The organism is Kitasatospora sp. NPDC127121 (assembly GCF_042677305.1).
Taxonomy (GTDB): Bacteria; Actinomycetota; Actinomycetes; order Streptomycetales; family Streptomycetaceae; genus Kitasatospora.
In genome coordinates this window covers 1-55,890 of sequence record NZ_JBHXTQ010000003.1, presented here as the reverse complement: position 1 = coordinate 55,890, position 55,890 = coordinate 1, and the positions used below count along the sequence as shown (strand labels likewise).

At 71.8% G+C, this 55,890-nt stretch carries 52 protein-coding genes and 1 riboswitch (1 of these 53 only partly in view); of the genes, 10 read left to right on the top strand and 42 right to left on the bottom strand.

Annotation, left to right across the window (positions count from 1 at the left end; genetic code table 11):
• Positions 1–208 carry the start of an LLM class flavin-dependent oxidoreductase gene (locus ACFVHI_RS03430; protein ID WP_380335341.1) on the bottom strand. Its footprint begins 680 nt before the window's first position, so the window shows 208 of its 888 coding nt (coding positions 1–208); the start codon lies at positions 206–208; the stop codon falls past the left edge of the window.
• Positions 209–432: 224 nt separating this feature from the next.
• Here ACFVHI_RS03430 and ACFVHI_RS03425 point away from each other — a divergent pair, with 224 nt between their 5' ends.
• Positions 433–1,683 (top strand): hypothetical protein, encoded by a 1,251-nt coding sequence (locus ACFVHI_RS03425; RefSeq protein ID WP_380335338.1) that lies wholly within the window; start codon positions 433–435, stop codon positions 1,681–1,683.
• A 59-nt stretch (positions 1,684–1,742) separates the two neighbouring features.
• On the opposite strand, the gene ACFVHI_RS03420 is transcribed toward ACFVHI_RS03425, so the two are convergent.
• The 3 genes from ACFVHI_RS03420 to ACFVHI_RS03410 all read right to left on the bottom strand — a co-directional run bounded on the left by ACFVHI_RS03420 (position 1,743) and on the right by ACFVHI_RS03410 (position 4,749).
• A complete protein-coding gene (locus ACFVHI_RS03420; protein ID WP_380335335.1) occupies positions 1,743–2,768 on the bottom strand; it encodes a hypothetical protein in 1,026 nt (341 codons plus the stop codon).
• Positions 2,765–4,234: a phenylacetate--CoA ligase family protein gene (locus ACFVHI_RS03415; RefSeq protein WP_380335332.1), complete on the bottom strand. Its 1,470-nt coding sequence runs from the start codon at positions 4,232–4,234 to the stop codon at positions 2,765–2,767. Before ACFVHI_RS03415 ends, ACFVHI_RS03420 begins: the two co-directional genes overlap by 4 nt.
• A gap of 302 nt (positions 4,235–4,536) precedes the next feature.
• Positions 4,537–4,749, bottom strand: coding sequence for a hypothetical protein (locus ACFVHI_RS03410; protein WP_380335329.1), 213 nt, complete (start codon positions 4,747–4,749; stop codon positions 4,537–4,539).
• Positions 4,750–4,937: 188 nt separating this feature from the next.
• On the opposite strand from ACFVHI_RS03410, the gene ACFVHI_RS03405 reads away from it, so the two are divergent.
• A complete protein-coding gene (locus ACFVHI_RS03405; protein ID WP_380335326.1) occupies positions 4,938–5,783 on the top strand; it encodes an HAD family hydrolase in 846 nt (281 codons plus the stop codon).
• A gap of 63 nt (positions 5,784–5,846) precedes the next feature.
• Here ACFVHI_RS03405 and ACFVHI_RS03400 read toward each other — a convergent pair whose 3' ends face one another.
• From ACFVHI_RS03400 to ACFVHI_RS03300, 21 genes are all read right to left on the bottom strand, one after another.
• Positions 5,847–6,737 carry a phosphate ABC transporter ATP-binding protein gene (locus ACFVHI_RS03400; RefSeq protein WP_079135714.1) on the bottom strand — a complete coding sequence of 297 codons (891 nt, stop codon included), beginning with the start codon at positions 6,735–6,737 and terminating at the stop codon, positions 5,847–5,849.
• Between the two features lie 38 nt (positions 6,738–6,775).
• A complete protein-coding gene (locus ACFVHI_RS03395; RefSeq protein WP_380335323.1) occupies positions 6,776–7,687 on the bottom strand; it encodes a class E sortase in 912 nt (303 codons plus the stop codon).
• Positions 7,684–9,561 carry a substrate-binding domain-containing protein gene (locus ACFVHI_RS03390; protein WP_380335320.1) on the bottom strand — a complete coding sequence of 626 codons (1,878 nt, stop codon included), beginning with the start codon at positions 9,559–9,561 and terminating at the stop codon, positions 7,684–7,686. Before ACFVHI_RS03390 ends, ACFVHI_RS03395 begins: the two co-directional genes overlap by 4 nt.
• A 38-nt stretch (positions 9,562–9,599) precedes the next feature.
• On the bottom strand, positions 9,600–10,826 hold the full coding sequence (gene pstA, locus ACFVHI_RS03385) for a phosphate ABC transporter permease PstA (RefSeq protein ID WP_063348388.1): 1,227 nt from the start codon (positions 10,824–10,826) through the stop codon (positions 9,600–9,602).
• A gap of 43 nt (positions 10,827–10,869) precedes the next feature.
• Positions 10,870–11,901 carry a phosphate ABC transporter permease subunit PstC gene (gene pstC / locus ACFVHI_RS03380; RefSeq protein WP_063348389.1) on the bottom strand — a complete coding sequence of 344 codons (1,032 nt, stop codon included), beginning with the start codon at positions 11,899–11,901 and terminating at the stop codon, positions 10,870–10,872.
• 341 nt (positions 11,902–12,242) lie between these two features.
• On the bottom strand, positions 12,243–14,933 hold the full coding sequence (locus tag ACFVHI_RS03375; RefSeq protein WP_380335315.1) for a hypothetical protein: 2,691 nt from the start codon (positions 14,931–14,933) through the stop codon (positions 12,243–12,245).
• Positions 14,934–15,177: 244 nt separating this feature from the next.
• The gene (locus ACFVHI_RS03370) at positions 15,178–15,768 is read right to left on the bottom strand and encodes a hypothetical protein (protein ID WP_380335312.1); all 591 of its coding nucleotides are present in this window, start codon (positions 15,766–15,768) and stop codon (positions 15,178–15,180) included.
• 45 nt (positions 15,769–15,813) lie between these two features.
• A complete protein-coding gene (locus ACFVHI_RS03365) occupies positions 15,814–16,851 on the bottom strand; it encodes a substrate-binding domain-containing protein (RefSeq protein WP_380335310.1) in 1,038 nt (345 codons plus the stop codon).
• Between the two features lie 83 nt (positions 16,852–16,934).
• The gene (locus tag ACFVHI_RS03360; protein WP_063348393.1) at positions 16,935–17,972 is read right to left on the bottom strand and encodes a PstS family phosphate ABC transporter substrate-binding protein; all 1,038 of its coding nucleotides are present in this window, start codon (positions 17,970–17,972) and stop codon (positions 16,935–16,937) included.
• 321 nt (positions 17,973–18,293) lie between these two features.
• Positions 18,294–18,698: a hypothetical protein gene (locus ACFVHI_RS03355; protein WP_063348394.1), complete on the bottom strand. Its 405-nt coding sequence runs from the start codon at positions 18,696–18,698 to the stop codon at positions 18,294–18,296.
• A complete protein-coding gene (locus ACFVHI_RS03350) occupies positions 18,688–19,206 on the bottom strand; it encodes a hypothetical protein (protein ID WP_380335306.1) in 519 nt (172 codons plus the stop codon). Before ACFVHI_RS03350 ends, ACFVHI_RS03355 begins: the two co-directional genes overlap by 11 nt.
• 158 nt (positions 19,207–19,364) lie before the next feature.
• The gene (locus ACFVHI_RS03345; RefSeq protein ID WP_380335304.1) at positions 19,365–21,173 is read right to left on the bottom strand and encodes a GAF domain-containing protein; all 1,809 of its coding nucleotides are present in this window, start codon (positions 21,171–21,173) and stop codon (positions 19,365–19,367) included.
• Between the two features lie 93 nt (positions 21,174–21,266).
• Positions 21,267–24,818, bottom strand: coding sequence for a thiol reductant ABC exporter subunit CydD (cydD, locus tag ACFVHI_RS03340; protein ID WP_380335301.1), 3,552 nt, complete (start codon positions 24,816–24,818; stop codon positions 21,267–21,269).
• Between the two features lie 4 nt (positions 24,819–24,822).
• Entirely contained in the window at positions 24,823–25,848 is a 1,026-nt protein-coding gene (cydB, locus tag ACFVHI_RS03335) for a cytochrome d ubiquinol oxidase subunit II (protein ID WP_063348398.1), read from the bottom strand.
• 19 nt (positions 25,849–25,867) lie between these two features.
• On the bottom strand, positions 25,868–27,412 hold the full coding sequence (locus ACFVHI_RS03330; RefSeq protein ID WP_063348399.1) for a cytochrome ubiquinol oxidase subunit I: 1,545 nt from the start codon (positions 27,410–27,412) through the stop codon (positions 25,868–25,870).
• A 441-nt stretch (positions 27,413–27,853) separates the two neighbouring features.
• Complete coding sequence (locus ACFVHI_RS03325) at positions 27,854–29,230, bottom strand: oxygenase MpaB family protein (protein WP_380335298.1); 1,377 nt, start codon at positions 29,228–29,230, stop codon at positions 27,854–27,856.
• 4 nt (positions 29,231–29,234) lie between these two features.
• Complete coding sequence (locus ACFVHI_RS03320; protein ID WP_380335295.1) at positions 29,235–29,813, bottom strand: Uma2 family endonuclease; 579 nt, start codon at positions 29,811–29,813, stop codon at positions 29,235–29,237.
• A 206-nt stretch (positions 29,814–30,019) separates the two neighbouring features.
• Positions 30,020–30,964: an LAETG motif-containing sortase-dependent surface protein gene (locus ACFVHI_RS03315; RefSeq protein WP_380335292.1), complete on the bottom strand. Its 945-nt coding sequence runs from the start codon at positions 30,962–30,964 to the stop codon at positions 30,020–30,022.
• Positions 30,965–31,138: 174 nt separating this feature from the next.
• On the bottom strand, positions 31,139–32,716 hold the full coding sequence (locus ACFVHI_RS03310; protein WP_244293402.1) for a cell wall metabolism sensor histidine kinase WalK: 1,578 nt from the start codon (positions 32,714–32,716) through the stop codon (positions 31,139–31,141).
• Positions 32,717–32,728: 12 nt separating this feature from the next.
• Entirely contained in the window at positions 32,729–33,517 is a 789-nt protein-coding gene (locus ACFVHI_RS03305; RefSeq protein WP_244293403.1) for a response regulator transcription factor, read from the bottom strand.
• A gap of 235 nt (positions 33,518–33,752) precedes the next feature.
• On the bottom strand, positions 33,753–34,226 hold the full coding sequence (locus ACFVHI_RS03300; protein ID WP_063348403.1) for a carboxymuconolactone decarboxylase family protein: 474 nt from the start codon (positions 34,224–34,226) through the stop codon (positions 33,753–33,755).
• A gap of 152 nt (positions 34,227–34,378) precedes the next feature.
• Between ACFVHI_RS03300 and ACFVHI_RS03295 the strand changes: the two genes are divergently transcribed.
• Positions 34,379–35,302, top strand: coding sequence for an RNA polymerase sigma-70 factor (locus tag ACFVHI_RS03295; RefSeq protein WP_380335287.1), 924 nt, complete (start codon positions 34,379–34,381; stop codon positions 35,300–35,302).
• A gap of 6 nt (positions 35,303–35,308) precedes the next feature.
• Here ACFVHI_RS03295 and ACFVHI_RS03290 read toward each other — a convergent pair whose 3' ends face one another.
• Positions 35,309–35,518, bottom strand: a complete 210-nt coding sequence (locus ACFVHI_RS03290; protein ID WP_380335284.1) for a hypothetical protein — start codon at positions 35,516–35,518, stop codon at positions 35,309–35,311.
• A 714-nt stretch (positions 35,519–36,232) separates the two neighbouring features.
• On the opposite strand from ACFVHI_RS03290, the gene ACFVHI_RS03285 reads away from it, so the two are divergent.
• Positions 36,233–38,434, top strand: a complete 2,202-nt coding sequence (locus ACFVHI_RS03285) for a transglycosylase domain-containing protein (RefSeq protein ID WP_380335281.1) — start codon at positions 36,233–36,235, stop codon at positions 38,432–38,434.
• Positions 38,435–38,492: 58 nt separating this feature from the next.
• Here the strand turns inward: ACFVHI_RS03285 and ACFVHI_RS03280 are convergent, their stop codons facing one another.
• From ACFVHI_RS03280 to ACFVHI_RS03255, 6 genes are all read right to left on the bottom strand, one after another.
• The gene (locus ACFVHI_RS03280) at positions 38,493–38,693 is read right to left on the bottom strand and encodes a DUF397 domain-containing protein (RefSeq protein WP_380335278.1); all 201 of its coding nucleotides are present in this window, start codon (positions 38,691–38,693) and stop codon (positions 38,493–38,495) included.
• A gap of 99 nt (positions 38,694–38,792) precedes the next feature.
• Entirely contained in the window at positions 38,793–38,993 is a 201-nt protein-coding gene (locus tag ACFVHI_RS03275) for a DUF397 domain-containing protein (protein WP_380335275.1), read from the bottom strand.
• Between the two features lie 99 nt (positions 38,994–39,092).
• Positions 39,093–39,293, bottom strand: a complete 201-nt coding sequence (locus ACFVHI_RS03270; RefSeq protein WP_380335272.1) for a DUF397 domain-containing protein — start codon at positions 39,291–39,293, stop codon at positions 39,093–39,095.
• A gap of 100 nt (positions 39,294–39,393) precedes the next feature.
• Complete coding sequence (locus ACFVHI_RS03265; protein ID WP_380335269.1) at positions 39,394–39,594, bottom strand: DUF397 domain-containing protein; 201 nt, start codon at positions 39,592–39,594, stop codon at positions 39,394–39,396.
• Positions 39,595–39,691: 97 nt separating this feature from the next.
• Positions 39,692–39,892, bottom strand: coding sequence for a DUF397 domain-containing protein (locus ACFVHI_RS03260; RefSeq protein WP_380335266.1), 201 nt, complete (start codon positions 39,890–39,892; stop codon positions 39,692–39,694).
• Complete coding sequence (locus tag ACFVHI_RS03255; RefSeq protein WP_380335263.1) at positions 39,885–40,748, bottom strand: helix-turn-helix domain-containing protein; 864 nt, start codon at positions 40,746–40,748, stop codon at positions 39,885–39,887. Before ACFVHI_RS03255 ends, ACFVHI_RS03260 begins: the two co-directional genes overlap by 8 nt.
• Positions 40,749–40,972: 224 nt before the next feature.
• On the opposite strand from ACFVHI_RS03255, the gene ACFVHI_RS03250 reads away from it, so the two are divergent.
• Entirely contained in the window at positions 40,973–41,335 is a 363-nt protein-coding gene (locus ACFVHI_RS03250; protein WP_371517817.1) for an ATP-binding protein, read from the top strand.
• Positions 41,332–41,586 carry a hypothetical protein gene (locus tag ACFVHI_RS03245; protein ID WP_063348409.1) on the top strand — a complete coding sequence of 85 codons (255 nt, stop codon included), beginning with the start codon at positions 41,332–41,334 and terminating at the stop codon, positions 41,584–41,586. Before ACFVHI_RS03250 ends, ACFVHI_RS03245 begins: the two co-directional genes overlap by 4 nt.
• Positions 41,587–41,719: 133 nt before the next feature.
• Here ACFVHI_RS03245 and ACFVHI_RS03240 read toward each other — a convergent pair whose 3' ends face one another.
• The 5 genes from ACFVHI_RS03240 to hisC all read right to left on the bottom strand — a co-directional run bounded on the left by ACFVHI_RS03240 (position 41,720) and on the right by hisC (position 47,200).
• Positions 41,720–42,382, bottom strand: a complete 663-nt coding sequence (locus ACFVHI_RS03240; RefSeq protein WP_380335259.1) for a hypothetical protein — start codon at positions 42,380–42,382, stop codon at positions 41,720–41,722.
• A 7-nt stretch (positions 42,383–42,389) separates the two neighbouring features.
• Positions 42,390–43,601 carry an ABC transporter permease gene (locus ACFVHI_RS03235; protein WP_380335256.1) on the bottom strand — a complete coding sequence of 404 codons (1,212 nt, stop codon included), beginning with the start codon at positions 43,599–43,601 and terminating at the stop codon, positions 42,390–42,392.
• Positions 43,598–44,401 carry an ABC transporter ATP-binding protein gene (locus tag ACFVHI_RS03230; RefSeq protein ID WP_380335253.1) on the bottom strand — a complete coding sequence of 268 codons (804 nt, stop codon included), beginning with the start codon at positions 44,399–44,401 and terminating at the stop codon, positions 43,598–43,600. The genes ACFVHI_RS03235 and ACFVHI_RS03230 overlap by 4 nt, the downstream gene beginning before the upstream one ends.
• Before the next feature lie 2 nt (positions 44,402–44,403).
• The gene (locus tag ACFVHI_RS03225; protein WP_380335250.1) at positions 44,404–45,810 is read right to left on the bottom strand and encodes an efflux RND transporter periplasmic adaptor subunit; all 1,407 of its coding nucleotides are present in this window, start codon (positions 45,808–45,810) and stop codon (positions 44,404–44,406) included.
• Between the two features lie 313 nt (positions 45,811–46,123).
• On the bottom strand, positions 46,124–47,200 hold the full coding sequence (gene hisC, locus ACFVHI_RS03220) for a histidinol-phosphate transaminase (protein WP_063348414.1): 1,077 nt from the start codon (positions 47,198–47,200) through the stop codon (positions 46,124–46,126).
• Positions 47,201–47,583: 383 nt separating this feature from the next.
• Between hisC and ACFVHI_RS03215 the strand changes: the two genes are divergently transcribed.
• The 3 genes from ACFVHI_RS03215 to ACFVHI_RS03205 all read left to right on the top strand — a co-directional run bounded on the left by ACFVHI_RS03215 (position 47,584) and on the right by ACFVHI_RS03205 (position 51,177).
• Complete coding sequence (locus tag ACFVHI_RS03215; RefSeq protein ID WP_063348415.1) at positions 47,584–48,741, top strand: LacI family DNA-binding transcriptional regulator; 1,158 nt, start codon at positions 47,584–47,586, stop codon at positions 48,739–48,741.
• Positions 48,742–48,855: 114 nt separating this feature from the next.
• Complete coding sequence (locus ACFVHI_RS03210; RefSeq protein WP_159398468.1) at positions 48,856–50,103, top strand: metallophosphoesterase; 1,248 nt, start codon at positions 48,856–48,858, stop codon at positions 50,101–50,103.
• A 240-nt stretch (positions 50,104–50,343) separates the two neighbouring features.
• A complete protein-coding gene (locus ACFVHI_RS03205) occupies positions 50,344–51,177 on the top strand; it encodes a hypothetical protein (RefSeq protein ID WP_079135721.1) in 834 nt (277 codons plus the stop codon).
• Here the strand turns inward: ACFVHI_RS03205 and ACFVHI_RS03200 are convergent.
• Together ACFVHI_RS03200 and ACFVHI_RS03195 are read right to left on the bottom strand one after the other, a co-directional pair.
• Positions 51,135–51,626 carry a hypothetical protein gene (locus ACFVHI_RS03200; protein WP_063348417.1) on the bottom strand — a complete coding sequence of 164 codons (492 nt, stop codon included), beginning with the start codon at positions 51,624–51,626 and terminating at the stop codon, positions 51,135–51,137. The genes ACFVHI_RS03205 and ACFVHI_RS03200 overlap by 43 nt on opposite strands.
• 212 nt (positions 51,627–51,838) lie before the next feature.
• Positions 51,839–52,288: a DUF5994 family protein gene (locus ACFVHI_RS03195; protein WP_063348418.1), complete on the bottom strand. Its 450-nt coding sequence runs from the start codon at positions 52,286–52,288 to the stop codon at positions 51,839–51,841.
• Positions 52,289–52,544: 256 nt separating this feature from the next.
• On the opposite strand from ACFVHI_RS03195, the gene ACFVHI_RS03190 reads away from it, so the two are divergent.
• The gene (locus ACFVHI_RS03190; protein ID WP_380335244.1) at positions 52,545–52,976 is read left to right on the top strand and encodes a CBS domain-containing protein; all 432 of its coding nucleotides are present in this window, start codon (positions 52,545–52,547) and stop codon (positions 52,974–52,976) included.
• 45 nt (positions 52,977–53,021) lie between these two features.
• Here the strand turns inward: ACFVHI_RS03190 and ACFVHI_RS03185 are convergent, their stop codons facing one another.
• The 3 genes from ACFVHI_RS03185 to thiC form a co-directional block, all read right to left on the bottom strand.
• Entirely contained in the window at positions 53,022–53,429 is a 408-nt protein-coding gene (locus tag ACFVHI_RS03185; protein WP_380335242.1) for a type II toxin-antitoxin system VapC family toxin, read from the bottom strand.
• Positions 53,426–53,656 carry an antitoxin gene (locus ACFVHI_RS03180; protein WP_380335241.1) on the bottom strand — a complete coding sequence of 77 codons (231 nt, stop codon included), beginning with the start codon at positions 53,654–53,656 and terminating at the stop codon, positions 53,426–53,428. The genes ACFVHI_RS03185 and ACFVHI_RS03180 overlap by 4 nt, the downstream gene beginning before the upstream one ends.
• A 109-nt stretch (positions 53,657–53,765) precedes the next feature.
• The gene (gene thiC, locus ACFVHI_RS03175; protein ID WP_363368154.1) at positions 53,766–55,637 is read right to left on the bottom strand and encodes a phosphomethylpyrimidine synthase ThiC; all 1,872 of its coding nucleotides are present in this window, start codon (positions 55,635–55,637) and stop codon (positions 53,766–53,768) included.
• Positions 55,633–55,767, bottom strand: a riboswitch (TPP riboswitch). (Overlaps the previous gene by 5 nt.)
• Positions 55,768–55,890: the final 123 nt, after the last annotated feature.

Genomic DNA, 55,890 nt, shown 5'->3' with positions numbered 1-55,890 from the left:
CCAGCGTCCCCAGCCGGATCCGCTCGGTGGCGGTCGCCGCAGCCGTCAGCGTGGGGACCGAGCCGAACCACGGCTCGTCCCGGAAGCTCCGCCAGGACAGGTGGTCGTAGGTGTAGGCGGCATGGAAGCCGAGCTCCTCGGCCCGCCGCCAGATCTTCTGCCCCTCGCTCCACCGGTGGATGGGGAGGATCACGGTACTCAAGCGCATGCCGTCGACCCTACGTGTTCACTCCGGCAGGTGAGGTTTCGAGCGACCCTCGGCTAGAGCGCCTTGACGGCCGCTACCGTGGCGCCGTGGGTGCATCGGGCAGGGCGAGGCCGAGCTTTGGACCATGATCGATGAGGGGCCACCGTCGGTGCCTACGGCGAGAGCCGAGCAACTCACACATCACTTCGGATCACTTCGGAACCGGCTTGTGGGGAGAGCAGGACATGGCGATCGCCGTTCGGGGCGCGGATCACGGCGAGCGCGCGCTCGCCGACCTCATCGAACGCAGTGCCGAGTTGAAGGGGGAGCTGGTCGCCTTCGCGCAAGGTGCGCGCTTCGACCGGTGGTTGACCCCCCTGCTGCTGGAGGCCGCCGGGCCGGAGCGGCTGCTGGACGAGGGTGAAGCGGTCCGGATCACCGACCACTTCATCCTGCGCTTCCGCCTGCCGGACGGTTCGACGGTGGTGGACCGGTTCGTCGGTGGGCGGCGGGACTTGGGCGAGATCGACCGGGAGATGCTGCTCGGCTGGCGGGACCCGGTCGAGGGGATCTTCGAGATCCGCCGCAAGGACGGGGATGCCCTCATTCTGCTGAACCTGGTCGACGACCTGGAGTACCGCACCTACTCGAACGCCGGACGGGCTGCTTTCCGCGGAGTGACGAGGGGAGGGTTCCTCCACACCTGCCTGGTGCCGGTCTTCTCGGCCGACGGGACGTGGCTGGTCTCCGGGGCGATGTCGTACTACCCCAAGTCCAGCGCCACCGAGATCGCCCGGGCCGCACTCCAACTGGCCACCAGCCACCCCGAACTGGTCTTCCGCAACCCCGAGAAGATCGAGCAGGGATGGGAGTCGATGCGGAAGGACCGGGCCGCGTTCGTCGAGTTCTTCGGCAGCGACGAACTGATCCTTCCGCCCGCCGAAGCCGAGGAACGGCTCAACGCCTACTACCGGCACCGGCGGGAGGATATCGCCGCCCAGCATCCCGACCGCGCCCGGGGCAGGCGGCTCCCGGGCCTCGACTTCCCGGCTTTCGAGCTGCCGCGGGACCTTGCGGATGCGGACACCGTCGGAGTCATCTACGACGAGGTCGACGGACTCAACTTCTACGCGGGCTACGGGCTGTTGCGGGACCTCTTCGCCGACCCTTCCCTCATGGGCCGTAAACCGCACCAGGACCTGCTGCGCACGTTCCTGCGCGAGGAGTCGATCACGCCACTGCCGATCCGCCGACTGGCCGCCGCCCACCCGGAGGCGACCGACTCGGTGTTCCGGAAGCTGCTGCGGAAACCCGGGTTCACCTGGAGCGAGCACGGAGAGGCCTTGCTGCGCCGACGCAAGCCCTGGTACTACGCGCAGGAGCCCCGCCCCGGCGTCTCCGTCATCGGCGAGCGCCTCGGCGAACTGGCCGCCGGCGGGCGACGGCAGCGGTTCACCAGCGCACGGCGCGTGCCGGGCCAACCCCATCGCCCGTAGCCGCGAACGCCGAGAACGCCGTGGCCGCCGTCGTCAAAAGTCCGCTGAAGGGCGGCCGGTCAGAGCTGGCGGACGATGGGGAGGGTGTCCGTGCCGCGTTGGCGGGCGGCGCGGCGGGCGAGGCCGGGGGAGTTGCCGGTGCCGAGGATCTGGCCGTCGGCGATCGCGATCCAGGTGCCCGGTGCCAGTCCGGTGGGCGGGGTGAGGGACAGGGCCGACGTCAGGGCGGGGTCCGGTTGGAGGCGGTCGGGGTGTGGGGTCGGCGAGTCGGTGCCGGCGCGCCAGCGGGCCGTCGTCCGCTCGCCGCCCAGTCGGCGTGACCACAGCACGTGCTGCACCACGGTCAGGGGGCCGAGCACGGTCAGCAGGGGGAAGCCCGCCGTCAGCGCGCCCAGGGCGAACAGCGCGCTGACCGCGCTGGTCACGACCACGCCGACGGCTGCCGCCAGCAACGCGGCCGTCCGTCCGAACGCCTTGGCGGCGACCAGCGGGAACAGTACGAGGAGCAGCAGGTCGCCGAGGCCCACGGCGACCGGCGGGCTGCCGCCCGTCAGGACGAGCATCGGGGCGAACGGCCTTCCCTGGACCTGGGTGACGAAGTTCGCGGTGACCTGCGTCAAGGTGGTCGCCACCAGGTCGTAGCAGGACAGGACGGCGGCCAGGCCGGCCGCGTGCGCCGATCGCATCCCGCTCTGCGTCCACAGGTTGGCCACGCCCACCACCGCGACGGCGAGCATCACGTCGGTGCAGGCGCGCACCGCGACGGGGTGGCCGCTGCACGCCGCCGTGGCGCCGGCGGCCACGAGTGCGAGGCCCCAGGCCCAGCGGCCGGAGCAGACCGGTGCCAGGGTGAACTGCACCGCCAGGCAGAGCACCAGTCCGAACAGCGCCGAGACGACCACGCCCGGCAGCTTGAGGTAGAGCAGCGGGGCCAGCACGACGCCGACGCACAGGACGGCGATGTCGCCGGAGGTGTAGACGCCCACCGGAGGCCTGGGCATCCGCACGCGGACCAGGTACCCCCCGGCCGCGGCCATCAGCAGGGCCACGCAGCAGCTCAGGGCGACGAGGGGGATCGCGTTCATGCGCCGCTCCCGGCCCGGACGCCGACCGGACGGGCCGACTCGAAGGTGTGTTCCCGCAGGTCCGCGCGGACCGGACTGGACGGCGGCAGTTTCGACCGGTCGTCGTGGAGCACGATGCCGGCCAGCGGCAGCCCCGCCGCCGATGCCCCCTGTTCGAGCCTGCGGTGCAGGGTCGCCGCGGGCAGCGCACGGACCAGGAGGTGCAGCAGCGCACCGCCGTCCGGCTCCTCGGTCAGCGTGTACCTGGCCGGCAGCGGCACGTCCGGCTCCCCCTCGACCAGGTCGAGGACGTCCCTGGTCAGCGCGGAGGCGCTGAGCGGCCCCGACCAGCGGCCCAGGACGGCGGACGTGGCCGGCAGGTGCGCCCACTCGCACCCGGCCTCGCCGACGGGCAGCCGGACCAGGTCGCCGGTGGCGTACCGCAGCAGCAGGGTGCACTCCCGGTAGGGCACGAAGGGGGTGTGCACCAGCATGCCGACCTCCCCCGGCGCGGTCGGCTCCCAGGTCTGCGGGTCGAGCACCTCCAGGTGCCCGAACTCGGTGGTGTGGTGCAGATGCCCCTGGGAGCACGGCGTGCCGCCCGAGGGGAGCGTCTCCGTCATCAGGTAGGACGTGGACACCGGTGCGCCGAACGCCGCTTCGGCCCGCTCCCGCAGGGGGGCCGACAGCACCTCGCCGCCCACTCCGATGCTCTCCAGCCCGAAGTCCGCGGACCGCCACCCGCCCTGCTCGGCCTCCTGTACGAGCGCGGAGAGGTACGACGCGGAGGCGGTGAGGTGGGTGATCTGCGGGGCCTTGCCGGGCAGGCCGAGCGGTGCGGCGAGGCGGTCCAGGGCGAGCGCGGGGTCGATCGTCCCGAACTGGACGAACGAGGCGCCGACCCGGGTGGTGGACTCCTCGGCGACGACCAGCGGCAGGGTGGCCCTGGAGCAGCCCGCGTACGCCACGGTGTGCCGGGGGCGCAGCCCGAGGGTCAGTGCCGCCGAGATGGTGCTGAGGGCGATCGTCGTCTCCAACTCGGCCCGGGAGTACCAGACCGCGGTCGGGGTGCCGCTGGTGCCGGTGGTCAGCGCCATCAGGGCGGGCTCGGCGGCGGCGGAGACGAACGCGGCGGGCAGGCCGCGCAGGGCCGCCTTCGGGGTGACGGGCACCCGCGACCAGGTCTCCGTGTCGAGCATGTCGGGGTCGATCCCGAGGTCGTCGAAGGTCCGCCGGTAGTAGGCCGTGTGGCGGACGGCGGCGCGCGCGGTGGCCCGCAGGCTCCGCCGGGTGACCGTGCGCCGCACCTCCGGGTCGACCTGCCCGGCCTGCCCCGGCAGCAGTGCCGAGTCCGCGCCCGGCTCGCCGAACTCGGCGAGCGTGCGGACCATGTCGTCGGCGATCCGTCCGAGGTCCTGGGGCCGGATCCTGCGGTTGAGCAGGATCGATGCGCCGTACCGGAGTTGACTCACCGCAGTGCCGAACACGAGACCTCCTGGAACCTGGGCCGGGGATGCTCACCCCGGCCCAGGCCGGGACGACTCGGTCAGGCCATGTGCGCGAACATGGCGGCGGTCAGGGTGCTCAGGGCGTACTTGAAGTAGTGCTTGACCATGTCAAGACCTCCTGGTGGGGCTGGCCGGCGCGGCCGAGCACGCCCCGATGGCGTGCTCCGGCGCCGGCGGGTGGGGAGTGCAGTTTAGGGAATCGAACAATGCGCGACCAGAGGTGAGACGGCATCAAATTCCGTGCCACGAAAGGGCAGTGGCGCAGCTCGGCCGGACAGGACCTACGGGTGCGGGCGGGTGCGCTGGGCCGGGAGGCGGGGCTCGGGGGCGCGGCGGGCGATCTCGGCGAGGGTGTGGAAGAGGACGTCGCCGAGCAGGACCGGCTCGCGGGAGGCGTCCGGGGAAACGTCCGGGGAAGCGCCCGAGGAGGCGTCCGGGGAGGCGGCGGGCGGGATGGTCGGGGGAGGCTCGTCTCGGAGCTGGCGAGTGGGCATGGCTCTTCCTGCCGACGGGGTGGCCGTGCACACTCCTGCCCGTCGCGCCCCGGGGACACCCCGGCCGCCGGGCGAATAGGCCGGAAACGGCGCCTCGGGGGCCGAAAGCCACAGGTCCGGCGGGTCGGCGGCGCCGTCCTGCGGGTCCGCGACGAGGTCCGTCCTCGCCGGTGACCGGTGTGGCACCGATGGGCGAAGATGGACCGGTGACCGAAGCCCGTACCGCCACCCGCCTCATCGCCACCGACCTGGACGGCACCCTGCTGTGCGCCGGCGGCACCGTCAGCGAACGGACCGCCGCGGCCCTGGCGGCCGCGGAGGCGGCCGGGGTGCAGGTGGTGTTCGTCACCGGGCGGCCGCCGCGCTGGATGCAGCAGGTGAGCGCGCACATCGGCGGCCACGGGGTGGCGATCTGCTCGAACGGCGGCGCGGTGGTGGACGTGCGGCGCGGTGAGCTGCTGGAGTCGTTCCCGCTGCCGGTGGAGACCACCCTGGCGGTGGTCGAGGTGCTGCGCGCCAAGCTGCCCGGCACCGCGTTCGCCTTCGAGTACCCGGACGGGTGGGCCCGCGAGCCCGAGTACGCGGTGCCGATGTGGGGCGACGACCTGGAGCACGCGGTCGGCCCGGCGGAGAAGCTGCTGAGCGCCGGCGGGCCGGTCCGGGGCCTGTTCAAGCTGCTGGCCAAGCACCCCGACCTCGACCCGGACACGTTCCTCACCCAGGCCCGGGAGGCCGCCGGGCAGCTGGCCGAGATCACCCGCTCGGCGCCGATCCCGCTGCTGGAGATCAGCGCGCCCGGCGTCACCAAGGCCAGCACGCTGGCCCGTTGGTGCGCCGGGCACGGGATCGACCGGAGCGAGGTGGTGGCCTTCGGCGACATGCCGAACGACCTGGAGATGCTGGACTGGGCCGGCACCGCGTACGCCGTCGCCAACGCGCACCCGCAGGTGCTGGCGGCGGTGCCGCTGCACACCGTGAGCAACGAGCAGGACGGCGTCGCGGCGGTGCTGGAGGAGCTGCTGCGGTTCCCCTAGCTCCCCTGGCTCCCCTGGCTCCCCTAGGACGTATCGCCTGGGCCCTGTCCGGCCGGGCAGGGCCTAGCCGAAGCGGCCGTTCACGTAGTCGGAGGTCCGCTGGTCGCGCGGGTTGCCGAAGACCTGCGCGGTCGGCCCGGCCTCCACGATCCGGCCCGGGGTGTCGTGGGTGGCCAGGAAGAAGGCGCAGGTCTGCGAGACGCGCTGGGCCTGCTGCATGTTGTGGGTGACGATCACGATGGTGAGCCGCCCGCGCAGTTCGGCGATGGTCTCCTCGACCCGTCGGGTGGAGGTCGGGTCGAGCGCGGAGCACGGCTCGTCCATCAGCAGGATGTCCGGCGAGACCGCCAACGACCGTGCGATGCACAGGCGTTGCTGCTGCCCGCCGGAGAGCGAGCCGCCCGGGGTGTGCAGCCGGCTGGAGACCTCGTCCCAGAGCCCGGCGCGGCGCAGGCTGGTCTCCACCAGGTCCCGGCGCTCCTCCTTGGAGACCTTGATGCCGGCCAGCTTCAGGCCGCTGGCGACGTTGTCCTGGATGGACATCGCCGGGAACGGGTTGGGCCGCTGGAACACCATGCCGATCCGGCGTCGCACCTCGGCGGGGCGCCGACCGGGACGGTAGACGTCGTCGCCCTCCAGCAGCACCTCGCCGGAGAGCGCGGCGCCGCGCACCATCTCGTGCATCCGGTTGAGGATCCGCAGGTAGGTGGACTTGCCGCAGCCGGACGGGCCGATCAGCGCGGTGACCTCGCCGGCCGGCATCGCCAGCGAGACCCGCTCCAGCACCTTGCGGGCGCCGAACCAGGCGGAGACCTCCCTGGTCTCCAGCCCGGCCAGCGGCTCGCCGCCGGGGTGCGGGGCCGGCGGCAGCGGCGGGAGGGTGAGGGTGTCGGCGGCCGGGTCGGTCGCCGGGGCGTCGACCGTCCCCAGGCCGGTGGTCGGGGTGTCGGTCATCGGTGCATCCGTCATCGGTACGGCCTTCCGGGCGCGCTTCAGTAGAGGTTGGGCAGCAGGGCGGCGGCGTTCTCGTAGACCGCCCAGAGCAGTGCGCCGAGCACCGGCGCGAGGCTCAGGTAGGCCGCCGAGGCCCGCCAGTACCGGGCCAGCAGGAGCGCGCCGAGCACCACGCCCAGCAGTCCGAGCGACCACAGTTGCAGCGTGGCCAGCGCGCCCTTGTCGGCGGCCAGCGCCTTGTCGTACGGGACGGTCCGGGGCCGGCCGCCGGGGTTCTGCTGGGGGTCGCCGTCCAGCCGGGCGCCGACCATCACGGTCGAGCCGGGGATCCAGTCCGAGTCCCCGGTGACCAGGACGAGCCGGTTGCGGGCCGGGTCGGTGATCGGGTGGTCGCCGTCGCCGTACACGTTGACGGTGTAGGTGAACTTGCCCTGCCCGGTGGTGGCCTCGATCTTGTCGCCGACCCGGAGCCCGGACAGTTCGGCGAAGGGCGCGCCGAAGGTGGCGCCGCGGCCGAACAGCACCGCGACGCCGCCCTGGCCGGGCAGGGCGGTGTCCCGGCGGTGGCCGGGCCCGCGCATGAGGTCCCGGCCGGTGGTGCCCTCGACCACGACGGCCTGGTGCAGGCCGATCGCCGGGATGTCCAGCAGGGCCACCGGGGCGCCGTCGGCGGCGGCCCCGGTGGGGGCGACGGCCCGGGCGAGCTGGTCCCGGAAGGTCTTGTACGCGGTGGACTGGAAGTGCCGTTCCTGGACGTGCGAGAGCGTGAACAGGTAGCCGACGAAGCCCAGCACCAGCGCGGCCAGCAGGCTGGCCACCCAGGCGCCCTGGAGGAGGCGGCGCCGCGAAGGGGCGGCGGCGGGCCCGGCCGCGGGGGTCGCGGCGGGCGGGCCCGCGGGCGTGGCCGGCCGCGCGGGGGCGGCCGGCTTCTCCAGCACCGGGGCGGTCACGAGGCGCCGTCCGAGGACTTGCGCCGCCGCAGCAGCCGCCGGCCGAGCAGCGGCGGGACGAGCACCACGGCGAGCAGTTCGAGGGCGGTGAGCGTGCTCAGCGTCCAGTCCTCGGGCTTGCCGGCCACCTCGACCACGTTCGCCGCGACCTCGGTGCTGCCGCCGCGGCCGCGGGCGACGACCTGGCCGGTCTGCGGGTCGACGACGTCCTCGGTGCCCGGGTCGCCCGGCGCGGCGCCGGCCGCGTTCGGGTCCGTGCCGGCCGCGCCGTCGGCAGCTGCGCCGCCGTCCCCGGTGCCGCCGGTGCCCGCGCCGCCACCGCCCGTACCGCCACCGGTACCGCCGGTGCCGCCGGACGTGCCTGCGGCCGTGCCGTTGCCGGTCCGGCCCGAACCGCCGGCGGCCGTGCCGCCCGTGCCCCCGGTGCCGCCCGTGCCGCCCGTGCCGCCGGTCCCGCCGGCCGCGCCGCCGCCGGTGCCGCCCGAACTACCCGCGCCCGAACCGGTCTTGACCGGCTGGCCGTCCTGCACGGTGCAGTCCAGCGGAGCGCCCTGCTTGTCGCAGGGGCTGGGCTGCGGCGCGTTCTTGAGGACGGTCAGCTCACCGGCCGAGTTGAAGGTCGGGTTCGCGCAGTTGGAGAGGGTGTCCGGGTCGACGGGGCTGGCGTTGCCCGGGATGCTCTTGGTCTGCAGCAGCCCGCCCTTGACCAGGTTGCGCGGGATCGGCGAGTAGCCGAGGCCGTCCGCCTCGCCCTGGCCCTCGCACAGCACGTAGGCGAGGAAGCGGCTGAGTGCGCCGCCCTTGTCGTTGTTGAAGCGGGGCGGCGGCTTGAGCTCCGCTCCGGCGCGCGGCACGATCACGTAGCTGTAGCTGGAGATCGGGTAGGCGCGGGGGTCGTCCATCGTGTAGACGCCGTCGAGGTTCTGCTGGAGGTAGTTCGGGTCGGTCGCCGGGGTGTTGTCGTCGACGCCGCGGATCTTCGCCGCGGTGAGCGCGACCGCCACGTTGGAGGCCGTCGGCAGGGAGTAGTAGCCGGCCTTGTTGAGCACCTTCACGACCGGCCAGTTGCTGCGCTTGGCGAAGGCGTACTCGTCGTAGCCGATGGTGCCCTGGCCGATCGAGGACTTGATGTAGCCCGCGACGATGTCGGAGCCGTTCTGCGCGGTCATCCGGCCGGACGGCGGGTAGAACTCGGTGTAGTCGCCGCAGGTGGTGCCGTTGACGGACTTGCAGTAGTCGTCCCACTGGGCCTGGTAGCTGTGCTCCATCCAACGGGTGAACTGCGCGGTGGCGCCGGAGCCGTCCGAGCGGACCACCGGGGTGATCGGCATGCTCTGCAGCGGCTTGCCGTAGTCGGCGGTGATCTTCGGGTCGTTCCAGTTGGTGATCTTGTTGGTGAAGATGTCCACGATGGTCTGCGGGGAGAGTCGCAGGTCGCGGACCTGCTTGCCGCCGACCTGCAGGTTGTACATGAAGGTGGTGCCGCCCGCGGTGATCGGCACGTACGAGAAGCCGTAGACCGGGTTCTCCCGGCCGCCCTGGCCGCCGGTGCGGGCCGATTCGCTGAGGCCGGTGTCATCCCCGCTGCGGAACGGCACGTCCGAGGCGGTGAAGTCGGTCTGCCCGTTGCTCCAGGCCGTGCGGCCGGCGGCCGAGCCGACCGGGTTGAAGTTGATCTGGATGCCCTGCGGCCCGACGTCCTGGCGCCACTGGTCGATCGCCGGACCGGACCAGCTGGAGCCCTGGGCGCTCAGCGCGACCGACGCCGCGAACGCCGCCCCCTGCCCGAGCAGCAGTGAGGCCGCGGCGAGCGACAGGGACAGCAGCACGGCCAGGGTGCGGGCCACGGGGCGGCTTGCGGCCTCCCACGACATGGGAACTCCTCTGGTACGGAGGGTGGTTGGGCGGGACATCAGCGCTTCTCCGGCTGGATGGCGTACGGGCGGGCGACGGCGGCCGCGGCGGCCGCCTCAAGACGACGGGCGTCCCGGTTGATCCGGCGCTTCTGACCCCTCGTCAACTGGCCGGGCCGACGGCCGCCGAGCACCCGGGCGGTGACGAACAGGACCAGCACCACGGCCATCAGGGTCAGCCCCGCGGCGAAGGCCCGCGCGACCATCTCGGGGTAGGGCTGCTTGACGTAGTTCCAGATGTAGAGCGGCAGCGACACCTGGGGCTCGGTGAACGGGTCGGCATTGAACTGCGCGGTGAAGCCCGAGGTCAGGAGCACCGGCGAGGTCTCGCCGACGCCGCGCGCCATGCCGAGCACCACCGCCGTCACCAGACCGGGCCGGGCGGTCGGCAGCACCACGTTCCACACCGTCCGCCACTGGCTGCCGCCGAGCGCGTACGAGGCCTCGCGCAGGGTGCCCGGCACCAGCCGGATGACCACCTCGGCGGCCCGGGTGACGATCGGCATCATCATCACGGTCAGCGCCAGCGAGGCCGCGAACCCGCTCTGCTCGAACCCGAGGGTGAGGATCACCACGCCGAGCACGAACAGGCCCGCGACGATCGACGGCAGCGCGGTCATCGCCTCGACCAGGGTCCGCACCGGACGGGCCATCCGGCCGCCGACCTCGGACATGAAGACCGCCGCGGCGATGCCCAGCGGCACCGCGAACAACGTGGCCAGGCCCAGCTGTTCGAGCGAGCCGACGATCGCGTTGAGCGCACCGCCGGAGGTGATCGGGGAGAGCGCGGCCGTCCTCTCCATCGACTCGGTGAAGAAGTTCAGGTGCTGGGCCGCCTCGGAGCCTCGGACCACCAGATAGCCGATCTGGTCGACGATCAGCGCGAGCACCAGCAGTCCGGAGCTCCACGCGACCACCGACACCAGGCGCTCGCGCACCAGCAGCCTGCCCCACTGGAGCCGCCCGAGGGTGAAGTAGCCGGCCAGGAACAGCACGTACCAGCAGACCAGGAAGCCGAACGCGCCGCTGAACGGCAGGATCCGCTCGTAGCTCATCCAGTCCAGCGCCAGCGAGCCGACCAGCGAGCCGGCCACGGTGAGCACGTCCTCGCGGGTGACCCCGCCGAGCTTCAGGCGCCGCTCCGGGCGCGGGGGTACGGGTGCGGGGGCGGGCGGCGCCTCGGCGGGCTCGGACGCGGCCACGGGTGGCAGGTCGAGCGTGGTCATCGGGTCGTCCCTTCAACGGGGTTGGTCATGTCGGCCGCCCTTCTCAGTCCGCGGTCGAGGCGCCGGAGCGCGACCGGTTGATCACGAAACCGGCCGCGACGTTGACCAGCAGGGTCAGTGCGAACAGCACCAGGCCGGCCGCCATCAGCGCGGAGAGCGACAGCGCGTCCGACTCACCGAAGCGCAGCGCGATCAGCGCCGAGATCGAGTTGGCGCCGTTCTCGAGGATGTGTGTGATGGTCTTGAAGTTCGGCGAGATGATCAGCGCGACGGCGATCGTCTCCCCCATCGCCCGGCCGAAGCCCAGCATCACCGCGCCGATCACACCGCCCTTGCCGAACGGCAGCACCACCGCGCGCACCATCCCCCAGCGGGTCGAGCCGAGCGCGTACGCGCCCTCCCGCTCGCCCTGCGGGGCCTGGGAGAACACCTCCCGGCTGAGCGAGGTGACGATCGGGATGATCATCAGGGAGACCACGACGCCCGCGATGAAGGTGGACGAGGTGTAGGACGTCCCGATGTCGCCGGTGCGCACCTTCAGGAAGGGGATCGCGTCGCCGAGGTGGTTGGCCAGCCAGCGGACGAAGCCGATGATGCGCGGCTGGAGGAAGAACAGCCCCCACAGGCCGTAGATGATGCTGGGGATCGCCGCCATCAGGTCGATCAGCGAGACCAGCACCGAACGCAGCCGCACGGGCGCGTACTCGGCGATGAAGACCGCCGTGGTCAGCGCCACCGGGACGGCGATGGCCAGGGCGATCACGGCGATCAGCAGGCCGTTCGGCAGGACGGCGGCGATGCCGAAGTTGTGCGCGGCGGTCTGCCACTTCTGCTCGGTCAGGAACGACCAGCCCACCGCGCGCAGCGCGTCCGTGCCGCGCAGCAGCAGGAAGAACGCGATCAGCCCCATGATGGCGAAGACCGAGATCCCGGCGAGCCGCAGCACGCCGCGGAACACCCGGTCGCCGGGGGTGGCGGGGGCGGTGATGACGCGCGGGACGTCGGGGTCGGGCTGGCCGTCGGGGTGGCCTGGCGCCCCGGCGTACGGTGCCGCGGGCTCGGCGGCGGCTGTCATGGTCTGCTCTCCGTGCTCGGGTACGGGTGCCGGGGCGGTGCCCCGGCCTGGACGGCGGCCCGACGAAAGCGTCGAAGGCGGCTCGGTCGGCTGGTTCGTGGTCGTCGGTCGGTCGCCGGCGTTCCGGTCGGTCGCCGGTCGGTCGGTCGCCTGCGTTCCGGCCGCCGGTCGGTCCGGTCGCCGACGCGCGGGCGGCGCGGGTCTGGCTGCGGGCCTGGTCAGCGGGCCCGGGGCAGACGGCAACGGGACCGGGCGGACGAGTCGGCGGGGCCGGAACGGCGGCCCCGCCGAGTCGTCCGAGGTGCGCCGGCGTCAACCGGCGCGGGCGTCAACCGCGGGCGTCAGCGGCCCCAGCGGCGGCGACGCACCCGCGACCAGCCCTCGCGCAGCCCGGTCAGCGCCTTCTGCCCGGCCGGAGTGCCGCCCAGCAGCAGCGTCGCCGGTCCGCCGACCAGCAGCACCAGGCCGCCGATCAGCGCGATCGGGAGCAGCAGGCGGGCCATGCCGGAGCGGTCCGCCGCCGGCGTGCCGGCCGCGACGGGCGCCACGGTGATCGGCTTGCCGGACGCGGAGGGGGCGGCGGCGGCCTTCGCCCCGCCGGCCGTTGCGGCGGCCGGTACGGCGGCGGATCCGCCGGTGCCGGCCGTGCCGCCGGTCGTCCCGGTGGAACCGGTGGATCCGATGGATCCGATGGAGCCGGTGCCGCCGGTGCCGCTGGTCCCGCCGGTCGTGCCGAAGGTGTTGCCGTCGGCCGAGGTGTCCCCGGTCCCGCCGGCCACCGTGCCGCCGTCGCTCACGGGCGCGGGCGCGGTGCCGGGAGCGGCGCCGTCCGTGGAGCCCGATCCGCCCGCCGGGGTGCCGCCGGTGCCACCGGTCGTCCCCGGGTCGGGGGTGACGGGGGGCGGGTTCGGCGGCGCGGCCTGGTTGCCGGGCAGCTTGCCGTCCTGCGTCTCCACGTGCGAGGCGGCGTCCGCCGCCTGCGCGCGCTGGGCGTTGGTCAGGGCGAGGAAGCCCTGCGCCAGCCGGCCCGGCTCGGTGCCGTACACCTGGCCGCTGGTCGTCACCGTCTTCAGGAACTTGGTGATCGCCGCCGCCTTGGCGTCGGGCACGCCCTTGGTCGGCACCATCGCGTACTGCACGCTGGTCAGCGGGTAGGCGAACTGGTCGTGGGCGTACGCCGTGTCGGCGACGCCGTACGGCAGTTGCTGGACACCCGTCGCCGCGTCCACCGTCATGTCCGCCACCGCGGACTGGAAGCTGGACGTGCTGGGCGCAGCGAACCCGCCCGCCGGGTTGAGGAGTTGGGCCTCGGGGAGCGCGTAGGCCTTCGCCTGGCCGGCGTCCATGATCGAGAACAGCGTCCGGCTGCCCGGGTCCATCGGCGCGCACTGGTTGTGGCCGCCGTCGGGCTGGATGGTCGGATCGATGCAGGTCGGCTTGTTCTGCAGCAGCTTCCGCGCCACGTCACCGAGCCCCGTGGTGACCGGATTCCACTCGTACTCACGCCAGTTGCTGCGCGGCTGCGTCGTCGCCCCGACCAGCCCGGAGGAGTCCTGCCGGGCGAAGGAGTCGGTCGGGTAGCCGGAGAAGGCCGGCCGCAGGTAGTACGTGTCCACCCGCATGCCCCACGGGTCCGGCTCGCCGTCCAGGAAGCGCGCGGCGTCCGGGTCGGAGGCGATCCACGAGGTCAGCTGGTACACCAGGTCCGTCGTGCCGCCGACCACGATGGGGCTGGACTGCGAGACCGCGCAGGACGTCGGCCACTTCAGCCCGCTCTCCGGCGGCAGCGGGTTCAGCTTCAGGAACTCCTGGTCCCGGAAGATGCAGGTCGGGTTGCCCTTCACGGAGGCGATCACGCCTCCGGCGGGCGAGTACGACTGGGTGAGGAGCTTGGCCAGCAGCCGGGCGTTGAGCTTCATGTCCCTGATCTGCCGACCGGTCGACGGGTCGTCGACCACGAAGGCCACCGACACGCCAGAGGCCGACAACGGCGCGTAGACGTACGGGCGTTGCGGCGTCGACGTGTCCGGTCGGACCGTCAGGGCGACGTCCGTCGCTCCGCCGAGGAAGTCGGCCCGGGCCTGCGGCTCACCGCCGGCGGGAAGGTACTGGAAGGACAGCGGGTTGTCGCCCAGGCACAGGCCGGAACGCCACAGCTGCACGGCCCGGTTGGCCGCCTCCAGGCCCGCGGCACGGAACGCCGACGTCTGCGCCTCGCAGGCGGCCGGCGAGGGCGCGAAGGCCAGCGGCACCACGGCCCGGTTCTCCCAGGCGCACTGCTCGCCGCTCGACATGCCGTTGGCCGCGTCCTTGCCGAACACCTCGTCCGACGCGAGCTTGTATCCGGTGGTGAGATCGAGGGTGTGGTTCGTGCAGTCCACGGTCTGCTGCGGATTCGTCTGGCCGAGGCTGTCACCGCCGTAGTTGGCCTCCACCACCAGGGAACACGGGTGGGTGGCATCGCAGGCCAGGGTCGGGCTCTGCAGCCCCGTGTACAACTCGATGGTCGCGGCTCCCGAACCGTCCATACTGGTGGGGGAGATCACCATGTTGCTCGGGAAGTCCGGCGCAGGCACGTCGGTCTTCCGCTGCTGGAACCCGGCAGCCGGATCCAGCCCGTACATGGTGCTGCCGTAACAGTCGGTGACCTTTGGATCGGTGCCGCGGCACTCGTAGATCCGGACGGCGAAGAAGGAGTAGGCGTCGCCGGGCTTCACGATCGTCCTCGGCTGGCCGTTGCCGTCCGTGGTCGGGGTGAAGCCGCTCCAGGAGAGCTGGACCACCTGGTTGGTGAGGTCCTTCGACTGCGAGAGCGTGATGCTCCCCTGCTTGCCGTACGTCCCGGTGCTCGGATTCCAGAGCTTCGGCCCCTTCACCGTCACCGCGGACGACGCCGCCACCGCCTGTGGCACCGCCCCCAGGCCGATCGGCACCACCCCGAGGGCCACCACCACCGACCACACCATCGCGATCGCCGGCCATCGGCGACGCCACCACCCCGGATCCCTCCGGTCGGGTAGTCGGACTCTCATGGCGGGCACCTCCGTGCGAATCCGCGCCGCCCAGCACGCGGCGCAAGGGGGATCAGGCATGCGGACGACCGGACGGTTCCGGTACCTGACCATTGCGCCAGCCGGATATGGCCGGATCCGGTCGACAGGGTGTACGAGACCCCAACGCGGCACCCATGGAACGGAGTTGCGTCGTCCGAATGCGTACGGGCCCGCACCGGGGTGCGGGCCCGCAGATCACCCCGCGGTCATCGCGGGCCGGGGGTCAGCTGCCCGGGGTGAAGGACAGGGCGAGCGAGCCGACCGACTGGCCGCCGGTGAAGTACGTGGTGCCGAGGGCCTTGTCCAGGTACTGCGCGCCCTCCGCGTCCACCTGGAGGCTGGAAGCGGTGAGGCTCTGCGTGGTGCCGGTGCGGCCGACCTGGGTGTCGCCCAGCGGGTCCAGCAGCGCCACCGGGTTGGTGCCGCCGTCCGGGACGGCCGTGATCTTCCAGCTGCGGACGCCGAAGTCGAGCTGCTTGAAGACGACGCTCTTGCCGTTCGTGGCGTTGAAGAAGAGCAGGCTGCCGCCGAACTGCACGTCCCCGGAGAAGGACGGGATGTTGGCCGCACCGCCGGTCACCGGGAAGGTCGCGGTGATGGCGTTGTTGGCGGCGGCCGCGGTGGCCGGCGTCAGCGGGACGACGACGATGCCCTTGAGCACCGACTTGGCCAGGAACGCGCCGTCGACGGTGATCACGGCGCTGCCGGTGGGCGCGGCGGCGGTGGTGTCGGCCACGGCCACACCGCCGACACCGGTGACCGCCAGGACGACGGCGGCACCGGTGGTGGCGAGGCGGATGCCGGTTCTTGCCATGCTGAACTCCTTGGGAGAGGTGGGATGGTGCGGGTGGAGCAGTGGTCAGCTGTGCGTGATGCTCCCGCAGGCGTGGGGCGGCAGCGGAAGGAAGCCGAACCCGGTGATGTCCGCGAGGGCGGTCGGATTGGTGCAGATCCAACCGTCGGCGCCGAAGACGGAGCGCAGTGCGGCACCGTGGGCGTCGGCGGCGTTCCAGTCGGAGCGGCGGAGCACGTGGTAGAGGGAGAGGACGTAGCTACCGCCGACGAAGTTCTTGTTGATGGCCTTCTTCGCGGTGTCGACCGGCGCGTCGCCGTTGACGTTGCGGATGGTCAGCGGGCCCTGCACATCCGAACCGCTGCCCCGGCCGTAGTACATCTGCCCGACGTAGTGCCCCACGGAGTAGGGGACCAGCGCGTCGGGGTCGTTCAACTGGGCGTCGCTGCCCTCGTTCTCCTGCACACCCTCGGTCACACAGAGGCCGAAGGCCGAGACGCCGATCTTCCACAGGAAGTTCGTGCGGAGGGCTGAGCCGGGCTGCGGCAGGAACGGCTTGATGGTGGTGCTGGGCAGGCTGGGGTCGATCTGGTCCCAGGTGGTGACGTTGCAGGTGTAGATGTCCTTGAGGTTCTGCGTGGTCAGGTTGGCCGGCGCGTTACCACCGGATTTGGCCGCCCAGGACACCGCGTCCGATGCGAACGCCACGAATTCGAAGGTGTTCGGGTCGGTCAGTGCCGGACCACGTGAGGAGCGGGCGAAGTCCACCGCGGTACTGGTGTTGTTCTTCAAGGCCTGGATGCCGGCGTCGGCCCCGTTCGGGCGGGCGATCGACGTGGCGCCGGTCTTGGTGGTGATCGGCGAGGTGCCCGTCGCGTCCCAGCTGTACAGGCGCGGCGTGGTGGTGTCGGTGCTCGGGATGGTGGCGTTGTAGTCCGCGGAGAGCTGGTTCATCACCAGCTGCGTGACGCCGTCCCCCACCCCCACGATGTCCCGTGCGGCCGGCAGCGACGTCGGATCGGCGGCCCCCGTGCCGCCGGTCGCGGTGACGACCGCCGTCGCCAGAGCGGCGGCGGCGAGCAGCTTCTTCGTCGTTCCACGCATGGTCCCGGGCCCCTTCGACGGCTCCTCCGATGGCCGGCGGCCACGGGCGCTGCGCCCGTGGCCGCCGGATGGTGCGGGGTGGATCAGGAGTGGGTGACGCTGCCGCAGGCGCCGGCCGGCAGCGGCAGGAAGCCGAAGCTCTTCAGGTCGGCGGACGCGGTGGCGTTGGTGCAGACCCAGCCGCTGGTGCCGAAGATGGCGCGCAGCGCGGTGCCGTGGGTGTCGGTGGCGATCCAGTCGGAGTGACGGACCACGTTGTAGACGCTGCGGGCGTAGGAGGTGCCGGCGAAGGCGTTGGTGATCACCTTGTTGACGGTGTCGACCGGGGCGACGCCGTTGACGTTGCGGATGGTCAGCGGGCCCTGGACGTCGGCGCCGCTGCCCTTGCCGTAGTACACCTGGCCGACGTAGTGGGCGACGGAGTAGGGGACCAGCGCGTCGGGGTCGTTCAGCTGGGCGTCGCTGCCCTCGTTCTCCTGCACGCCCTCGGTGACGCAGAGGCCGAAGGCCGAGACGCCGATGGTGGAGAGGAAGAAGGAGCGGGTGCCGGAGCCGGACTGCGGCAGGAACGGCTTGATGGTGGTGCTGGGCAGGCTGGGGTCGATCTGGTCCCAGGTGGTGACGTTGCAGGTGTAGATGTCCTTGAGGTTCTGCGTGGTCAGGTTGGCCGGCGCGTTGCCGCCGTTCTGGGCCGCCCAGGACACCGCGTCCGTGGCGTACGCCACGAAGTCGAAGGTGTTCGGGTCGGTCGACGCCGGGCCGCGCGAGGAGCGGGCGAAGTCCACGGTGGCGCTGGTGTTGTTCTTCAGCGCGGTGATGCCGGCGCCGGAGCCGTTCGGGCGGGCGATGGAGGTGGCGCCGGTCTTGGTGGTGATCGGCGAGGTGCCGGTCGCGTCCCAGCTGTACAGGCGCGGGGTGGTGGTGTTGCTGCTCGGAATGGTGGCGTTGTAGTCCGCCGAGAACTGGTTCAGGACGGCCTGGGTGGTGTCGGAGCCGACGCCCACGATGTCCTTGGCGGCCGGGAGCGACGCCGGGTCGGCCAGGGCGGTGCCGCTGGCGACGGTGGCCAGGGAGGTCGCCAGGGCGGCAATGGTGAGCAGCTTGGCAGCGGTCTTACGCATGTTTCTCTTCCTCCGGTGGGAGAGACGTCCATCGCGTGGACCCGTGCTCTGGTTGGGAGCCCGGGGCCGGTGGCCGCGTCCGCTGCGGCCGCTCCGGCAGTGCAGATCCTGTCCGGCCCGGTGGTTCCGCCGGAAGGGAGGTCGAGGGCGGGTCGGGATTGTCGACTCATCGGTTCGACGAGGTTTAGCGACTGGTCAGCGCGGGCGTGGCGGAGGGGAAAGGGGGTGGTCAGAGGCCGATGACGTTCTTCTCCAGGTGGCGACTCGGGGTGTTGCCGGAAACCTGCGCTTCACCGGAACTGCACGTGGGCCCCGGCCGCCTCACAGCGGCCAGCGGCCGTCCCGACCGCCCCGCCGCAACTCCTGCCCCACCCACTGGAGTCCGGACAGGAAGCCCTCGGCGCCGGCCTGGCACTGGTCGCGCCGCAGGTAGCCGCGGGCGCTGCGCGCCACCGGCGCGGGCTCGACCGCCGTCCGCCGGGTGCTGCGCACCGGCAGGTAGGCGGACCACACCCACTGCCGGCCCTCGGACTGGGCCACCGAACATCGCAGGGCCGCCCGCTCGATCAGCAACACCCGGACCGCCTCGGCGAGTTCCTCCTCGCTGCGGTAGGTGCGCACGCCCATGCCGAGCGGCCGCCCGTTGGCGGCGCGCAGCGCCCAGCCCAGGCAACGTTCGGGTGCGGGGACGATCAGCAGACGGGGGCCGCGCCCCTCAGCGGCCATCGGGGCGTCTCAACGAGACGGTGTTCCGGGGAAGTTCACGGCCCGGCAGGTCACGAACCGGCCGCTCACGAGCGGGCCGCTCACGAACGGACTGGTCGCGAACGGGCCGGTCCCGCGCGGGCAGCTCACGAACGGGCAGGTCCCGCGCGGGCTGTTTGGCCAGCAGCACGACGAAGCGCCGGAAGGCGTTCTGGCAGGTCGCGTACCGCTCGTACGCCCGGCTGGAGCGCACCTCGGGCAGGCTGCGCGACCCGGGGACGACCCAGATCCAGCCGATGCCGTCCCGGACGTGGGTGATCCGCGCGGTGAGTTCGGCGGCCCCGACGCGTAATCCGTCGAAGCCGCGCTCGGCCTCGCCGGGCGTCTCGAACATGGCGGCGGTGATGGCCACCACCCGGCCGTTCGGCGCCTTCAGCTGCCAGCGGTACCGCCCGTCCGGGGCGCGCTCCGTCCTGAACCCGCCTCGACTTGCCCCTGCTGCGGTGTTCCCGCGGCCAGACGCGTCCACTGCTCCCCCGTCCGGTTACCCCTCCGAGACCGGTGCAAAGCTATGTGTGCACACGGACCCACGGAAAGCCCAGAACGTTCACAACTTGCGCTGTTGGTCGGGAAGTTCTCCCTCGTTTAACTTTCACCGGCCAACCGCCGAGGAGGATCGGGCCGGGTTCAGAGCCGGGCCGTCCAGCGGACCCTGGTGCCCTTCCCGTACGGCCCGGCCTCGTGCCAGGCGGCGCCGCCGAGCGCCTCGGCCCGCCGGGTCAGGTTGAGCAGGCCGCTGCGGCGCCCGCCCGCCGGGATGCCGACGCCGTCGTCGGTCACCGTCAGCAGCACGCCCGGGCGCCCGCCCCGGTCCAGTGACTCCGGGTCGCCGCTCACCGGCCGGCCGGTGTCGTCCAGATGGGCGGTCGCGTCGATCTCGACGCCGACCCGGGAGGCCCGCGCGTGCCGGGCCGTGTTGGAGAGCATCTCCCTGAGCGCGGCGAGCAGTTGGCGGCCGTTCTTCTCCTCGACCAGGCTCTCCACCGGCCCGACGAAGCTCACCGAGGGCTTGAACCCGAGTGCGGCCGCGGCCTGGCTGGCCTCCCGCAGCACCCGGGTGCGCAGGGTGTCCGGCGCGTCGCCGTGGTTGTCGTGCTGGAGGGCGTAGATGGTGGTGCGGACCTCCTGGATGGTGGCGTCCAGCTCGTCCACCGCCTTGCCGATGCCGACCTTCACCTCGGGCACCACGGACCGCCGGGCCGCGCTCTCCAGCATCATCCCGGTGGCGAACAGCCGCTGGATCACCAGGTCGTGCAGGTCGCGGGCGATCCGGTCGCGGTCCTGGAAGACGGCCAGGCGCTGCTGGTCGCGCTGGCCCTCGGCGAGCCGCAGGGCCAGCGCGGCCTGCGAGGCGAAGGTCTCGGCGAGCTGCTTCTCGGTGTCGGTGAACGACAGGGCGCCGCGCGGGCGCCAGACGCAGAGCCCGCCGAGCACCCGCCCGGCGGCGACCATCGGGACGGCCATGGACGGGCCGAAGGCGCGGGCGAGCCGGATCTCCACGGTCGGGTCGCTGGACATGTCGTCCAGGTAGACGCTCTCCCCGGCGAGCAGTCGGGCCGCGAAGCTCTTCCTGGGCAGTAGCTCGCCCCGGACGAACTCGGCGGCCTCGCCGGAGGCGTGGGCGACCCGCATCTGCCCGTCGCCGTCCTCCGCCGGTTCGGTCGGGAGCAGGATCATGCCGAGCGCGGCGTCCGCCAGCTCCCGGACCTGCTCGGCCGCGACGGTGAGCGCGGTCTCGGCCTGGTCGGTGGAGAGCAGCGCCGTGGTGACGGCGGAGGCGCCGGCGATCCAGCGTTCCCGGCGCCGCCCCTCCTCGTACAGCCGGGAGTTCTCGATGGCGACGCCGGCCGCCGCGGCGAGCGCGTGCACCACCTGTTCGTCCTCGGGGGTGAAGGCGCCGCCGCCCTTCTTCTCGGTGAGGTAGAGGTTGCCGAAGACCTCGTCGCGGACCCGGATCGGCTCGCCGAGGAAGGTCTTCATCTCCGGGTGGTGCGGCGGGAATCCGGAGGAGCGCGGGTCGGCGCCGAGGTCGGCGAGCCGCAGCGGCTCGGGGCGGTCGATCAGCGCGCCGAGGATGCCGCGTCCGGCGGGCAGTTCGCCGATCTCGGCGGCGGTCTCGTCGTCGACGCCGACGTGGATGAAGTCGGCCAGGCCGGTGCCGCCGGGGGCGATCACGCCGAGGGCCGCGTACCGGGCGTCGACGAGTTCGGCGGCGCCGGTGGCGATCCGGTGCAGGGTGGCGTGCAGGTCGAGCCCGGCGCCGATCGAGACCACCGCCTCCAGCAGCCGCTGCATCCGGTCGGTGACCGCGGCGGCCGACTGCAGCCGCTCCGCGACCTCGGTGACCAGGGTGTCCAGCCCGAGCGAGGCGATCTCCGGCACCCGATGGGGTGTCGGCTCGGGCGCGGCGGCGGAGGGCTCTGGCGTGGGGTCCATGCAGAAAGCCTAGTTTGTACGCTTTTCATCCGAAGGACGGCGCTGCTCGGGAAACGCGCCTTGACCGGGCCTGGCAGGTGGCCCCGACCGGGCCTAACGGGTGGCCCCGACCGGCTCCACCAGCCCGTCCGCCTCCCGCTCCACCAGCCCGTCCGCCTCCCGCTCCCGCCGCCACATGGCGTGCAGCCGCCCGTCCCGGTCCGCGATCAGCTCCGACCAGCGGCCGCGCTCGGCGACCCGGCCGCCGTCCAGCACCAGCACCTCGTCGACGGTGGTGTCGTCCAGACCGGCCAGCCGGTGGGTGATCAGCACGGTGGTGCGGCCCTCGGTGGCGGCCAGCAGGTCGATGGTGAGCGCGTCGGCGGTGAGCAGGTCGAGGTGTTCGGCGGGCTCGTCCAGGACGAGCACCGGGAAGTCGGCGAGCAGGGCCCGGGCCAGTGCGAGGCGCTGCCGCTGGCCGCCGGAGAGCCGGGCGCCGTGCTCGCCGACCATGGTGTCCAGGCCGTCGGGCAGGGTCAGCGTCCAGTCCAGCAGCCGGGCGGCGGCGAGCGCGGCGCGCAGGTCGTCCTCGGTGGCGCCCGGCCGGGCCAGCCGCAGGTTCTCCCGCAGCGAGCTGTCGAAGACGTGGGCGTCCTGGGCACACAGTCCGATCACCCGGCGGACGTCCTCGCCCGCGAGCGCGCGGCTGTCCACTGCCCGTGGGCGGCCGTCGGCGAAGGTGACGGCGCCCGCGCTCGGCTCCAGGAACCGCAGCAGCGCCTGGGCCAGCGTGGTCTTGCCGGAGCCGGACGGGCCGACCACGGCGATCCGGCGGCCGGCCGCGAGGTCGAGGTCGACGCCGGTGAGCGCGTCCACGGCCTGCCCGGGGTGCCGGACGGTCAGTCCGCGCACGGCGACCGGCAGCGGCTGTTCGGGCAGCGCGGCGGGCGCGGCCGGCTCCGGGACGGCGGCCTCGGCCTCCAGCACCTCGTCCAGCCGGGCCCGCGCGGCCCGGCTGCGCTGGCGCGCCTGGACGGCCAGCGGCATCCCGGTGACGGCCTCGAACGCGGCCAGCGGGGTGAGCACGACCACGGCCAGGCAGACCGGCGCCAGCGCGCCGCCGTGCACCCCCTGGACGCCGACGGCCGCCGCGGCGGTCACGGTCAGCCCGGTGAGCAGCGTGATCAGCCCGGTGCCGAGCGCGGTGGTGGCCGCCGAGCGGGCGGCCAGCCGGGTGAGTGCGGCGTCGGCGCCGTGGACGGCGGCGAGCCGGCCGGGCAGCGCGCCGGCCACGGTGAGTTCGGCGGTGCCGGTGAAGGCGTCGACGACGGTGGTGGCGAGCCGCCCGCGCTCCGGGGCCTGCCGCCGTTCGGCACCGGCCGACCAGCGGGCGGCCAGGGCGGGCACCACCGCGCCCGCGAGCAGCAGCCCGATCCCGAGCACGACCCCGGCGGCGGGCAGGAAGGCGCCCATCGCCGCCGTCGCGGCCAGCGAGACCACGCCCGCCACGGCGGCCGGCAGTCGCCAGCGCAGGTGGTGGTCCTGGATCGCGTCGACGTCGGCGACCAGCCGGGAGAGCAGGTCGCCGCGCCGGAAGGCGGGCAGTCCGGCCGGGGCGAGCGCGGTGAGCCGCCGGTAGACGGCGGCCCGCAGGGTGCCGAGGGTGCGCAGCACGGCGTCGTGCGAGACCAGCCGTTCGGCGTAGCGGAAGACGCTGCGGCCGATGCCGAAGGCCCGTACCGAGGTGACGGCCATCATCAGGTAGAGCACCGGCGGCATCTCGGAGGCCCGGGAGATCAGGTAGCCGGAGGTGGCCATCAGCGCGACGGCGCAGCCGAGGGCGAGCGCGCCGAGCAGGACGGACAGCGCCAGCCGCGGGGTGGCGGCGGCCGCTTCGGGCTCGTCCTGCGCCGTGGCGGGGGCGGGCGTCGGCCGCCCGCTGTGCGCGGGCCGCCCGACCGCAGCGGAGACCGCAGCGGAGGCCACAGCCGCAGCCGGGCCGGCGGCCGGGGCGGGCGCCCCCGCCAGCCGGACCCGCTGGTCGGCAACGGCCAGCAGCGCCGGCCGGTGGGCGACGATCAGCACGGTGCGCGCCGGGTCCTCGGCGAGCGTCCGGACGGCGTCCACGACGGCGGCCTCGGAGGCGCCGTCCAGGTTGGCGGTCGGCTCGTCGAGGAGGACCAGCGGCCGGTCGTCGGCGAGCAGGACGCGGGCGAGCGCGAGCCGCTGGCGCTGCCCGGCGGAGAGCCCGGCGCCGTCCTCGCCGAGCGGGGCGTCCAGCCTGGTCACGAAGTCGAGCGCGTGCGCGGCCCGCAGCGCCGTCCACAGCTGCTCGTCGGTGGCCTCCGGGCGGTAGAGCCGCAGGTTGTCGGCGACCGTCCCGGCGAACAGGTGCGGGTGCTGCGGCACCCAGGCGATCTGCCGCCGCCAGCTCGCCGGTTCCAGTGCGGCCAGGTCGTGGGTCCGCCCGTCGGCGACGGTGATCCGGACGGTGCCGGCGTCCGGGGCGACGAGGCCGAGCAGGACGGCGAGCAGGGTGGACTTGCCGGCCCCGCTCGGGCCGGTGAGGGCGGTGGTGGTGCCCGGGCGCAGGGTCAGCGCGGCGCCGTCCAGGGCGGGCCCGGTCCGGCCGGGGTGGCGTACGACCAGGTCGGAGACGGCGACGACGGCCCCGGTGAGGGCGGGTGCGGGCACCGTGCCGGCGGCGGGCAGCGGGGTCTCCAGCACCTGGAAGATCTCGTCGGCGGCGGTCAGGCCCTCCACGCTGGAGTGGTAGAGCGCGCCGACCTGGCGGATCGGGAAGTACACCTCGGGGGCGAGGATCAGGATCAGCAGCCCGGTCTCCAGGTCGAGCGTGCCGTCCACCAGCCGGAAGCCGACGGTGACCGCGACCAGTGCGACCGACAGGGTGGAGAGCAGTTCCAGCGCGAAGGAGGAGATGAAGGCGATCCGCAGGGTGCGCAGGGTGGCGCGGCGGTAGTCGGCGGTGATCCGGGCGATGGTGGCGGCCTGGGCGCGGGCCCGGTTGAACACCTTGAGGGTGGGCAGTCCGGCCACCACGTCGAGGAAGTGGTGCGAGAGCCGGGCCAGGGTGCCCCACTGCCGGTCCATCCGGCTCTGGGTGGCCATCCCGATCAGCACCATGAACAGCGGGATCAGCGGGAGCGTCCCGGCGATGATCGCGGCCGAGGTGAAGTCGGCGCCGACGATCCGCAGCAGCACGATCACCGGGACGACGACGGCGAGCGCCAACTGCGGCAGGTAGCGGGCGAAGTAGTCGTCCAGCGCGTCGACGCCGCGGGTGGCGAGGGTGGTGAGTTCGCCGGTGCGCCGGCCCGCCAGGTAGGCCGGGCCGAGCGCGGTGGCGTGGTCGAGCAGCCGGCGCCGCAGGGTGGACTTCACCCGGGCGACGGACCGGTGCGCGGTGAGTTCGGTGAGCCAGCCGACCAGCCCGCGCCCGACGGCCGTCAGGGCGAGCAGCAGCAGCGGCGTGGTCAGTTCGCCGAGGGTCGCCTGGCGCTGGAAGGCGCGGACGACGATCTCGGCGATCAGACTCGCCTGGGCGACCACCAGGGCCGCGCCCGCCCCGCCGAGGAGCACGGATCCGGCGAGGAAGGCACGGGTGGTGCGGGCGTACCCGAGGAGTCGGGGGTCGACCGGCTTCACGGCGTCAGGCCTGGTCGAGCGCGGCGGCCGGGTTGTGCCCGGGGATGTGCTGGACGCCGATGCGCTTGCGGAACACCCAGTACGTCCAGCCCTGGTAGAGCAGCACGAGCGGGGTGAACACCGCGGCCACGATGGTCATCAGCTTCAGCGTGTACGGCGAGGAGGCCGCGTTGCTGACGGTCAGGCTCCAGCCGTCGTTGAGGGTGGAGGGCATGACGTTCGGGAAGAGCGCCAGGAAGAGCATCGCGACGGCGGCCACGATGGTCGCCCCGGAGAGGATGAACGCCCATCCCTCGCGGCCGAGTTGGTTGGCCGCCAGGGCGCCGACCAGGGCCAGCACGGCGATGATCAGGGCGGCCAGGCTGCGGCCGTTGCCGTTGTCGGCCTGCGTCCAGAGCAGGAAGGCCAGCGCCAGCACCGCCGCCACCACGCCCACCCGCAGGGCGGTGGCCCGCGCCCGGTCGCGGATGTCGCCGACCGTCTTGAGCGCCGCGAACACCGCGCCGTGGAAGGTGAACAGGCTGAGCGTCACCAGGCCACCGAGGATGGCGTACGGGTTGAGCAGGTCCCAGAAGGTGCCGACGTAGTTCTTCTGCGCGTCGATGTCGACGCCGCGCACGATGTTGGCGAAGGCCACGCCCCACAGGAAGGCCGGGAGCAGCGAGGTCCAGAAGATGGCCTCCTCCCAGTTGCGCTGCCAGCGCGCGTCGTCGCGCTTGGCCCGGTACTCGAAGGCCACGCCGCGCACGATGAGGCAGACCAGGATGATCAGCAGCGGGATGTAGAAGCCGCTGAACAGGGTCGCGTACCAGTCCGGGAAGGCCGCGAAGGTGGCGCCGCCGGCGGTCAGCAGCCAGACCTCGTTGCCGTCCCAGACCGGGCCGATGGTGTTGATCAGGACCCGCCGTTCGGCGGTGTTGCGGGCGAGCGGCTTGGTGAGGATGCCGATCCCGAAGTCGAAGCCCTCCAGGAAGAAGTAGCCGATCCACAGGACCGCGATCAGTACGAACCAGACGTCGTGGAGTTGCATGTCAGATCCCCTGTGGTCCTCAGTAGGCGAAGGCGAGAGGCTTGTCGGCGTCGTCGTCCGAGGACGGTCCGCGCAGCGTCGGGTCCTTGGCGGGGGGCTGCTCGGTCACCACCGGGCCGGCCTTGGCGTACTTCACCAGCAGCCGGACCTCGACGACGGCGAGGATCGCGTACAGCAGGGTGAAGGTGGTGAGGGCGCCGATCTGGGTGCCGACGCTCACGTTGGGGGAGACCGCGCTCGCCGTGGTCATCAGGCCGAAGACGGCCCAGGGCTGGCGGCCCATCTCGGTGAAGATCCAGCCGAAGCTGTTGGCGATCAGCGGGAATCCCATGGTCAGGATGCCGATCCGCCAGCTCCACTTGGTGAGGAACGGACCCATCTCCCGCCCGGGGGTGAGCATCAGCCGGGGCACCTCGGTCTCGCCGGTGCGGAACTCGGGGCGCAGGAACTTCTTGCGCCGGGTGGTCCAGAGCCCGATCAGGCCGGCCACGAAGGAGGTCATCCCGAAACCGATCATGAGGCGGAAGCCCCAGTAGGTGACGAAGATGCTCGGGATGTAGTCCTTGGGGTCGCCGCCGTACTTGGCGGCCTCGGCGGCCGCGGTGTCGTTGATGCCGGGGACGGAGGAGTTGAAGTCGCTGTGGGCGAGGAAGGAGAGTATCCCGGGGATCTCCAGCTCGACCGAGTTGTGGCCCTTGCTGACGTCGCCGACCGCGAAGATCGAGAACGGCGCGGGCGACTGGGTGTCCCACAGGGCCTCGGCGGCGGCCATCTTCATCGGCTGCTGCTCGAACATGACCTTGGCGAGCGAGTCGCCGCTGAGCGCGGTGCCGGCGCCGAAGACCACGGCGAGGACCAGGCCGAGTCGCAGCGAAGTGCGCATCACGGCGGTCTTCTTGGGGTCGGCGTTCTCCGGCTTGCGCTTGGCCTTCCAGAGGTGGAAGGAGGCGATGCCGACCATGAAGGCCGCGCCGGTGAGGAAGGCGGCGGTCAGGGTGTGCGCCACCACGGTGAGGGTGGTGTTCTGGAACAGCACCTTGGCGATGTCGGTGAGCTGGGCCTTGCCGGTGGCCGGGTCGATCGAGTAGCCGACCGGGTGCTGCATCCAGGAGTTGGCCGCCAGGATGAAGTAGGCGGAGAGCACGGTGCCCAGGGCGACCATCCACATGCAGGCGCAGTGGATCTTCTTCGGCAGCTTGTCCCAGCCGAAGATCCACAGGCCGATGAAGGTGGACTCGAAGAAGAAGGCGATCAACGCCTCCATCGCGAGCGGGGCGCCGAAGACGTCGCCGACGAAACGGGAGTAGTCGGACCAGTTCATGCCGAACTGGAATTCCTGGACGATGCCGGTGACCACGCCCATCGCGATGTTGATCAGGAAGAGCTTCCCCCAGAACTTCGTGGCGTGGAAGTACTTCTCCTTGTTCGTCCTCACCCAGGCGGTCTCCAGCCCGGCCACGATGGCGGCGAGGCTGATGGTGAGCGGGACGAAGAGGAAGTGGTAAACGGTGGTGATGCCGAATTGCCATCGCGCGATGGTCTCGTGAGCGATTGCCAGCTCCACGTCGCCCTCTCTCCAACCGACCGGCCCTGTTGAAGGGCATGTTTCGGACAAACTTCATCTATAGCTGTAGACCGCTGCCCGACTACGCAAGCTTGTCCGCTTGTGAACGTGAACACGTTCACAAGGAGCAGTATCCATCATCCTTACGAAGGAATCGCAGGCGGGGTGGGGTTGACACCTTCGGAACGGTGCGTAGCCGTACGTAGCGGGGTGTGGCCTTGTGTGGCCGCATGTGACCGCGCGTGACCGTGCGGCGGCGGTGCAGTGGTGAACGCAGTGGCGGTGGGGACAGTCTGCGGAGCCGTCCACGGCCCTGACAACGAACGGCCGGGCAGCCGGCGGAGCGGTCTTGGCCGATCCGGCGCTTGACACGGCGGCGCGGGCGCCTGGCGGGACCAGCGACCCCTGGTCCCGTCCTCGCTTCTCCGCTACGCCCTCCCGCTACGCCCGGCCGAGGAGCTGGGTGCCCGGGGTGGAGTCGGCGCGGGCGGTGAAGAACTCGGTGAAGCCGTGCAGGAACTCCTCCACGGTGATCCGGCCGTCCCCGTCCACGTCCAACTGGCGGAACCCGTGCGACAGTTCGGCCGGATGAACGCGCGGGCCGCCGAACACCGCCCGGTACTCGTCCGCCTCCAGGAAGCCGCTGCCGTCGGTGTCCGCGGCAGTGAACACGGCCCGCAGCGCGGGCAGCAGCCCCTGCTCCAGATAGGCCGGATCCCGGTCGCAGCCCGCGACGGTGGCCGCCACGAACTCCTCCCGGCTCACCTTGCCGTCGCCGTTCGCGTCCATCGCCGCGCGCAGCTGCTCCCACCAGCCGTCGAAGGCCTGGTACACCCGCGCCTCGGCGGCATCGTCCAACTCCAGCTGCCAGCACACGTTGTGCGCCATCGCCCGCAGGTCGTGGACGGTGAGGAAGCCGTCGCCGGTCTGGTCCAGCACCTCGCGGAAGAACCGGTCCACCCGGGAGCCGCGCGCGTCCCGGCGCGGGTCCCTGCGCGGCGGACGCCACCGGGACGGAGCACCGCCCCGTTCCGGAGAGCGGTAGCGCACCCGGTCCGGCAGCAGCGGGACGACCGCGCCGGCGCCCCGGTGCAGCAGCCAGGACAACAGCGCGGCCCGCCGCGTCCGCACCAGCCCGAACCGCTCCCGCACCGCCGGCGGCAGATCCGCCACCGTCAGCGCCGTGATCGCCCGCGCCACCACCACCCGCAGCACCCGCCACCCGGCGTCCCCGAGGAACCACAGCCGGCGCGGCCGCGGGGCCCCGCGCAGCATGTCCTCCAGCAGGTAGCGGGTCGCCTCGGTGAACTCCAGCCGCTCGCGCGCCGCCCGGGCGAAGTACGCGGGCAACTCGGCTGTGCTGGCGGGGAGTTCGCCCTCAGGAAGCCCGAAGGCCGCCACCGATCCGGTGAACTCCCGGTACGCCGCCTCCAGTTGGCCGGCGTCGTACGGATCCCCGCCCAGCCGCCGCATCGCGACCACGCACTCGAACAGCGTCAGCAGCACCCACGCCCGGGTCGCCGCGTCCTCGGCGTCGTACGCCCGCCCGTCCGGCGCCGTCCCGCGGATCCGCTTGTGCGCCCGGTCCAGCCGCGCGACCTCCCGCCGCAACGCCTCCCCGTCCTGGTAGAACAGCCGCCGCCCGCTCCCCAGCGTGTGCTCCACCCGCCGCCACGGATGCGCCTGGTACGTCGAGTGCTCCGCCATCCCGGCCCCCACCACCGGATCCGCCGCCTGCAACACCAGCAGCCGCCACGCGACCAGCGCGACCCGCCACTCGGACAGATCCCGCCGGAACGACACCCCAGGACCAGCCACGGGATCAGCCACGGCGCTCACCGGTGATCTCCGGCCCGATCACGAACCCCTTCGCGGGGCCCTCGGGGATCACGGCCTCCTCGCCGTACGGGATCCGGGTCGAGGCGGCGTAGGCACGGCGCTCGGAGTCGGGACGGGAAAGTACGGTCACGGTACCGCCGTGACCGTAGTCATCGATGATCACGTACACCGGAATGCCTGCGGAAGCGTAGGCGCGCGGCTTGAACTCCTGGTCACGGCGTTCGTAGCAGTCGGGCCACACGACCTCGGCGACAAGGGGAATCCCGGACGCCAACAGCCCCACACCCTCAGGGTGTTCGGCCGCCTTCGTGTCGTCCGGTGCCACGGCGAGGTCAGGTTTCATCACCTTCAAACCGGCGGTCACATACCGGCCTTGCGTCGCCGTGTACCCCGTCCCGCGCAGGTGCTTCGTCAGGACCTTCCTGAGGCCACCTCCCACCGCTGCATGACGGAGGTCACCGATGACCGAGATGGTGATGCTGTCTTCGTCGATCTCCGCGCGCGTGTGCTTCGGGAGGGCCATGGTCTTCCAGGCCTTCCACAACCTCTGATCAGGGTCCATAGCGATCTCCCGGTGCGTGAGTGAGCACCTGGACCGTCGCACACGACCGAGGGGCCGGTCGGGTGAACTCCCGCCGTTCACCCGATCGGGGCGTTTCGGGGCCGGGAAACGCGAAACCGCAAAGCAGGCCGGGAGGGGGCCTGCCCTGCGGTTCGGGGTGCTGTGGGGTCCGCGCCCTCCTCCCGAGCGGGCGCGAACCGGGTGGATCAGGAGGAGGAGCGGGCCGGCTTGCGGCGGGAGACGTAGAGGGCCGCCGCACCCAGGCTGAGGGCCAGGCCGGAACCCAGCGCCAGGTACGGGGTGGCCGGGTTGGAACCGGTCTCGGCGAGCTCGGTGGTCGAACCAGTGGTCGCCTTGGCCGTGGCGGCGGTCGTCGACTTGGTCTGGCTGCTCGCCGTGGTCGCCTTGGCCGTCGGCTTGGCGGAGCTGGTCGACGCGGTGGTGTCCGAGATCGGGGTGACGGCGGCCGGCTGCTCCGCCGTGGCCGGGGCGGGCTGCTCGGCCGGCTTCTCGCTCGGCTTGTCGGCCGGCTTGTCGGCGGGCTTGTCGACCGGCTTCTCGGCGGCGGCCTTGGCGTCGGCGAGGGCCTTGTCCGCGGTGGCCTGGGCGGCGGCCGCGGCCTTGGTGGCCTCCTGCAGCCCGTGGAGCTTGCGCATCGCCGCGACCTTGGCGTCGTCCAGCGCCGTGCCGGCGGCGGTCACGGCGGCCTTGGCCTTGGTGTCCGCGTCGGTGGCGGCGTTGGCGGCGTCGAACGCCGCCAGCATCCGCACCCTGGCCGCTTCCAGCTCCTCCGGCTTCGCGGAGCGGTACGCGGCCGAGGCCTCCACGGCTTCGTTGTAGGTCTTCTCGTGGGCCGCGGCGGCCGTCTTGGCGGCGGCCTGGGCCTCCTGGAGCTTGCCGAGGTAGGGCTGCGGGTTGTTCATGAAGGCCGTGGTCTCGGCCTGCCCGGCGGCCTCGGCGGCGACGGCGGCCTGGTGGGCCTTGGCCGCGCCGGCGGCGGCCTTCTCCAGCTCCGCGATCGAGCCGGTGTCGTTCCGGGTCTGCGCCGTCGAAGCCGACTCCGCGAAGGCGGGTGCCGCGGAGAGCATGGCTGCGGGCGAGATCACGGCAGCGACGAGGGCGGCCGAGACCAGCGTACGGCGGAGTTTCACAATGACCCCTTTCGGGTCGGAAAGAAAGCAAAAGCCGTGTGCCGGGCCGTTCTTGACGTCCCGACAGCGCTGATCATAGGCACACGGATTCTTTACGCTCCATGCCGCATTCCGGCAATGAAAAACGCCCGTCATTGCCTGGTCAGCAAGGGAATTGACGTGTCGACAATGCCGTCAGGAAGTCCGGTCACCGTTGGTGGGCAGTTCGACCCGGAACGTGGCGCCGGCGCCGGGGGCGGTGTCCAGGGTGAGGGTGCCGCCGTGCGCGTGGGTGAGCGCGGTGGCGATGGCGAGGCCGAGTCCGGCGCCGCCTCCGCCGTGCCGGCTGCGGGAGGCGTCGACCCGGTAGAAGCGGTCGAAGACCCGCTGGGCCTGGCCGTCGGTGAGCCCCGGCCCGGCGTCGGCGACCTCCAGCAGGCAGACGCCGCCCGCGCCGCCGACCCCGATCCGCACCGGGGTGCCGGGCGGGGTGTGCTTGACCGCGTTGCCGACCAGGTTGGTGACCACCTGCCGCAGCCGGGCCTCGTCGCCGAGGACGGGGGCCGCGCCGGGGGCTCCGGTGCCGGACGGGCCGGTGAGGGAGACGGGCCGGGTCGGGTCGAGGGCGGTGAGGTCGTGCAGCGCGTCCGCGGCGAGGGTGCGCAGGTCCATCGGGGCGAGGTCGAGCGGGCGTTCCTCGTCGAGCCGGGCGAGCACCAGCAGGTCCTCGACCAGGGCGCCCATCCGGACGGCCTCGCTCTCGATCCGGGTCATGGTCCGTTTGACGTCCCCGTCGGTGGGCAGTGCGCCCATCCGGTAGAGCTCGGTGAAGCCGCGGATCCCGGCGAGCGGGGTGCGCAGTTCGTGCGAGGCGTCGGCGACGAACCGCCGCATCCGGGCCTCGGATTCGGCGCGGGCGGCGAAGGCGGCCTCGATCTGGGTGAGCATGCCGTTGAGCGCGATGGAGAGCCGCCCGACCTCGGTGCCGGGGGAGAGTTCCGGCATCCGGTGGGAGAGTTCGCCGTCGGCGATCCGGGCGGCGCCGGCCTCGATCCGGCGCAGTGGCCGCAGCCCGGCCCGGACGGCGAAGAACCCGAGCGCGGCAATCAGCACCAGGACGGCGCCGCCGATCGCGAGGAAGGAGCTGCGCAGCTTGCCGACGGTGGCGTCGATGTCCGAGCGGGAGACGGCCACCATGACGTAGGTCGCGGTGACGGCGGGCGAGGCGTAGTCGCTGGGGCTGGCGGCGGCCGGGGCCCGGGGGGCCTGGATCGGCAGCACGAGCACCCGCCAGTTGTAGTGGCCGCGCTGGTCGGGCAGGTCGAAGGGGACGTCGGGCTCGGTGCGGGTCGGGTCGAGGCCGGCCAGTTGGGGCGCCGGGTCGCTGTCGGAGACGGGCTGGCGCATGACGGCCTGCACCTTGCCGTCCGAGGAGAGGTACTGGACCAGGTACTGGCTGGGCAGGGTGCTGCGCTTGCCGGTGACGGCGGGGCGCCCGGCCTCCGGGGTGCCGACCCGGACCGGGCCCTTGTGGGACAGCGGCAGCCCGTACCGCTGGAGCTGCTCGTCGAGTTGATCGACCAGCTGCACCCGGACGGTGCCGAGGACGACGGCGTCGCTGACCACCAGCCCGGTGGTGACCAGCACCAGCGCGAGCACCAGCAGCCGGGCGCGCAGGGACAGCCTTGACAGCTTTGACAGCCCCGACAGCTTTGGCAGCCGGGAGAACGGCCGCCGGAACACCGACAGCCGGGTGGAGAGCCGGGCGGACACGGAGCGGACCGGTCAGCCCTGCGGGGGGCGGCGCAGCGCGTAGCCGATGCCGCGCACGGTGTGGATCAGCTTGGGGCCGTGGGCCGGGCCGGAGTCGAGCTTGCGGCGCAGGTAGGAGATGTACGACTCGACAATGGAGAGGTCGCCGCCGAAGTCGTAGGCCCAGACGTGGTCGAGGATCTGCGCCTTGGAGACCACCCGGCCGACGTTGGCCATCAGGTAGTGCAGCAGCTTGAACTCGGTCGGGGAGAGCGCGACGGGGGTGCCGGCCCGGGTGACCTCGTGGGCGACCGGGTCGAGGCTGAGGTCGGCGACGATGAGCCGGCCGTCCTCGGCGGGCCCGCCGGAGCGGCGCAGGATGGCGCGGATCCGGGCGATCAGCTCCTCCAGGCTGAACGGCTTGGTGACGTAGTCGTCGGCGCCCGCGGCGAGGCCCTGGACCTTGTCGCCGACGCCGTCCTTGGCGGTGAGGAAGAGCACCGGGAGGTGGTCGCCGGGGTGGCCGTGCACGGGCCCGGCGATCTGGCCGCGGTTGGTGCGCTCGCGCAGCTTCTCGACGACGGTGAAGCCGTCGAGGTCCGGGAGCATCACGTCGAGGACGACGAGGTCGGGGCGTTCGACGGCTATCAGGTCGAGGGCCTCGGTGCCGCTGGCGGCGGAGGCGACCCGGAAACCGGAGAAGCGCAGCGAGGCGGCGAGCAGTTCGCGGATGTTGGGTTCGTCGTCGACGACGAGGAGGAAGGCCTCGCCAGGGCCGCCGGCCACCGCGGACCCGCCTGGTGTGGTGACTGTGCCTTGCACGGGGCTTTCGCCTCCTGGTCGGACGATGGCATTCGGCATGAGGCTAGCCCCCGGAGGCTATGCGGCATCGATGAATGTTGGATTAACACCTTATCGGTCGGTTTTTTAAGCACAAGGCCCCCAGCACAGGCTGGGTGGTATGCGCACGGACGGTAACGCCCCGCAAGCGCCGACGGCCGAGAACCCGGCGCCCGCGGCCGGGGAGACCACTCCCCGGCCGCGGAAGGGGCTCCGGTCAGGCGTGCTGACCGGGCCGGTAGCCGCCGGCGGGCATCCGGGTGATCACGTTGCCGCGGTTGAAGGCGTTGATGATCGCGATGAGGGCCACCAGGGCCGCGAGCTGCTCCTCGTCGTAGTACTTCGCGGCGTTCGCCCAGGCCTCGTCCGTGACCCCGCCCGCCGCGTCGGCCAGGCGGGTGCCCTGCTCCGCCAGCTCCAGGGCGGCACGCTCGGCGTCCGTGAACACCGTCGCCTCCCGCCAGGCCGCGACCAGGTTGAGGCGGGTCGCCTCCTCCCCGCCGTGCACGGCGTCCTTGAAGTGCATGTCGACGCAGTAGCCGCAGCCGTTGATCTGGCTGGCGCGCAGCTTCACCATCTCCTGCGTCGCGAACGGCAGAGCCGAGTCCACGATCGCCTTGTTGGCCGCGATGAGGTGCTTGAGGACCTTGGACATGGTCTGGCTGGCGAAGGGGTTCAGTCGGGCTTCCATCGTGTGCTCCCTTGTCGTCGTCCGCTGGTGCCCTCTGAGACAGGGCACCCCGGCGAGTCGTGACAGGCATGGATGTGACCTGCATCACCATCTTCGCCGCGCCGTTGGGTAGCCTGCGGATACCCTGCTCGGCCAACCGGGGGAGGAGCTCCATGGCGGAATCGGCAGTTGCGACGGATGCGGCCGGCTACCGACCGCTGCTGTTCTCCATCGCCTACGGGATGACGGGCTCCGTCGGCGACGCCGAGGACATCGTCCAGGACGCCCTCCTCGGCCTGACCCGGGCCGACCGGGCCGGGACCACGATCACCAACCTCAAGGCGTACCTGACCACGTCGGTGACCAGACTGGGCATCAACCACCTGACGTCGGCGAGGGTCCGCCGAGAGACGTACATGGGCGAGTGGCTGCCCGAACCCGTCGTGGTGACCGCCGACCGCCCGGGGCCCGCCGAACACGCCGAGCTGGCCGACGCGTTGTCGATGGCGTTCCTCGTCCTGCTGGAAGCCCTCTCCCCGACCGAGCGGGCGGTGTTCATGCTCCGCGAGGCCTTCGGGTACGGCTACCCGGAAATCGCCGACGCCGTCGGCAAGTCCGAGGCCAACTGCCGCCAGATCATCGCCCGCGCCCGCAAGCGCCTCACCCCCTCGGCCCAGACCGTCGGCACCCGGGCGCGCAAGGCCGAGGCCGACGAACTCGCCCGCAGATTCTTCGAAGCCACCGAAGGCGGCGACCTGGACGCCCTGCTCCAACTCCTCTCCCCCGACATCGCCTTCCACGGCGACGGCGGCGGCAAGGCCCGCGCCCTCGGCAAGACCCTCACCGGCCTACGCCGCGTCGCCCAACTCCTCATAGGCGGCCTCCGCCGCAACCGCAAACTCGGCGTCACACTGACACCCGCCACCGTCAACGGCCGCCCCGGCGCCGCCTTTTATGACACCGAGGGCCGCATCGCCGGCGTGCTGGAACTGGACATCGCCGACGGCGCCATCCAGGCCGTCCACTCGGTCTCCAACCCCGACAAGCTCACCCACCTCGGCCCGGTCTCCGACATCGCCCTGGTGAAGCCGAAGTGACCCTCCTCAGAGCTTCCACTGGATCGAAGATCCGTCCGGCCCCGTGTAGCCCACGAACTGCCCCTCAAGCCCCGTCTCGACGGTGAACCACTCCCGCCGGGGCCGGTTGCGGTCGAGCCAGGTTCGGTACGCGGTCTCGATGGCCTGCCACAGGTCCCGGGGGCCGCTGACGGCGACGGTCGACGAGCCCTCGGGGTGGTCCTGCACCTGGGCCACGCCACCAACTCCGGCATTTGTCAGATGAATCCGAGGCATGACTCGTACGCTGGGCCGCCGCCTGACCCGTGGCGGGCGAGCACCAACATATATAGGGCAGTGAGGCGCGCTAGAAGACGATTTCCTGTTCCCTCAAGAACTCGTCCCTGATGCTTTCGATCAGGCTGCGCATCTCGTCACCGAACAAGGCCGCGCCCACGAACCCGTCGAACTTTCGGACATAGACCTCAACGTCGCGAGGGTCAGTCACGACCAACTCGGCACGAGGGGGAGGCGGCTTCGGTGCAGGAAGTCGGCTCGGCCGACTTCCTGCGCTGAGGGGACTCGGACAGTGCCGTGGCGCGCCGTCAGCGGCTGGGTGTGGGAGGGGGTGGGGCGCGTCGGGGCGCTGCTGGCGGGTCTGGATGGGGGCGGGTCGCGCGAGTCGGCGTCGAGGCTCCCGGGCGTAGGCAACCTTTTGGGCCGCTCGCGGCATCTAAGTGGTGTCGGGGCTGCGAGAGGGGGAGGGCGCGGTAGGCGGGCAGGCATGGTCCGTGGTCGTGCCACCGAGGGGGAGCTGAATTGGTTGCGGGTGGCCTAAATTTCTTATTGCGCTTATTTGGTGCGTATGCGACTTGATGTATTGGAGTCGAATTCCGGTATCTGTTGCACAGCCGTGACAGCCGCGCACGAAAAATCGTTCGACCAGCGAGGTGTGCGGGCTAGCATTCCTGGATGGAATCGAATCTCCCTCCGATATGGAATTCCTCCGACAGCGCGGCTCTCCCCCCGCCCCGCAAGGCGCCGCTTCGGCTGGCCCGCTTCGGTGCGATCTTCCTAGCGGCGAGCGTGGTGTCCGGTGTGCTGCTGGCGGGCCTCGCCCTGCCCGCCGCCGGCGGTTTCGGGCTGACTGCCAAGGGCACGGCGGAGGGCTTCGAAGACATCCCCAGCGACTTCAAGACTCCGCCGCTCACCCAGGCGACGCAGATCTTCGACGCCAAGGGCGGCCTGATCGCCAAGGTGTACGAGCGCGACCGTACCGTCCTCGCCCCTGAGCAGATGTCGCCGTTCATGCGGCAGGCCCAGGTGGACATCGAGGACGCCCGCTTCTACGAGCACGGCGCCGTCGACCTCAAGGGCGTGCTCCGGGCGATCGGCAAGAACGCCGAGAGCGGCACCGCCTCGCAGGGCGCCTCGACGCTGACCCAGCAGTACGTGAAGAACGTCAACGTCGAGAAGGCGGGCGAGGATCAGGCCGCGGTGCTGGAGGCGCAGCGCAAGACCCTGGGTCGCAAGATCCAGGAGCTCAAGGTCGCGATCAAGCTGGAGGAGGACCTGTCGAAGGACCAGATCCTCACCAACTACCTCAACATCACGTACTACGGGAACGGCGCCTACGGCGTGGAGGCCGCCTCCCAGCGCTACTTCAGCAAGAGCAACAAGGACCTGACCATCGCCGAGGCCGCCATGCTGGCCGGGCTGGTGCAGAACCCGTCCCAGTACGACCCGAAGCTGCACCCGGTGGCCGCGCAGAAGCGCCGGGACACGGTCATCGACAAGATGCTGGAGAACAAGCACATCACCGCGGACCAGGCCAAGGAGGCCAAGGCCGCCCCGCTGGGTCTCAACTTCAAGGATCCGCAGAACGGTTGCATCACCGCCACCGCCCAGGGCGGCATGGGCTTCTTCTGCGACTACGTCCGGCACGTGGTCAAGCAGGACCCGGCGTTCGGCCAGAGCGCCGCCGACCGCAAGAAGTTCTGGGACACCGGCGGCCTGAACATCTACACCACGCTGGACCCGGACAAGCAGGCCGCCGCCCAGAACGCGGTGACCGCCAACGTGAAGGTCACGGACAGCGTCTCGGCCGCCGCCACCATGGTCGAACCCGGCACCGGCAAGATCCTCGCCATGGCCCAGACCCGCCCGTACGGCCTGGACGCCAACAAGAACCAGACCGTCGTCAACCTCAACGTCGACGCGGCGATGGGTGGCGGCAACGGCTTCCAGCCCGGCTCCACGTTCAAGCCGGTCGTCGCGGCCGCGGCCCTGGAGGCGGGCCTGCCGGCGACCCAGGAGTACTCGGCCCCGAACTCGATGGAATACCCCACGATGAAGACGTGCGAGGGCACCTGGAAGAACCAGGGACGGCCCAAGGCGGTGGTGCCCAACGAGTCCGCCAGCGAGAAGGGCCCCTACCAGCTGAAGCAGGCGATGGCCCTCTCGGTCAACACCTACTTCGTGCAGATGGAGCAGGAGATCGGCCTCTGCGCGGTCAAGCAGATGGCCAACAAGCTGGGCGTCACCAGCAAGGCCAGCGGCAAGCCGCTGGAGGAGGTCCCCGCGATGGCCCTGGGAGTGGAGGAGATGAGCCCGCTGACCATGGCCAACATCTACGCGACCTTCGCCGCCCAGGGCAAGCACTGCGCCCCGATCGCCATCAACAAGATCACCACCGTGGACGGCAAGGACGTCCCCGTCCCGGCCGGCCAGTGCGAGAAGGCGTTCTCCGATGACACGGCGCGGGCGATGAACACCGTCCTGAACGGCGTGACCGAGAACAAGGGCACCGGCGCGGCGCTCAACCTCGACGACAACCGCCAGATCGCCGGCAAGACCGGCACCTCGGACCGCAAGCGGGCCGCCTGGTTCAACGGCTACACCCCGCAGCTCGCCACCGCCGTCTGGCTCGGCGGCCCCAACGGCGGCGTCGAAATGCGCAACCTCACCATCAACGGGAAGTACCGCACCGAGGTGTTCGGCGCGGACGGCCCCGGCCCGATCTGGCGCGACGCCATGAACCAGGCCCTGCACGGCACGCCCAAGCAGTCCCTGCCGATGGCCGACATCCCCGACCCGGCCCCCAAGACCGACCCGAACAACACCGGCACCGGCACGGGCGCCCCGGCCACCAACCAGCCCGACCAGCAGCACTGACAGCGGTCACACCGGCGGCCCCTTGCGAGAGCAGCAAGGGGCCGCCGGATCGTTTCGCTCAGACGTCGGCGGTCAAGTGGTCGAACTCCCCGGCCTTCGCGCCCTGGAGGAACGCGGCGAACTTGAGGGCGGTGGTGCGGACAATGACCTCGCCCTCGTCGGACTCCCGGAGTTCGACGAGCCCGGCGACCGCACGGACCTCAACGCAATCGGCGTTCGAACCTGAGTAACTGGACTTCTGCCAAACGAAGTTAGTCATGCCTGCTGCCATCTCTCTTCTCGTTCGATCGGACGAGGTCCCAAGGACCCCTCACCGACGGCCCCTCGCGAGCAGCAAGTGGCCGCCGAAACGGTCTGCTCAGGCGTCGGCGGTGAAGTGGTCAAACTCCCCAGCCTTCGCCCCCTGGAGGAACGAAGCGAACTTGCAGACGGTCGTACGGACGACGACCTCACCCTCGTCGGACTCACGAAGTTCAATCACCCCGGCGACAACACGAACCTCAACGCACTCAGAGTTCGCAGCCGAGTAACTGGACTTCTGCCAGCTGAAGTTAGTCATTCTTGCTCCCGCCTCTCTTCTCGTTCGATCGGACGAGGTCCCAAGGACCCCTCACCGACGGCCCCTCGCGAGCAGCAAGTGGCCGCCGGATCGTTTCACTCAGGCGTCGGCGGTGAAGTGGTCAAACTCCCCAGCCTTCGCCCCCTGAAGGAACGAAGCGAACTTGAGGGCGGTCGTGCGGACGACGACCTCGCCCTCATCGGACTCCCGGAGTTCGATCAGCCCGTCGATGGCCCGCACTTCAACACAGTTGCTGTTCGCTTCGCTGGATCTGGACTTCTGCCAGCTGGAGTCAGTCATGCCTGCCGCCATCTCCCTTTCTCGTTCGATCGGACGAGGTCCCAAGGATCCTTCGACGGCGGCCCCTCGCGACGAGCAAGGGGCCGCCGAAACGATTCGCTCAGGCATCGGCGGCGAAGTGGTCAAACTCCCCAGCCTTTGCCCCCTGAAGGAACACGGCGAACTTGCGGGCAGTCGTGCGGACGACGACCTCGCCCTCATCGGACTCACGAAGCTCGATCACCCCGGCGACAACACGAACCTCAACACATGCGTTGCTTGATCCGGAGTAACTGGACTTTTGCCAGGCGGAGTTAGTCACGACCGTTGCCGCTCCCTTCTTATTCGATCGAACGAGGCCTCATGGCTTCTCGCCGGCGGCCCCTTGCAACGAGCAAGGGGCCGCCGAAACGATTCGCTCAGGCGTCGCCGATGAAGTGGTCAAGCTCGCCAGCCTTCGCCCCCTGGAGGAACGCAGCGAACTTGTGGGCGGCGGTGCGGACGATGACCTCGCCTTCGTCGGACTCCCGGAGCTCGATCAGTCCGTCGGCGGCCCGTACCTCAACACAGTTGTCACTTGAGGCTGAGTAGCTGGACTTCTGCCACACAGAGCTAGACATGCTTACCTGCCATTTCTTCCTTGATTGACCGCATGAAGTCTCGTGACTCCTCTTCGGAGAGTGCGGTGGAATCCATGCTGGCAAGGAGGGCCCGGAACCTTGCGAGGTGGGCCGGGCTGTCGAAGAGCCGGCCGCCGTGACCAGTATCCATCTGTGCGGCGTCCAGCTCGGTGATCGGCCCTTCGGCATAGGTGAAGTTCTCGCACGCACTCGGGACAGCGCCAGCGGCGAACGGCACGACTCGAACCGAGATGCTGGGCTGCTCCGAGTCCGCAATGAGAGCGTCGATCTGCTCGACGTTGACCCTCGGATCACTGAACTGCATACGCAGAGCTGCCTCGTGGATGAAGGCGGAGTACGGCTTCGCCCCGGAGCGGATGATGCGCTGTCGCTGCATGCGGAAGGCCGTCTTGAGATCGACCTCGTGGCGCAGCGGCGGTGGATAGGCCTGTGCGAACAACGCGGCGGTATAGGACCCGGTCTGGAGCAGTCCGGGGACGAAGGTGGTCCCGTAGACCGAGAGCCTACGAGCATGCCCCTCAAGCTCAGCGATGTCGAGGAAGTCCGTTGCCAGTGCCTCTCGGTACTCCTCCCACCATCCAGCCCTTCCTCGCTCGGTGATGACGTCGGCGAGCGCGTCGATCAGAGGCTGGTTGGCGCACATGCACGTTGTGGCGATCGTGTGCAGCCGCTCCACGCTGATGCCGATCTTCCCCGACTCCATCTGCGTCACCTGCGCCGGGTTCATGCCGACCTCGCGGCCGAGCTGGCTGCCGCCGAGGCCGGCCTGCTCTCGCATTCTTCGCAGTTCTGCTCCCAGCCTGCGCTGACGAAGTGTGGGGTTCGTACGAGCCATGGCTTCCTTCCGGGGCAAGAGTGGTCCCAGTCTGCCGCGCTGGCCAGACATGGGTCCATCCGGGGCAGTGGCCACGATCGAGGGAATATCTGGATTCCATGGAAAATTTTCCATGGCCGTGAGTTATGGTCACTCTCGGGTCGATCCGACGGATCGTCAGCAATGGCTGTTCCGAAGGCAACCCTTCCCTCTCTCCCCACACCAGCAGCCTCGCGGAGGTTCCCGTGTGCACCCTCAACACCCCCTCGCTCGCGCTCGCCCGGCAGTCCCTGCGGGACGCCCTGACCCGCTCCGGGTGGGACGCCGAGACCATCTTCTTCGCTGAACTCGCCCTGGCCGAACTGGTCGTCAACGCGTGGCGGCACGGTAAGACCGCCTCCCCCGTCGTCCTCCTCTCCCTCCTCGACGGCACCCTCCGGGTCTCCGTCTCGGACGAGAGCGACGTCTTCCCCGAACGACGCCAGCTCCCCGCCCTGGCCACGACCGGACGGGGGCTCCAGCTCATCGAGGGGCTCACGCACCGCTGGGGCGTGGACTCCCAGGAGCGCGGCAAAACGGTCTGGTACGAGCTGGACTTCGCCGCGTGAGCGCCGCCCGCGAACCCGTCGCACCGGACGACCCCCGGATGCGCGACTACACCCAGCCCCAGATCGTCGCCCTACTCGGCGAGGTGCACCAGCGCGGACGCTCCTACGGTCTCCTCTGGGGCTCCGCCTTCCCCCACGAGACCACCCTCGACGGCCGTATCCTCGTCGACTTCGGCAACGCGCCCGTGAGCACTCTGCTCAACCTCCTCCACCTCCTCCGCGACGTGGAACGGGACGAGGCGTGGGGGTGATGAACTTCTTCGTCGGAGCCGTTCCCCTCAGAATTCCGCGCCCCGACGACCGCAACAACCGGCGCTGAACACACGCGAAGGCCCTCGCCCCAGGGATTGGGCGAGGGCCTCGCGGCGTCCGGGAGCTACGGGGTCAGCCCCCGGACGGGTTCTTGGGAGCACCTCCACCGCCGAAGCCACCGCCGAAACCGCCCGCGCCGCCCGCCCCGGCCGCCGCGCCTTCGACGAGCTGGCTGGCCGCGTAGCCGCCGTTGGCGTCGGGGGTGCCGATGACGGTCACGCTCTGGCCGGGCTGGAGGTCGGCGACCTTGCCCTCCTTGTTGAGCTGGACCTTCGTCGCGTCGCCGGTGGTGACCTTGACGGTGTTGCCGTTGGCGTCGGTCAGGTAGACGGTGTTGCCGTCGACGGCCTTGACCGTGCCCCTGGTGAGCCCGGCCTGCCCGCCCTGGCCCTGGCCAGCGCCCTGACCGGCACCCTGCCCACCCCGGCGAGACCCGCTCTGCCCGTACCCCCCGCCACCACCACCCGCCCCGGCCGCCCGCTGCTGCCCGGCGGCGGAAGCCGTCGCGTGCGAGGCACCGCTGTTCGTCCCGTGGTTCTGCTGGTACCAGACCCCGCCCGCGAAGGCCCCGCTGGCGATGACGCCCCCCGCCAGCACCAGGCTGAGCCAGGGCAGCTTGCGGCGCGGCGGGGCGGCGAGCTCGGCGGTGACGTCGCGGGCGTCTGGCGGGGTGGCGAGCAGGGCGACCTGCTCGGCCGGCGTGCTGCTGCTGACCGTGGCGATCTCGTTGCTCATGGGAGTCCTACTCGTGCCGGAGGGCGTCGATCGGCCGCAGCGAGGCGGCCCGGTTGGCGGGGTAGCTGCCGAAGAACAGCCCGATGGCGACGGCGATGCCGAACGCGCCGATCACGGATTCGGGGATCACCACCGGTTTGATGCCGACGATGCTGAAGTGCGAGCCGGCGATCCCGGCGGCCACCCCGAGCCCGGCGCCGAGCACCGAGAGCAGGGTCGATTCGGTGAGGAACTGCCCGAGGATCACCGCGCGTGGGGCGCCGAGCGCCTTGCGGATGCCGATCTCCCTGGTCCGCTCGGTGACCGTCACCAGCATGATGTTGGTGATCCCGATCCCGCCGACGAGCAGCGAGATCGCCGCCACCGCGCCGAGCAGCACGGTGAAGGTCTTGGTGGTGCTCTCCCTCGCCGTGAGCAGCGAGGACTGGCTGGTGATCCGGAAGTCGGCCTTGGTCGGGTCGGCGATGGCGTGGGTGCCGAGCAGCACCCGGGTGATCTCGGCCTGGGCCGCGGTCGTGCTGTCGGCCGAACTGGCCTGCACCAGGATCTGGTTGACCGATCCGAAGCCGGTAAAGGCGTTCTGCACGGTCGGCAGCGGGGCGATCACCACGTCGTCCGGGTCGGTGAAGCCGCTGCCGCCCTTGGCCTGGAGTACGCCGACCACGGTGAACGGCGTGCCGCCGAGGACGATCTTCTTGCCGACCGGGTCCGCGGTGTCGAACAGCTGCTTGGCCGTCGTGGCGCCGAGCACCGCGACCTTGCGCGAGCCGAGCACGTCGTCGTCGGTGAAGTACTCGCCGTACGCGACCTTCTGGTTGGCGGTCTCGAAGTACGCCGGGTAGGTGCCGACGATCGAGCCGGGGCTGTACGAGATGTCCCCGTACAGCGCCGTCCCGCTGGTGGTGACCACGGGGGCGACCGACTTGATCGCGGTCGAGTCGGTGTCGGCGGCCAGCGCCTTGGCGTCGGCGACCGTCAGCTTCTTCACCGAGGAGGTGGCACGGGAGCCGCCGCTGGCCGAACCGGAGCTGACCGTGAGCGAGTTGGTGCCGAGCGAGGTGATCGACTCCTTCACCGCGACCGACGAGCCGTTGCCGACGGCCAGCAGCAGGATCACCGAGGCGACGCCGATCAGCACCCCGAGCATGGTGAGCGCCGAGCGCACCTTGTTGGCGGCCAGGCCGCCGACCGCGAAGCGGAGCATCTGCCAGAGGATCACGCCGGCACTCCCAGCTCGCGCAGCAGCGGCGGCGGCCCGTCCACCGGGGCCTGCCGGACGTCGCTGACGATCCGGCCGTCGACCAGCCGGAGCACCCGCTTGGCGTGCCGCGCGACTTCGTCCTCGTGGGTGATCAGGACGACGGTGCGGCCGGTGGCGTTGAGCGCGTCGACGAGGTCGAGGACCTCCTCTGTGGAGCGGCTGTCCAGGTTGCCGGTGGGCTCGTCGGCGAGCAGCATCGCCGGTGCGGTGACCAGTGCCCGGGCGACCGCGACGCGCTGCTGCTGGCCGCCGGAGAGCTGGTTGGGCCGGTGCCCGGCGCGCTCGGCGAGGCCGACCAGGGAGAGCGCGGCCAGGGCCCGGCGGCGCCGTTCCGGGGCCCGGACGCCCGCGTAGGCGAGCGGCAGCTCGACCTGGGCGAGCGCGGTGGTGCGCGGGATCAGGTTGAAGGACTGGAAGACGAAGCCGATCTTGCGGTTGCGGACCAGTGCGAGCTGCCCCTCGTCGAGGTGGCCGACGTCGATGCCGTCCAGCAGGTAGCGGCCGGCGGTCGGGACGTCCAGGCAGCCGAGGATGTTCATCATGGTGGACTTGCCGGAGCCGGAGCTGCCCATCACCGCGACGTAGTCGCCCTGGTGGATGTTCAGGCTGACGCCGAGCGGGCCGCCGGTGTCCGGGTCCTCCGGGCCGTGCAGCGCGTGCACGACGGCGTCGCCGTGCCCGTACGCCTTGGTGATCCGGCGCAGCTGGATGACGGGCGGGGGCGCCGCCGGGACGCGCTTGTCGATGACGTGACGCATGCTCAGCCCTTACCGCCCCGGCCGGCCCCGCCGCCGACGGCACCGCCGCCCCCGCCGCCGACGCCCGCCAGGCCTGCGCCGCCGCCCTGACCGCCGCGGCCCTGACCGCCGCCGACCCCCGGGAAGGAGGCGTTCGGGAAGCCGTTGCCGCCGCTGGTGGTGGGGAGTTCGACCTTGTCACCCTCCTTCAGCCCGGAGACCACCTGCACCGTGCTGTCGCCCTCGACGCCGACCCCGACGCTGACCCGCTCGCTGGAGCCGTCCGGGTGCACCACGGTCGCGGTGCGGCTGGTGCCGGTGCCGGAGAGGGCGGAGGTGGGCAGTGACAGCGCGCTGTCCGCCTCGCCGGTGATCACCTGGACGGTGGCGCTGAGGCCGGTGCGCAGCGCGCTGGTGTCGCCGCTGAGTTGGAGCGTGGCGGCGTACTGGACGGCGGTCGAGCCGGCGCTGCCGCCGCCGCTGCTGGGCAGCGAACTGACGGACAGGACACTGGCGTTGAGCTTGGTGTCGGACTGCGCGTTCAGGGTGACGGTGGCCGCCTCGCCCTTCTTGAGCTTGAGCGAGTCCAGTTCGGAGAAGTTGGCGGTGACCTGCATCCCGGTCGGGTTGGTCAGCACGATGAAGCCGCTCGGCGCGCCGCCCGAAGCGGTGCTGCCGGTGGACGACTTGCCGGTCGACCCGGCCGACCCGGCGGAACCGGAGGAGCCGGACGAGCCACCGGAGCTCGCGCCCACGGTGTCGCCGACCTTCGCCGAGACGGACGCGACCGTCCCGTCCACCGAGGCGGTCAGGGTGGTGCCGGTCAGCGCCGCCTGGGCGTTGGCGAGGGTGGTCTGCGCGGTGGCGACCTGCTGCTGGGCCTGGGCGACGGCCGCGTCGTCGACCTTGGTGGTGGTGATGGTGGTGGTCTGCGGAGCGGGCGTGCTGTTCGCGCCCGCTCCGCGTTCCCCACCACCACCGCCGTTGCCGCCGGCGCCGGAGGTCGCACCCGGCAGCGGCTGGGTGGTCGTGGTGGTGACACCGGCCTGCGCCTTGGTGAGGTTGGCGTTGGCCGTGGTGAGGGACGCCTGGGCGGCGTCCACCTGCTGCTGGGCGGCCGTGGTGTCGACGGTGGCGAGCAGCTGGCCCTTCTTGACGGCGTCCCCGACCGCGACCTTGACCGAGGTGAGCCGGCCGCCGGTGGCGAAGTCCTGGGCCGCGTCGGTCGGTGAGACCAGGGTGCCGGTTCCGGACACGGTGGCCAGGACCGTTCCCTTGGCCACGGTCGCCGTGCGGATCTGGGTCTTGCCGGCGGCGGCACTGGTGCCGCTGTTCACTGTGGCGTACACCAGGGCGGCACCGCCCAGGAGCGCCACGCCGAGCGCGGAGTTGACGAGGACGACGCCTCGCCGTCGCGGGAGCACCTTCATGCCGGACAGCTTTCCTGGGCGCTCTTGCGGAGCCCTGGGCGCGGGCTGGGAGAAGACTGACCGGGCGGATCCGGGCATTCCGGTCACACCGCCCGGTTCGTGCGGGCGCCTTGGCCGTGCCGTGGGCCGTCGTTGGCCGAACTCCCAGCGGGCTCCCAGTGAGTTCCGGTGATCTCCAGCCATCCGGCAGCGCGGCGTCGCGGCCGGCCCGTAGCGCCGGAAACGCCGCAGGGGCGCACCGCGAACCGGTGCACCCCTGCGACGGAACCTACGAAGGAACCTGCGAAATCTACGGAACCCGCGAAACAGCCGGTCAGAGCGTCTTGCGGAACGCCTCCGCCACCGAGAGGAAGATCGAGTTGCCCTCGGTCTCGCCGATCGAGATCCGGACGCCCTCCGGGAACGGCCTGACGATCACCCCGGCCTCGGCGCACGCGACGGCGAACTCCTGCGAGCGCTCGCCGAGGCCCAGCCAGACGAAGTTGGCCTGCGAGTCCGGGATCTCCCAGCCCTGGGCGCGCAGCGCGGCCACCACCCGGGTGCGCTCCTCGACCAGCGCGTCCACCCGCTCCAGCAGCGCCTGCTCGGCGCGCACCGAGGCGACGGCGGCGTTCTGGGCGAGCTGGCTGACGCCGAACGGGACGGCGGTCTTGCGCAGCGCGTTGGCCACCGGCTCGTGCGCGATCGCGAAGCCGACCCGCATGCCCGCGAGGCCGTACGCCTTGGAGAAGGTGCGCAGCACGCAGACGTTGGGGCGGTCCCGGTAGAGGTCGATGCCGTTGGGCACCTCGGGGTCGCGGATGAACTCGATGTACGCCTCGTCGACGACTACCAGGACGTCGGACGGGACGGCGTCCAGGAAGCGCTCCAGCTCGGCGCGGTGGATCACGTTGCCGGTGGGGTTGTTGGGGTTGCAGACGAACACCAGCCGGGTCTTCGGGGTGATCGCGGCGAGCATCGCGTCCAGGTCGTGGTCGCCGGCCTCGGTGATCGGCACCGGGACGGGGGTCGCGCCGGCGACCTGGGTGATGATCGGGTACGCCTCGAAGGAGCGCCAGGCGAAGACCACCTCGTCGCCGGGGCCCGCGGTGGCGAGGATCAGCGACTGGGCGACGCCGACCGAGCCGGTGCCGGTGGCGATGTGCTCGACGGGCACGCCGAAGCGCTCGGCCAGCACCTCGCTGAGCTCGCCGACGGCCATGTCGGGGTAGCGGTTGAGCGAGCCGGCCGCCGCGACCGCCGCCTCCAGCACGCCGGGCAGCGGGTCGTACGGGTTCTCGTTGGAGGACAGCTTGTACGCGTCGGCGCCGGCCGGCTTGCCGGGCTTGTAGGTGGGGATGCCGTCCAGGGTCGGCCGCAGCCGCGGGCCCTGCGCTGACGTACTCGTCACGGTCCTACTCCTTCTCGATGCTGTCCGCGCGCGTTCGGCACGCGTTCGGCGCGTGTTCGGCGCGTGTTCTCCGGTGCGGTCGCCCCCGCCACCTGTGGGATCGCCACCGTGCCCGGGATCTCGGAACGCGTCCGGGGCACCCCGGTCGGGTGCCTTGAACGATACCGACCGCGCTCACCCGTAGGGGTGAGATGCCCGGTCGGGTGACAGGCGCAGATCAGCCATTCTGCCGGGTTCCTTTGGCACATGTCAGAGGTAAGACGGCTGGTTTCGTGCGGGTATCGAAGGAGCGCACCCCGGCTCACTCTTGGAGAAACGTATCTCCAAGGGCTCCCGATGCGCCGGTCACAGACCCTTGTCAGGAGCCATACGATCGGTCCGCCATGACAGCAGCAGCCAACCAGAGCGGTCGGCGTCCCACCACCTCACGGCGTCTGGAGCGGGCCGGCATCCGGGATGTGGCAGCAGCCGCCGGAGTGTCGATCACCACCGTCTCCGACGCGCTGAACGGAAAGGGCCGCCTGCCCGACGAGACCCGCAGCCGGGTGCGCGAGGTCGCCGAACGCCTCGGCTACCGGCCCTCCGCGGCCGCCCGCACCCTGCGCACCGGACGGTCCGGCCTGATCGGGCTGACCGTCACGACCTACGGCGAAGAACCGTTCACCTTCACGGAGTTCGCGTACTTCGCCGAGATGGCCCGGGCCGCCACCAGCGCCGCCCTCGGCCGCGGCTACGCGCTGGTGGTGCTGCCCGCCTCCTCCCGCCACGACGTCTGGGGCAACATCGCCCTGGACGGCACCGTGGTGATCGACCCGCCCGACCAGGACCCCCTGGTCAGCGAGCTGTACCGGTCCGGCGTCCCGGTCGTCAGCGACGGCAAGCCCGGCAACTGCCCGGTCACCGCCTGGGTCGACAACGACCACGAGGCCGCCGTGCTCGGCATCCTCGACCACCTCTCCGAGGCCGGCGCCCGCCGCATCGGCCTGCTCACCGGCACCAGCACCGACACCTACACCCGGCTCTCCACCGAGGCCTACCTCGGCTGGTGCGCCAAGGTCGGCCAGGAGCCGGTCTACGAGGCCTACCCCGCGCACGACCCGGCCGCCGGCGCCGTCGCCGCCGACCGGCTGCTCGCCCGCCCCGACCGGCCCGACGCCGTCTACGGCCTGTTCGACCCCAACGGCACCGACCTGCTCGCCGCCGCCCGCCGCTACGGCCTGCGGGTCCCCGACGACCTGCTGCTGGTCTGCTGCAGCGAGAGCGACGTCTACGCCACCACCGAACCGCCGATCACCACGCTCTCCCTCAAGCCCCGCCGGATCGGCACCACCGTGGTCAACCTGCTCATCGACGCCATCGAGGGCGTCGACTCCGGGACGGGCGTCGACATCGCCCGGCTCTTCCCGCCGCGCTTCCGCACCGCCGGCACCGGCCCGCCACCGGGCACCCTGATGCCGACCGAGCTGATCGTCCGCGCGTCCTCCCTGCGCCGGAGCCCGCGCACCACCGTCAGCCCTCCCCGGCCCCCGGGCGAGGTCTAGACCATACCGAGCCGGGACAAAACGGACCTTGCGGGACGGCCCGGCTGACGCTCCGGAGGATTGGATACCCACCAGGTGACGACGCCGGGAGAGTGGTCTTCCTATGATGGGCGAATGACACCCGAGGACCGCTTCCCCGGGCCTGAACACCCCGACTCAGGCCCCCGCCACCAGCCGGACCTCGACGTGCTGCCGTACGGCACCTACTACGAACCGGAGCCCGCCACCGGCTACCCCGGCACGCCGTACGAAGCGGAGACCTACAGCGGCTACGGCGGAGCCCGCTACCTGGAGCAGCACTGGCCCGCCGACGGGCAGGACCACACCGTGCACGCCCCGGAGAACGCCCCGGTCTTCCACCAGGACCACCCCGGTTCCCACCAGGACCACCCCGGCTACGAGCCGACCCTGCCCGACCAGCAGTCCCCCGGCCACCAGGCCCCCGCCCACCAGGCCCCCGGCCGCGACGACCCGCCGACCATCGAACTCGGCCCGCCGCTGCCCGACCCCTCCGCGCCCAGCTACCCGTACCCCGCCCCCGGCCCCGGCGAGCCCCCCGGCCCGCTCTACGTCGTCGGCGACGTGCACGGCTACCTGGAGGAACTGCGCGCCGAGCTGCGCCACCAGGGCCTGATCGACGCCGAAGGCCACTGGTCCGCCGGCCGCTCCCGGATCTGGTTCCTCGGCGACTTCACCGACCGCGGCCCCGACGGCATCGGCGTCATCGACCTCGTGATGCAGCTCGCCGCCGAAGCCGCCGCCGCCGGCGGCTACTGCCGCGCCCTGATGGGCAATCACGAACTGCTCTTCCTCGGCGCCGCCCGGTACGGCGACGAACCCGTCCAGTCCACCGCCGGCACCGCCTCCTTCCTCGCCGCCTGGCGGCTCAACGGCGGCCAGCAGCACGACCTGGACCGCCTGGAGGGCCACCACATCAGCTGGCTCTCCCGGCTGCCCGCCATCGCGCTGGAGGACGGCCACCTGCTGCTGCACTCCGACACCACCGCGTACCTGGAGTACGGCGAGTCCATCCCCGACGTCAACGACGCCGTCCACAGCCTGCTCGCCGACGAGGGCGTCGACGAGTGGTGGGACTGCTTCCGCCGCTTCACCAAGCGCTTCGCCTTCCGCGGCGACGCCGGCCCGACCGCCGTCCACGAACTCCTCGACACCTACGGCGGCACCCGCATCGTGCACGGGCACAGCCCCATCCCGTACCTCACCGGCGCGGTGCACGCCGACGACGGCCAGCCGCCGCACATCCCCGGCCCCTACGTCTACGCCGACGACCTCGCGGTGGCCATGGACGGCGGCGTCACCATGGAAGGGCGCCTGCTCGTCGCCCGACTCCCCGTCAACTGAGGCCCGCAGGCCAGGGTCGGTCGAACGGGCGTTCCCGGCGCCCGGGCCGCCGCACGCGCGCGGGCCGGGGCGCGAAATTCCGGAAACCGACTGTCAGCACGGCCGCGCCCGCCCCTACCATGAGGCACACCACACCCGGCCGCCCGTCCGGCGGCCCGCCTCCGCGCCCGTTTCGGCGCCCCTGAGGGTCCCGCGGCCCCTGGGGCGGAGCGAACCGGGGTGCGCATGAACGGGGTCCCCATGTCCAACCCCCCGCCGCTGCTCGCCGAGGACCGCCCGGAATACGAGCGCCTCCTCGCCGAAGCCCTGCGCGACCGCACCGTCCTCACCGCCCTGCGCGCCCCCGGCGCGCTCACCACCGACCAGCTGCGCATCCGCGCCCTGCGCGACGCCGACGCCATCGCCGCCGCGGCCGCCACCGAGTACACGCACTACACCCGGCTGCGCGAGACCCTGCGCACCACACCCCCGCCGCCCCCGGGCGCCGAACCCATCGCCCCCGGACTGCTCACCCAACTGCGCTCCGCCAACGGCGGCGCCGGGCTCTTCCCCGTCCTCACCGTGCTCACCCCGGTCCTCGCCTGGACCGCCGCCCTCGTCCTGCTGCTCATCGGCTACCTGCTGCGCGCCGCCAACCCCGACCTCACCCTCGCCCGCAGCCTCGTCACCGCCGGCTGGGTCGCCCTCGCCGCCGGAGTCGCCGCGATGGCCATCGGCATCATCGGACTCGTCCTCACCGCCATACGCGACGGCGGCGCCGCCGCCCCGGCCGGCACCGACCCCGAACTCGCCGCCGAACTCGCCGACGCCCGCCGCGAATGGCGCACCGCGCTGCGCGACCGCGGCCTGCTCCCCTACCTGCACACCCACCTGCCCGCCGTCCCCGCCGGCGCCCCCGACTTCACCAGCCCGGGGTACACCTCACCCGACTTCTCCAGCCCGGGCCCCGTCCCCACCGCCGACTACACCTCGCCCGACTTCACCAGCCCCGGCACCGTCCCCACCCCGGCCCCCGACTTCACCGCCCCCGGCTACACCAGCCCCGCCTTCACCAGCCCCGACGACGTCACCTGAACACCGGACACCGGCGGCCGCCCGCCCAGCAGCCGCTCGCCCAGCGCCCGCTGGCCGCGCGCGAGCCACCCCACCGGCCAGCGCAGCAGCACGTACAGGCAGAGCCCCCAGCCGGCCGCGTGCACCGCCCACACCCCGGCCATGGTCGGGCCGCCCCAGGCCTGGTGGTAGTCCGTGTCCAGGTACCAGACCGGGTACCCGAAGTTCCGCACCGAGTTGAAGAGCGAGTACCCCACCAGCAGGAACGCCGCCGCGTCCAACGGCAACCCGAGCGCCGCCCGCCCCAGCACCCGGCCACCGGTCCAGCCCCGGCCCCCGGACACCCACGCCTGCCACCGCGCGGCCCGACCGGGCCGGCCGGCGAGCACCAGCGCCGCCCCCACCACCCCGGCCGGCAACGCCAGGAAGGCCCGGGCGGCGGTGCTGGTCTGACGGCGGATCGCGGACATCTTCGGGCTCCTCACCCTCGTTCGGCTGTTGGCCTCACCCTCCCGTGACACCGACCGGGCGGTCGTCACACCACGGGGCCGGATCAACCGTCATACCCCGGTACGACGTCCGGTGGTGTGCCGCTGCTCCCCCGCACGGGGGAGCCGGTTCCCCCCGGGTGCAGACCGTCGTCTTCCGGCTCGGCTCACCGGGTTCCGGTGGGCAACAGCCGTCAGGAGGTCAGCAGTTCGGCCGCCGGGGTGTGGTTGCCGGTCGCGGACGCCCCCGCCATCGCCGTGGAGGCCTTCTCCGGGTCGGTACGGGGCGGCACCACCAGGAGGAGGAAGTGATCCTGGAATCCCCGGGTGACGCTGATGGTCGCGTGGCTGCTGGTGAGCCAGTTGACCCTGATCAGGAGGCCGTTCACCACGACGGACCGGGGCACGCCGTCCCAGGCCGAGGTGTCGAGGCCCACCCGGATGATGCGCCCCAGGTGGGCGCCGAGCGCGGTGACCAAGTCCGGCAGTTCGGCCAGCACCCGGTTCGAACGCGGCCACCAGGCGCCGTCGAAGACCCCGCCCCGCGACATCGTCGGCTCCAGCACCAGACGTGGCAGCAACGGGACGCCGGGCACGGACCACGGCCCGGGGGTGGCGGGAACAGGGAGGGGGATCGGCAGCATCAGAAGCCGCCCGTCCGGTCCGCAGGGACCTGTCATGACCTAGGGCGACACCAGCGCCGGTACCGGTATACGGAATGTCCTCGGTTGTCTCCCAACGGTACTCCGCGGCACCCTCCGACGGGCCTCCCGTCACGGGAGTACGCTCGAAGACATCCAGGGCATTCCGCATCCCGGTACCCGTTCCGGCTTCGTTCTGGGTGAAGGGTCGTCCGAGCCGTTCCGGCCGGGCACCCGGGGACGGGAAGCGGTGACCACCGTGACCACTCACGCCCCGCAGGCGGCACGCACCGGGCACGGCCTCACGGTCGCCGACGCGATGGAGCCCTGCGAGTACCAGATAGCCGACGACAGCACCGTCGACCAGGCCAACGACATCCTGCGCGGCGCCCACGTCGAGTACCTGCTCGTCCGCGACCACGACGGCCGGTGCGAGGGGCTGGTCACCCGCACCGGGCTCCACACCTTCCTGGAGCACCCCCGGACCACCGAGCGGACCTCGATCGGCGCCACCGTGCACCAGCGCGGCCCGTTCGCCTGGCCGGCCCTGGGCCTGGCCCTGGCCGCGATCACGATGCGGATCAAACGCATGGCGGTCTGGCCCGTCGTCGACGACGACGGCTACATCCTCGGCATCCTCACCGCCGACCGCGCCACCGGCCTCCTCGAACCCGCCCCCGCCCTCGCCTGACCCGCACCGCACCGACGAAGGCACCGCTGAGGCGCGCTGCTCCGGCTAGGGGCCGATCGAGGCGAAGACCTCGATGTCGCACTTCGCCGCGCCGCTGCGCCTGATCCTCGCGTCACTGGTGATCAGCGGTACGCCGAGGGCTTCCGCCAGGGCGACGTACTGGGCGTCGTAGGCGCTGAGGTTGGCATGCAGCTTCTTCACCCTGTCCCAGAACGCCAGCGTCTCCCGCTTGGCGATGGGAAGCATCCGGTAGGCGGCGACCGCTCGTTCCACTTCCCGCTCGGTCAGCTTGCCGCCCCGCTGCATGCCGAGAAGGGCCGACTGGATCTCGTAGTCCAGGAGGGTGGGGGCGTAGACGTCCCCCGCCGCGGCCACCCGGCCCCGGACGAGTTCCCCGTCCGGGCCGTGCGCCGTGAGGACCAGGACCAAGGCGGAACAGTCGATGACGATCAACGCCCGGCTCGCCCCTCGTCGATGGCCGCGACGACGTCGGCGGCACTGACGCGGGCGGTGGTCTCGCGGTCCAGCCGCGCCATCATCTCCGCCATCGTGGGCCTGGACGTCTCCCTGGCAATCAGGTCCTGCATGAACGCCTGCAGCGACTTGCCGGCCTGGGCGGCGCGGACCTTCAGAGTCTGGATCTGGTCGTCCGGGACGTCCCGGATGGTGAGCGCTGTCATGTCTGCATTCTAGCGCCGATGCCTGCACAATGCAGATATCCAAGCCCGGGCTGTTCGACCGCCGAGCCCTCCCCCGCATCCGGGGGAGGGCTCGCCGTGCGCGGCAGCCTCAGTCGGCGAGGGGGAGGTAGACGCGGTTGCCCTGGGCGGCGAACTCGGCGGACTTCTCCGCCATGCCCGCCAGGGCCTCGGCGTCAAACTCGGTCTCCACGGCGCTGGAACCGTCACCGTGCTCGGCGCGGATCTTCTGACTGATCTTCATCGAGCAGAACTTCGGGCCGCACATGGAGCAGAAGTGGGCCGTCTTGGCGGGTTCGGCGGGGAGGGTCTCGTCGTGGAAGGCGCGGGCGGTCTCCGGGTCGAGGGCCAGGTTGAACTGGTCCTCCCAGCGGAACTCGAAGCGGGCGTCGGAGAGGGCGTCGTCCCAGTCCTGGGCGCCGGGGTGGCCCTTGGCGAGGTCGGCGGCGTGAGCGGCGATCTTGTAGGTGATCACGCCGGTCTTGACGTCGTCGCGGTTGGGCAGGCCCAGGTGCTCCTTGGGCGTGACGTAGCAGAGCATCGCGGTGCCCCACCAGGCGATCATCGCGGCGCCGATGCCCGAGGTGATGTGGTCGTAGCCGGGGGCGACGTCGGTGGTGAGCGGGCCGAGGGTGTAGAACGGCGCCTCGTCGCAGATCTCCTTCTGGAGATCCATGTTCTCCTTGATCTTGTGCATCGGGACGTGGCCCGGGCCTTCGATCATCACCTGGACGTCGCGCTCGCGGGCGATCCGGCCGAGTTCGCCGAGGGTCTGCAGTTCGGCGAACTGCGCCTCGTCGTTGGCGTCCGCGATGGAGCCGGGGCGCAGGCCGTCGCCGAGCGAGAAGGTGACGTCGTAGCGCGCGAGGATGTCGCAGAGCTCCTCGAAGTTGCTGTAGAGGAAGTTCTCCTGGTGGTGCGCCAGGCACCAGGCGGCCATGATCGAGCCGCCGCGCGAGACGATGCCGGTCTTGCGGCGGGCGGTCAGCGGGACGTACCGGAGCAGGACGCCGGCGTGGACGGTCATGTAGTCGACGCCCTGCTCGCACTGCTCGATGACGGTGTCCCGGTACACCTCCCAGCTCAGGTCCTCGGCCTTGCCGTCGACCTTCTCCAGGGCCTGGTAGAGCGGCACGGTGCCGATCGGCACGGGGGAGTTGCGCAGGATCCACTCGCGGGTGGTGTGGATGTTGCGGCCGGTGGAGAGGTCCATGACGGTGTCGGCGCCCCAGCGGGTGGCCCAGGTCATCTTCTCCACCTCCTCCTCGATCGAGGAGGTGACGGCGGAGTTGCCGATGTTGGCGTTGATCTTCACCAGGAAGTTGGTGCCGATGATCGCCGGCTCCACCTCGGGGTGGTTCACGTTGACCGGGATGACGGCCCGGCCGCGGGCCACCTCGGCCCGCACGTACTCGGGGGCGAGGCCCTCGCGCAGCGCCACGAACTCCATCTCGGGGGTGACCACGCCCCGCTTGGCGTAGGCGAGTTGGGTGACGGCGGCACCGCCGCGGCCGCGCAGGGGGCGGCGCGGGCGGCCCGGGAAGACGGCGTCCAGGTTGCGCAGGTTCCCGCCGCGCGGCGAGGTGTGCTTGATCCCGTCGTCCTCGGGGCGGGCCTCGCGGCCGTCGTACTCCTCGACGTCGCCGCGCAGGCGGATCCAGGCGTCGCGCAGGGCGGGCAGGCCGCGCCGCACGTCGGGTTCGTAGGCCTGGTCGGTGTACGGGCCGGAGGTGTCGTACAGCGGGACGGTCCTGCCGTTGGTGAGCTGCACCTCGCGGTACGGGACCCGCAGGTCGGGCCGGGACCCTTCGCGGTAGGCCTTGCGCCAGGCCGGGGTGGGGTAGCCGGTGCCGGCGCTGGTGACGGAGGCGGTGGCGGCCTCGCCGGTCTCGCTGCCGCCGGCCTCGGTGCCGCTGTTCCCGGTGCTGCGGGCAGGCTGCGGCTGTGCTTCGAACGTGGTCATCTGACCTCAAACTCCCTACGCCGGCATTACCCGGTCAGGTTCCTGCGGTCGACGCAGCCGTCGGTCCGTCCGTCGACGTTCCGGTCAGCGCCCTCTCAGCCCGGTGCTCCGAGCTCCCGCGTCGGCAGGCGGTGTTGCCTGCACATGACGCCCAACACCGTAGCGAGCCGATCGCCGCAGGTCCAGCACGCCTCCGGCCGGCCGGACGCCGCGCCGGGAACGCCGAAGGCCCGGCCCCCCGTCCAGGGGGGCC

What these genes read in the sequence shown, in the direction of transcription:
- ACFVHI_RS03345 (WP_380335304.1), bottom strand. Translation starts at nt 21,173, where the DNA reads ATGGACCCCACGCCAGAGCCCTCCGCCGCCGCGCCCGAGCCGACACCC.
- ACFVHI_RS03260 (WP_380335266.1), bottom strand. Translation starts at nt 39,892, where the DNA reads ATGTCTAGCTCTGTGTGGCAGAAGTCCAGCTACTCAGCCTCAAGTGAC.
- ACFVHI_RS03270 (WP_380335272.1), bottom strand. Translation starts at nt 39,293, where the DNA reads ATGACTGACTCCAGCTGGCAGAAGTCCAGATCCAGCGAAGCGAACAGC.
- pstA (WP_063348388.1), bottom strand. Translation starts at nt 10,826, where the DNA reads ATGACCACGCTCGACCTGCCACCCGTGGCCGCGTCCGAGCCCGCCGAG.
- thiC (WP_363368154.1), bottom strand. Translation starts at nt 55,637, where the DNA reads ATGACCACGTTCGAAGCACAGCCGCAGCCTGCCCGCAGCACCGGGAAC.
- ACFVHI_RS03360 (WP_063348393.1), bottom strand. Translation starts at nt 17,972, where the DNA reads ATGCGTAAGACCGCTGCCAAGCTGCTCACCATTGCCGCCCTGGCGACC.
- ACFVHI_RS03225 (WP_380335250.1), bottom strand. Translation starts at nt 45,810, where the DNA reads ATGAAGGTGCTCCCGCGACGGCGAGGCGTCGTCCTCGTCAACTCCGCG.
- ACFVHI_RS03230 (WP_380335253.1), bottom strand. Translation starts at nt 44,401, where the DNA reads ATGCGTCACGTCATCGACAAGCGCGTCCCGGCGGCGCCCCCGCCCGTC.
- ACFVHI_RS03365 (WP_380335310.1), bottom strand. Translation starts at nt 16,851, where the DNA reads ATGCGTGGAACGACGAAGAAGCTGCTCGCCGCCGCCGCTCTGGCGACG.
- ACFVHI_RS03240 (WP_380335259.1), bottom strand. Translation starts at nt 42,382, where the DNA reads ATGAGCAACGAGATCGCCACGGTCAGCAGCAGCACGCCGGCCGAGCAG.
- ACFVHI_RS03405 (WP_380335326.1), top strand. Translation starts at nt 4,938, where the DNA reads ATGGGCGAAGATGGACCGGTGACCGAAGCCCGTACCGCCACCCGCCTC.
- ACFVHI_RS03180 (WP_380335241.1), bottom strand. Translation starts at nt 53,656, where the DNA reads ATGACAGCGCTCACCATCCGGGACGTCCCGGACGACCAGATCCAGACT.
- ACFVHI_RS03255 (WP_380335263.1), bottom strand. Translation starts at nt 40,748, where the DNA reads ATGGCTCGTACGAACCCCACACTTCGTCAGCGCAGGCTGGGAGCAGAA.
- ACFVHI_RS03390 (WP_380335320.1), bottom strand. Translation starts at nt 9,561, where the DNA reads ATGTCGTGGGAGGCCGCAAGCCGCCCCGTGGCCCGCACCCTGGCCGTG.
- ACFVHI_RS03210 (WP_159398468.1), top strand. Translation starts at nt 48,856, where the DNA reads ATGACACCCGAGGACCGCTTCCCCGGGCCTGAACACCCCGACTCAGGC.
- ACFVHI_RS03320 (WP_380335295.1), bottom strand. Translation starts at nt 29,813, where the DNA reads ATGGACCCTGATCAGAGGTTGTGGAAGGCCTGGAAGACCATGGCCCTC.
- cydB (WP_063348398.1), bottom strand. Translation starts at nt 25,848, where the DNA reads ATGCAACTCCACGACGTCTGGTTCGTACTGATCGCGGTCCTGTGGATC.
- ACFVHI_RS03400 (WP_079135714.1), bottom strand. Translation starts at nt 6,737, where the DNA reads ATGACCGACACCCCGACCACCGGCCTGGGGACGGTCGACGCCCCGGCG.
- ACFVHI_RS03285 (WP_380335281.1), top strand. Translation starts at nt 36,233, where the DNA reads ATGGAATCGAATCTCCCTCCGATATGGAATTCCTCCGACAGCGCGGCT.
- ACFVHI_RS03355 (WP_063348394.1), bottom strand. Translation starts at nt 18,698, where the DNA reads ATGGCCGCTGAGGGGCGCGGCCCCCGTCTGCTGATCGTCCCCGCACCC.
- ACFVHI_RS03300 (WP_063348403.1), bottom strand. Translation starts at nt 34,226, where the DNA reads ATGGAAGCCCGACTGAACCCCTTCGCCAGCCAGACCATGTCCAAGGTC.
- ACFVHI_RS03195 (WP_063348418.1), bottom strand. Translation starts at nt 52,288, where the DNA reads ATGCTGCCGATCCCCCTCCCTGTTCCCGCCACCCCCGGGCCGTGGTCC.
- ACFVHI_RS03425 (WP_380335338.1), top strand. Translation starts at nt 433, where the DNA reads ATGGCGATCGCCGTTCGGGGCGCGGATCACGGCGAGCGCGCGCTCGCC.
- ACFVHI_RS03205 (WP_079135721.1), top strand. Translation starts at nt 50,344, where the DNA reads ATGTCCAACCCCCCGCCGCTGCTCGCCGAGGACCGCCCGGAATACGAG.
- ACFVHI_RS03275 (WP_380335275.1), bottom strand. Translation starts at nt 38,993, where the DNA reads ATGACTAACTTCAGCTGGCAGAAGTCCAGTTACTCGGCTGCGAACTCT.
- ACFVHI_RS03370 (WP_380335312.1), bottom strand. Translation starts at nt 15,768, where the DNA reads ATGGCAAGAACCGGCATCCGCCTCGCCACCACCGGTGCCGCCGTCGTC.
- ACFVHI_RS03420 (WP_380335335.1), bottom strand. Translation starts at nt 2,768, where the DNA reads ATGAACGCGATCCCCCTCGTCGCCCTGAGCTGCTGCGTGGCCCTGCTG.
- ACFVHI_RS03375 (WP_380335315.1), bottom strand. Translation starts at nt 14,933, where the DNA reads ATGAGAGTCCGACTACCCGACCGGAGGGATCCGGGGTGGTGGCGTCGC.
- ACFVHI_RS03200 (WP_063348417.1), bottom strand. Translation starts at nt 51,626, where the DNA reads ATGTCCGCGATCCGCCGTCAGACCAGCACCGCCGCCCGGGCCTTCCTG.
- ACFVHI_RS03295 (WP_380335287.1), top strand. Translation starts at nt 34,379, where the DNA reads ATGGCGGAATCGGCAGTTGCGACGGATGCGGCCGGCTACCGACCGCTG.
- pstC (WP_063348389.1), bottom strand. Translation starts at nt 11,901, where the DNA reads ATGACAGCCGCCGCCGAGCCCGCGGCACCGTACGCCGGGGCGCCAGGC.
- ACFVHI_RS03410 (WP_380335329.1), bottom strand. Translation starts at nt 4,749, where the DNA reads ATGCCCACTCGCCAGCTCCGAGACGAGCCTCCCCCGACCATCCCGCCC.
- ACFVHI_RS03280 (WP_380335278.1), bottom strand. Translation starts at nt 38,693, where the DNA reads ATGACTAACTTCGTTTGGCAGAAGTCCAGTTACTCAGGTTCGAACGCC.
- ACFVHI_RS03215 (WP_063348415.1), top strand. Translation starts at nt 47,584, where the DNA reads ATGACAGCAGCAGCCAACCAGAGCGGTCGGCGTCCCACCACCTCACGG.